The organism is Arthrobacter sp. AG367 (genome assembly GCF_007828995.1).
Classification (GTDB): Bacteria; Actinomycetota; Actinomycetes; order Actinomycetales; family Micrococcaceae; genus Arthrobacter.
In genome coordinates this window covers 169879-227549 of sequence record NZ_VIVE01000003.1, presented here as the reverse complement: position 1 = coordinate 227549, position 57671 = coordinate 169879, and the positions used below count along the sequence as shown (strand labels likewise).

Below are 57671 nucleotides of genomic sequence, written 5' to 3'. Positions count from 1 at the left end.
ACTGTCTGGAGCTTTAAGTAGCATCCACACAAAAGACGAACCCTGCTGGCAAGTCTAGTGACGCTTTGGACGCCCGCAGCTGTAGGGAACCTACAATTTTCTGCCGTTCCTGCCACGTCCCCTCAATGTTACTCGCCGGTAACTTAGTTGGGTTACAGTGTTGCCATGACTTCAAGCGATGATGCTTTGCATGCTCCCGAAAGCCCCTACCGGGCCACCGGTTCCCTGGCGGGCAGGACCATCCTCATCTCCGGCGGCAGCCGCGGAATCGGACTGGCCATTGCCACAAGGGCGGCGCGGGACGGCGCCAATATAGTGCTGCTGGCCAAAACGGGGGAGCCGCACCCCAAGCTGGCGGGCACCGTGTATACGGCGGCTGCGCAGCTCGAGGAGGCCGGCGGCCAGGCGCTGCCGCTGGTGGGCGATGTGCGCAGGGACGAAGACGTGGCCGGCGCCGTGGCCGCAGCCGTTGAGCGGTTCGGCGGCATCGACGTCGTCATCAACAATGCCTCCGCCATCGACCTTTCCACCACTGATGCAGTGGACATGAAAAAGTACGACCTGATGCAGGACATCAACGTCCGCGGCACCTTCCTGTTGTCCAAGCTGGCGCTCCCGGCGCTCCGGAAGTCGGAACAGGGGCACATCCTCACGCTCTCGCCGCCGCTGAACCTCCACCCCTCCTGGGCGGGGAGGCACCTTGCGTACACCATGGCCAAATACGGGATGAGCCTGACCACGTTGGGGCTGGCGGAGGAACTGAAGGCTGACGGCATCAGGGTCAACTCCCTGTGGCCCTGCACCCTCATCGATACCGCCGCCATCCGGAACATGCCCCACGGCGAAACCATGGTGCTGGCGGCGCGTGGACCGCAGATCATGGCGGACGCCGCCCACGCCATCCTGACCGGCAGCAACCTCGCCGCCGGCGGGCCGCCGTCGGGCAACTTCTACACGGACGAGCAGGTCCTGGCGGCAGCGGGAGTGACCGATTTCCGTCCTTACAGCCTGGGAGCACCCGAAGACCGTCTGGTTCCGGACATCTTCCTCTAGGCGGCCGTACGGGCGTGGCCGGGTTGTCCTTCCCGGGGCGGCAGACGGCTCGGTGGGACCGGGCCAGGCTCGGTAGGATTTGGGTATGGACGACGCACACGCACCGGGCACCCCCCTGAACCGAGGGGACCTGGCCGACCAGCGTTTCCTCTCTGCCACCGGAATACCGCGGATCGACGTGGTGGACTCCACGGGCTCCACCAACGCGGACCTCCTGCGCGGTGTCACGGTGGAACCTTCGGCCTGGCCTGACCTCTCCGTGCTGACCGCCGAGTACCAGACCGCCGCCAGGGGACGCCTGGACAGGCGCTGGGAAGCGCCGCCGCTGAGCTCGGTGTCCGTGTCCGTGGTGCTGCGTCCGGTCAACGCGGACGGCAGGCCCCTGCCCACCCAGTGCTACTCCTGGTTGTCACTGATCGCAGCGCTGGCGCTGCGTGAGACGCTCCTGGAAACGGCCGGGATTCCGGCCGAGCTCAAGTGGCCCAACGACGTCCTGGTGCGGGGCAGGAAAATCGCCGGCATCCTCGCCCAGCTGGGGCCGATGGTTGATGGCAACGTGCCCCCGGTGATCCTGGGGACCGGCCTGAACGTCACCCTGACCGAAAGCGAACTTCCGGTGCCCACCGCCACCTCCGTGGCCCTGGAAGGTGCCCGCACCACGGACCGGACCGCGCTGCTGAAAAGCTACCTGTCCCACTTTGCGGTCCTGTACCGCAGTTTCTGCAACGCCGACGGCGACCCTGCGGCCGGGATGGCCGGTGGCCCGTCGCTGCACAAGAGGGTGGAAGCCGTGATGGTCACCCTGGGCAAGCAAGTGCGCGCACAGCTGCCCGGCGACCACGAGATCATTGGACACGCGTCCCGCCTGGACGATTACGGCTCCCTGCTGGTGGTGGACCGCGACTTGCGGGAGCACGTGGTGACCGCCGGCGACGTGGTGCACCTGCGGCCCTGGACGGCGCCGGACGCGCCAGGCCAAGGTGGTTATGCGTAGAATCCTGGTTCCCGGGGAGCAGGTCATCGTCACTACCCGCCCGCAGCCCCGGAAGCTGGCCGGGGCAGCCGTGGCCTTCGTGCTGGCGCCGGCGTTGGCGGCGTACGCCAGTGCCTGGATCGTCCGCGGCGGGGCAGCCCGCATGGCTCCTGCCCTTGGCCGCCAGTGGACGCCGTGGCTTGTCACTGCCTGCGTCCTCGCTGCTGCGGCTGTCTGGCTGGGCTACTGCCTGCCCCGCCTGCTCCGCTGGCAGGGCACCCGCTACACGCTTACCAGCCAACGGATGGTGGCGCGGTACGGGCTGCTTAACCGGCGGGACCAGCAGGTGAACCTGGCGTCGGTGCGTAACCTGACGGTCCACGAATCGCTGCTGCAGCGATTGGTGCGCTCGGGGAATATATCCTTGGAAACCGGGTACCAGGGCGTGGTGACTTTCCGCGACGTGCCTGAGGTTGCCAAATTCCGCGACTTTATCCTCGACGCCATCGGGGAACTGCCGGACGACAGCGCCCAGCCGGATGGCGCGACGCATTACCCTGCCGGTGCTTTTCCGGAGGACATGAGAGAAGGTGGACGGGATGACCGATGAGGACCAGCAGGAACGCGTCGACAGCACCGCCCCTGCCACCGCCGCCCTTGATCCTGACGCTGCGCCCGTGGAGGTGGCCGCTTCCGGCGACGCCGCACCGGAACCCGGATCCGCGCCGGAACCCGGTTCCACGCCGGCCGCGGCCATGCCGGATGCAGACCGGCACCCGCCCACCGGCGCCATGTCCGCCGAACGCCTGGCCATGAAGGCCCTCGAAGCCCGTCTCCTGGGCGGGGAACGGAAGCTCCGCCGTCGTGAAGTTGCCGCCGGCGCCGGACTCTCCCTGCTCTCTGCCCGCAAGCTCTGGCGTGCACTGGGGTTTCCGAATTTCGGCGACGAGGACGTTGCCTTCACCGAACGCGACCAGGCCGCCCTGTCCACCGTGGTGGACCTGGTCCGCGCCGGCAAGCTCACCGAAGAAGCAGCCATTTCGGTGACCCGCTCCATCGGGCAGATGACGGACCGCATGGTGGTCTGGCAGATCGAAGCCCTGGTGGAGGACATGGTCCACGAGCAGGGCGTCACCGATGCTGTGGCCCGCAAGCGCCTGGTCAACGAACTTCCCGCGCTGGTGGACGCGCTGGAAGAGGTCCTGGTGTACTCATGGCGGCGCCAACTCAACGCCGGCGTCCAGCGACTCGCCGTCCGTGCCGAGGCCGGGCTGCAGGCCAGCGAGGAAGGCCGTGAAGGCGATGAGGACGACGCGCCGCTGCCCCTGGCCCGCGCGGTCGGCTTCGCGGACCTTGTCTCCTACACCAGCCTGTCCCGCCGGATGAACGAAAAGACCCTTGCGCGGCTGGTCCAGCGCTTCGAAAACAAGTGCGCCGAAATCATCTCGGTGGGCGGCGGCCGGCTGGTCAAGACCGTGGGCGACGAAGTCCTGTACATCGCCGAAACCCCGGCGGCCGGTGCCGAAATCTCCCTGGCGCTGGCCGAGGCCTTCACCGAGGACGAAATCCTTCCCGAAGCCCGGGTGGCCATGGTGTGGGGCAGGATCCTGTCCCGCCTGGGCGACATCTACGGTCCCACGGTCAACCTGGCCGCCCGGCTGACCACCCTTGCCGATCCCGGAACGGTTCTGGTCGACTCCATGACGGCCTCCGCCCTGGAGCACGACGAGCGGTTCATCATGATTCCCCAGGCCCCGGAAAATGTCCGCGGCTTCGGTGAGATCAATCCCGTCCGCCTCACCCGCGGCCGGGGCAAGGGCCTGGTCCTGGACTAGGAAACCGGCAGCCGTCGAAGCCGCCCGGAAGAATTTGTCCATTTGCTGGCGTATAGCGGTATCGTTGTGGTGCCCGGGGTCCTGTGACGCCGGCTGCAGGCACAGAGCCTAGATTTACCGGGGGATTTCCACTCATGACACGTCGCGGACAAACGCGCGCCCAGAGGCCTGCTGCCAGCGCGCCCCGACGGCCCCGCCTGCCGCGATCGCGGTGGTTCACCGGCACTGCGTTTGGTGCTGTGGTTGCTGTTGTGGTGACGGGTGCTGTGTTGTATCCGGGGTTTAAGACCACTGAGGTGGAGTTGAATGACGGCGGCGTGTGGGTGGTGTCGAAGTCGAAGAATGCTGTGGGGCGGTTGAATTATCCGTCGCGGGTGTTGGACGGTGCGGTGACGCCGGCGTCGACGACGTTCGATGTGTTGCAGCATGCAGGTGAGGTGTTCGTCGATGACGAGACTGGTTCGACGTTGAACCAGGTGTCGCCGGCGAATATGCGCCTGGGTGGGGATAAGCAGTTGCCGGGGGCTGCTGATGTGAGTTTTGGGACGCGGACGATTTCGGTGACGGATGCTGCGTCGGGGAAGGTGTGGGCGGTGTCGCCGTCCACCGTGAATGGTTTTGATAAGGAAGCGTCGGAGCCGGTGATGGTCGGTTCGGCGGGCATCGTCTCTGCGGTGGGTTCTGATGACCGGGTGTATTCGGCGGACCCTAAGACCGGTGTTGTGACGGTGACGGGTGTTGACGCCAACGGTGAGGTGACGTCGTCGGAGTCCAGCACGTGGGATGGGCTTAAGGGTGCCGGGGATCTGCAGATGACGGTGGTGGGGGACCGGCCGGTGGTGCTGGATGCCGCGGCGGGGAACCTGTTCCTGCCTGGTGGCAAGCGGCTGGCGCTGGAGAATGCCAGGGATGCGAAGTTGCAGCAGGCGGGGCCGGGCAGTGATGTTGTGGCGCTGGCCACGCGGAAGGCGTTGCTGAAGCAGCCGCTTGACGGGGGAGCGGCGAAGGTGGTGGCGTTCGACGGCGAGGGTGTTCCGGCTGCTCCGGTGCAGTTGGGCGGGTGTGTGCATGCGGCGTGGTCGGGTGCGAACAAGTATGTCCGGGATTGCGTCAATGATGGTGACGATAAGAAGGTTGACGTGCCCAGGGCGAGTGCGTCGCCGTCGTATGTTTTCCGGGTGAACCGGGACCTGGTGGTCCTGAATGATGTGAACTCCGGGAACGTGTGGCTGGTGAACCAGAACATGCAGCTGGTCAACAACTGGGACGACGTCATCCCACCCAAGGAAACTTCCGACGACGCCGACAAGGACTCCGCGGACGAGGTGCAGCAGACGGTTTTGCCGGACCGCACCAAACCCAACAGCGCCCCCGTGGCCAAACCGGACCAGTTCGGCATCCGGGCAGGGAAAACAACCATCCTGCCTGTCCTGGACAATGACTCTGACCCCGACAGCGACGTGCTGACCGTCCGCACTCCGGAAGGCGTCAAGACGGGCTCCGTTTCGCCCATCTACGGCTCCACCGGGCTGCAGGTTGCGGTGCCCGCGGACAAGACGGGCAGCGAAACCTTCAAGTACACAGTGGATGACGGCCGCGGACTCTCTGCATCGGCCGACATCACCCTCAATGTCATTCCGGCCGGCAGCAACACACCGCCGCGGCAAAAGCCCAACCGGAACACCACCCTGGTGGTCCAAACAGGCAAGGCCGTCACGCAGAACATCCTTCCCGACTGGATCGACCCCGACGGCGACGACTTGTTCGCCGTCTCCGTGTCCAGCGCCGACCCGCTGGACCAGGCCCGGATCCGCCCAGACGGCCAGCTCACCTTCCAGGACTCCGGCGCCGCCCCCGGCCGCAAAAACCTGACCGTAACAATGTCGGACGGACAAGCCACGGCCGAAGGCAAAGTCACCGTGGATGTCAGGAGCCCCGGCTCCCTGCCGCCGATCGCCAACGCCGATCACGTGGTGGCCGTTGCCGGCACCGACACCGTCATCACCCCGTTGAAGAACGATTCTGACCCGCAAGGCGGCACGTTGCGCCTGGCGCAGGCCACGCCCGATGCCGAGTCCACAGCCACCCTCAACCCGGACCAGCAGACTTTCACCTTCAACTCCCGTACCCTCGGCGCCCACTACGTCAGCTACCTTGTGACCAACGGCCCGGCCAGCGCCCAACAGCTGGTGCGCGTGGATGTGGTGCCGGGCACTGACGAGGGTGCTCCCGTCGCCGTCCGCGATACCGCACTGCTCCCCACCGGCGGCGACGTACTGGTGGATGTCCTGGGCAATGACTCGGATCCCTCGGGTGGCGTACTGGTGGTGCAGTCCGTCGCCGCCGACGCCGGCCTGCCGGTGAGCGTTGCGGTACTTGACCACTCGGTGGTCCGGATTACCGACATCCGCGCCGAAGGTCAGCTGACCGTCCGGTACACCGTCTCCAACGGCCGCTCGTCCGCGACCGGCGAGATCGCCGTACTGATGGTCCCCGCCCCGGCGAAGCTCCAGGCACCACAGGCAAAGCCGGACGAAGCCACCGTCCGGGTCAACGACGCCGTCACCATCCCCGTCCTGGCCAACGACGCCGACCCCAACGGCTCCAGGCTCGCACTCCTGCCCGACCTCGCCCAGCAGCCGGATGCCGCCGATGGACGCATGTTCGTGGCCGGTGACCAGCTGCGGTTCGTTGCCGGCCCCGAGGCGAAAACCGTATACGCCATCTACAAGGTGCAGAACGAATCCGGGCAAGTGGATTCCCAGCAGGTGACCATCCGCATCCGCGCCCGTGACGATGACCGGAACTCCCGCCCCGAGCCGCGCAACCTGACCGCGCGCGTGGTGGCAGGTATGACCGTCAAGGTACCCGTGCCCCTGGACGGCATCGACGCCGACGGCGACTCCGTCCAGCTCATCGGCATCGACAAGGCACCTGCCATGGGCACCGCAGTAGTACGGGACGGCTACCTGGAATTCACGGCGGCGGGCGACGCTGCCGGCACCGATAGCTTCACCTACCGGGTGCGGGACCGGATCGGCGCAGAGAACACCGGCACGGTGATCGTGGGCATCGCCCCGCCGGAGGCGAACAACCAGAAGCCCATTGCGGTGGACGACCCCGTGGATGTCCGGCCGGGCCGCAAAGTGGCGGTGGAGGCCCTGGCAAACGACTCCGACCCCGACGGCGACCCGCTCAGCCTGGTCTCCGATGGTTTCGAAGCCGGTTCCGGGTTGCAGGTGGAGGCCACAGACGGTGCCAGGGTCCTCTTCACGGCGCCCGGGGCTGCCGGCAACGAAAGCATCAGCTACCGCATCCAGGATGATAAGAAAGCTTCCTCCAGCGCCGTCATCCGGATCCGGATCAGCCCGGACGCCGAGCTCAAGCGTCCCGTGGCCAAGGATGACCGGGTATCGGTGGCAGAAACCCTTGGCAAGACCGCCGTCGATGTGCCGGTCCTGAAAAACGACACCGATGCCGACGGCGTGGCCACAGACCTGAAGGTCAGCCTGCCCGACGGAAATCCCAACGCCCACCCGGGCGGGTCGGGCAACGTAGTGGTGACCCTCACCCCGGAAGACCAGCTGATTCCCTACACGGTCACGGACGTCGACGGCCTCACTTCCACTGCCCTGATGTGGATCCCGGGCCAGGGCGCGCAGTACCCTACCCTCGCCAAGACCGACCCCGTTGAGGTCATGTCCGGCAAGGACGCCACCCTGGACCTGTCCGAATACGTCCGGGTCCGCAGTGGCCGCAGCGCCCGGATCACTGTGGCCGACTCCGTCCGGGTCCAGGGCGGCTCCCCGGAGGGCATCATCCGGTCCGACGGCAAAGCCCTGCGCTACACCGCCAAACCGGACTATGTGGGCCCGGGCTCCATCACCTTCGAAGTAACGGACGGCTCCGGACCCGACGACGCCGACGGCCTGAAATCCACCCTGGTCATCATGACCAAGGTGATCCCGGACCCCAACGCCAACCACCCGCCCACGTTCAGCGGCACCTCCGTGGACGTCCCCAGGGCCGAAACGGCAACGGTGGACCTCGCCGGACTGGCCAAGGACGTCGACGAACGGGACAAGGACAACCTCCGCTTCGAACTGGACGGGACGCTTCCCGCCGGCTTCAGCGCAAAGGTCGACGGCGCCACCCTCGCCATCACTGCCGATGGTTCCCTTGGCATCGGCGTCACCGGAAACATCCAGGTGAAGGTCACCGACGGCAGGTCACCCGCCGTCGGCGCCACCATCAGCGCACGCCATGTGGCCTCCAACCGGCCCCTGCCGGTGGCCAACGACGATGCGGTGGACAAGGCCAACGCAGGAAAGACGGAACAGGTCAACGTCCTGGCCAACGACTTCAACCCCTTCCCGGATACGCCCCTGCGGATCGTTGGCGCCACCGTGGAGACGGGCGCCGCAGCAGGCCAGCCGTCCGTGTCGGGGGACAGCGTCACCGTTACCCCGGCTGACGGGTACAAGGGCGTCATGGTGGTCCGCTACACCGTGGCCGACAAGACGGGCGACCTGTCCCGCCAGGTGGACGGCCGGCTGCGGCTCACCGTCCGCGGCAAACCCGACGCACCCTCTGCCCCCAGCGCCACCGACGTCCGCAGCCGCACCGCCGTTCTCAAGTGGGCGCCGCCGTCGGACAACGGCGCTCCCATCACGGGGTACACCGTCCGCTCGAACAACGGCTTCGAACAGAAGTGCCCCACCGCCACCTGCACGTTGAGTGGGCTCACCAACAACGTGAAGTACGTTTTCACGGTGCTCGCCACCAACGAGGTGGGGGACTCGCAGGCCTCGCCGCAGTCCAACGAAATCCGGCCTGACGAGAAGCCATCGCCACCGGAGGCGCCCACGGTGAAGGCCGGGGACAAGACCATGGCCATCACTTGGCCATCGGCGAAAACCGAGGGCTCGCCGGTGAAGCACTACAACCTGGAGATCTCACCGCCACCGGCCAGCGGCGTCGCGGTAAAGAACGAGGTCGCCGGGCTGAACTACACCTGGACCGGCCTCACCAACGGCGTGAAGTACAAGGTGCGCGCCCAGGCCGTCAACGAGCTTGGCGCCTCCGACTGGGGTACCTATTCAGCGGAGGACAATCCCGCCGGTGTCCCGGCGCCACCTGCAGCACCTTCGTCCGCCGTCGCAGCATCCGTTGGAACCCAGAACCAGCTTCGGGTCACGTGGGCCGAACCCAATACCAACGGTGATCCGATCAGCACCTATTACGTCACCATGAGCGGCGGCAACGCCCCCGCCCAGACGCAGACCGTCCCCGGCAACGTCCGCACCGCAAACTTCACCGCCAACAACTCCGAGGCCGCCTACACGTTCACGGTGCAGGCTGAGAACAAGGCCGGCAAGGGCGCGGTCAGCCCGCCCTCCGCGCCCCGGCGCGCCACCGGCAAGCTGGCGACGGTCTCCGGCGTGACGGCCACGCCGGCGAACACCGGCGGAGCAGGACGCGCCGTGACAGTGGACTTCCGCAAACTGACCGCGGCGGAACGCAACGGTTCTGCCGAAAACGAAGTCAGCTACAGCTACAACGCCAGCAACGGTGCCCGCGGGCCCATCACGCCCGGCCAGACCATCGGCGGCTTCACCAACGGCAGCGCCGTCAGTATCACCGTCGTCGCCAACTCCACGGTGGCCCCGAGTTCTGATGGAAGCGCCCCTGCCACCGCCACGCCGTACGGCTCCCCGGGGACTCCCTCGGCGTCCGGCCAAAACGGCGGTGTAAACCAAAAATCCGCCACCCTGAACTGGTCCTCCCCGTCCACCAGCACCAACGACGTGGCGCAAACGAGGATCAAGATCAACAACGGCGGCTGGGAGAACGTTGCCCCCTCCGGCAGCAGGACGGTCAACACGGCCAACTTCGGTGACACCGTCACCATCGCGGTCCAGACCTTCAACTCCGTCGGCACCGGCAGCGCGGTGGTTACCGCCAGCGCCACCGCGGGCAAACAGGGCCTGTGGGAAACCCGGATCAAGACCTCCGACCCCAACTTCGTGAGGAGCTGCACCTTCACCATGGGGGGATCGAACTACCGGCCAAGTCCCTACTTCGACTGTGACGGCGTCAACGCGGACAGCCCGCCCTGGTTCTACAAGGCGGACCAGGACCGCATCATGGTGGCGTGCTGGATCGACCAGAGCGACAACTGGTCCGGCAACGGGATCGTCCGATGGTGGCGGGTTGAATCCGGCTCGGCACGGAATGTTGGCCGCTACGTGATCGCCGGCCACACCACGCTCGCCGATCCCGCCGGGCTTGGGGCACCGCATTGCTAGGCCCCATGCCCGGCCACAGCCCGGGCAGTTGTGCCCATCGCGGCGGTTTCCGCTATTCGGTAGGCTTACCCCGGGGAAAAGGAAGCCTGCTGCCTGTCCTGCGACCAGGCCGCCATCTGGCTACACAATCTGAGGGAAATTAACGCTGTGACAACTCTGCTGGGGAAGCTCGGGCTGAAAAAGCGACATAGGAAACTCGTCACCGGCACTGCGTTTGGTGCTGTGGTTGCTGTTGTGGTGACGGGTGCTGTGTTGTATCCGGGGTTTAAGACCACTGAGGTGGAGTTGAATGACGGCGGCGTGTGGGTGGTGTCGAAGTCGAAGAATGCTGTGGGGCGGTTGAATTATCCGTCGCGGGTGTTGGACGGTGCGGTGACGCCGGCGTCGACGACGTTCGATGTGTTGCAGCATGCAGGTGAGGTGTTCGTCGATGACGAGACTGGTTCGACGTTGAACCAGGTGTCGCCGGCGAATATGCGCCTGGGTGGGGATAAGCAGTTGCCGGGGGCTGCTGATGTGAGTTTTGGGACGCGGACGATTTCGGTGACGGATGCTGCGTCGGGGAAGGTGTGGGCGGTGTCGCCGTCCACCGTGAATGGTTTTGATAAGGAAGCGTCGGAGCCGGTGATGGTCGGTTCGGCGGGCATCGTCTCTGCGGTGGGTTCTGATGACCGGGTGTATTCGGCGGACCCTAAGACCGGTGTTGTGACGGTGACGGGTGTTGACGCCAACGGTGAGGTGACGTCGTCGGAGTCCAGCACGTGGGATGGGCTTAAGGGTGCCGGGGATCTGCAGATGACGGTGGTGGGGGACCGGCCGGTGGTGCTGGATGCCGCGGCGGGGAACCTGTTCCTGCCTGGTGGCAAGCGGCTGGCGCTGGAGAATGCCAGGGATGCGAAGTTGCAGCAGGCGGGGCCGGGCAGTGATGTTGTGGCGCTGGCCACGCGGAAGGCGTTGCTGAAGCAGCCGCTTGACGGGGGAGCGGCGAAGGTGGTGGCGTTCGACGGCGAGGGTGTTCCGGCTGCTCCGGTGCAGTTGGGCGGGTGTGTGCATGCGGCGTGGTCGGGTGCGAACAAGTATGTCCGGGATTGCGTCAATGATGGTGACGATAAGAAGGTTGACGTGCCCAGGGCGAGTGCGTCGCCGTCGTATGTTTTCCGGGTGAACCGGGACCTGGTGGTCCTGAATGATGTGAACTCCGGGAACGTGTGGCTGGTGAACCAGAACATGCAGCTGGTCAACAACTGGGACGACGTCATCCCACCAAAGAACCAGTCCGACGACCAGGACCAGGAGTCGGCGGACAACAACACCATCAACATCCTGCCGGACCGCACCAAACCCAACCGTCCGCCGGAAACCAAGCCCGACGCCGTCGGAGTCCGCCCGGGCCGCACCACCATCCTCAGCGTCCTGGACAACGACTCCGACCCCGACGGCGACGTGCTCACCGCAGCGGTCGGGGAGGCCGGGCCCAAGTCCGGCACCCTGGAAAGCATCTACGGCGGCACGGCGTTCCAGATCACCGTGCCCGCGGACGCCAAACCCGGCACGGAGACCTTCAACTACAGCGCCTCCGACGGCCGCGGCCTGTCCGCCACGGGCCAGGTCACGCTCAGCGTCGTAGGACCCGATGAGAACAAGCCGCCGAAGTTCAAGCGCGGCGAAGACACCACCATGCTGGTGGAACAGGGCAAGACCGTCAGCCAGAACATCCTCACCGACTGGATCGATCCCGACGGCGATGACCTGGTCCTGCTGGATGCCAAGGCCGACAACGACCAGGACCAGGTCAAGGTACGGCGCGACGGCCTGCTCACCTTCCAGGATTCCGGGGCCACGGCCGGCAAGAAGAACGTCCAGGTCACCATCTGGGACGGCCGCGCCACTGTCACCGGCAAGGTGGTGGTCAATGTCCAGCCGCCCGGCGCCCTGGCACCCGTGGTCAACGCCGACCACGTCACCGCCGTCGTGGGCCAGGACCTGGTCATCTCCCCGTTGAAGAACGACGTCGATCCCAACGGTGGTGCCCTCCGGCTGGCCCAGGTGGAAGCCAACGGCCCTGCCGAACTCGGCCCCGTCACCGACGGCGGCACCTTCACCTTCCGCAGCACCACCCCCGGTCCGGTCTACCTCACCTACATTGCCAGCAACGGCCCGCAAAGCAGCCAGGGCCTCATCCGCGTCGACGTGGAATCCGGCAACGACGGCGGCGACCCCGTGGCGGTCCACGACGTGGCCCTGATGCCCACCGGCGGCAGCGTCCTGCTGGATCCCCTGGCCAACGACTCCGACCCCTCCGGCGGCGTCCTGGTGCTGCAGTCCGTCAAACTCCCCGATAACGCGACTGTGTCCGTCAGCGTGATCAACCACAGCGTCCTGCGGATCACCGACATCCTGGGTACCAAGGACCCCATACTGTTCGAATACACCATGTCCAACGGCAGGAAGTCGGCCACCGGCAGCGTGTCAGTGGTGCCCGTCCCGGCGCCGGCCGTGGTGGAGGCGCCGCAACCCAAACCGGATGAAGTCAATGTCCGCGTCAACGACGTGGTCACCATCCCCGTCCTGGACAACGACACCCACCCGCAGGGCCAGGAACTGTCTGTGGACCCCGTCCTGCCGCAGGCCGTGGATCCCGCCGACGGCAAGAGCTTCGTCTCCGAGAACACGCTCCGCTTCATCGCCGGCAGCCAGCCCAAGACCGTGCGCGCCATCTACAACGCGGTGGATCCGCAGGGCCAGAAGAGCGCAGCCGCCGTCACCATCCACATCCTGCCGCTCGAGGGCGCGGAGAACTCCCGCCCCCAGCCGCGCAACCTGACCGCCCGCGTGGTGGCGGCCGGCACCGTCCGGATTCCGGTCCCCCTTGACGGCATTGACCCCGACGGCGACTCGGTGCAGCTGACCGGCATCGACAGCACCCCTGCCATGGGAACCGCCACGGTGGGCAGCAATTTCATCGACTTCACCGCCGCAGGTGACGGCGCCGGTACAGACACCTTCCGCTACAAAGTGGTGGACCGCCAGGGCGCCATCAACACGGGCACGGTGACGGTGGGCATCGCACCCCGCGGCGAGTCCAACCAGAAGCCCACCCCGGTGGATGACGAGGTCCGGGTACGCCCGGGCCGGCAGATCGCCGTCGACGCAACGGCAAACGATACCGATCCCGACGGTGACCGCATCCGCATCCTCACCGACGGCATCGACGCCGACCCGGCACTGCAGGCCACCGTCAGCAGGAACAGCGGCCGCATCATCCTCCTGGCCCCGAACGAGGCCGGAACCGTCAATGTGCGGTACACCGTCGCCGACGACCGGGATGCCACGGCGCAGGCCACCATCCGCTTGGTGGTTGACAACGAAGTGCCCCTGAAAGCCCCGATTGCCCGGGATGACAGGGTGACGTCTGCCCAGGCCATGGGCAAGACCGCCGTTGATGTGCCGGTCCTCAAGAACGACGAGGACCCCGACGGCGTGGGCGAGAACCTGAAGATCAGCACGGAGGCCACCACGGCGCGGCCTGGCGGCAACGGCAACATGCTGGTGGACCTTACCGAACAGCCCCAGCTGGTCCCGTACACCGTGGAGGACGTGGACGGCCAGCAGTCAACGGCCATCATCTGGGTGCCGGGCCTGGGCCAGCAGGTTCCCACCCTGGCCAAGGACGAGGTCCTTGAAGTGGTGGCCGGGCAGTCCGTGGACGTCGACCTGAAGGACTGGGTCAAGGTACGGGAGGGACGCTCGCCGCGGCTGACCCAGGTGGACCGGATCAAACTCATCGGTGCCGACGGCGGGAATCCGGTCACGGGAGACGGCACCGGCCTGAAGTACACGGCGGGCGCCGACTACGTGGGCCCGGGGTCCCTCACGTTCGAGGTGACCGACGGCACCGGACCTGACGATCCCGCCGGCCTGAAGTCCACCCTGAGCATCCGCACCAAGGTCCTGCCGGACCCCAACAAAAACAACCCGCCCGAGCTGCTCGGCGCGGACGTTGATGTCCCCAAGGGCGACACGGCCAGCACGGACCTGGGAAAGCTGACCTCCGATCCCGACCGGGACGACGTCGAAAAGATGAAGTACCAGCTGGTGGGCGACCCGCCCGGCGGTTTCAGTGCACGCATCGAAGGCAGGACCCTGAAGGTTTCCGCGGCGGACTCGACGGCCACGGGGACCAGGGGCGCCGTGCAGGTCAAGGCGACGGACTCCCGCGGCCTCGAAGCCACGGCCACGTACCCGCTCGCCGTGACAGCCTCCAACCGGCCCAAGCCGGTGGCCAATGACGACGTGGAGCCCAACGCCGCCGCCGGGAAGCCCGTGACCATCAACGTCCTGGCGAACGACGCCAACCCGTTCCCCGAAACACCGCTGAAGATCATCGCCGCCAATACCGAAACAGGCAGCGGCAACGTAGGCGTCAACGGCGACTCGGTGACGGTCACGCCTGCTCCCGGCTTCACCGGAACCCTGGTGGTGGCGTACACCGTGGAGGACAAGACGCAGGACAGCTCCCGGCATGCCACGGCACGGGTCCGGCTGACAGTCAAGGACAAACCTGCAGCGCCCACCACGCCCCAGGCACAGAGTGTGGGGGACCAAACCGCGCTGCTCAACTGGTCCGCCCCCGCGGACCGGGGCTCAGCCATCACCAAGTACACGGTGTATGGGGAGGGCGGGTTCCGGCAGGACTGCCCCGCCAACACCTGCACCCTGAACGGGCTGACCAACAACACCACTTACCACTTCCAGGTCACGGCCACGAATGAATTCGGCGAGTCGGACCGGTCGCCGGCCTCGGCGGACGTCCGGCCGGACGTCAAACCGGATACTCCGTTGGCCCCATCCCTGAAATTCGGCGACAAGCAACTGGCCGTCAACTGGACCGCACCGGCCAGCAAGGGCTCCCCGGTGAAGTCCTACGACCTGGAGATCTCACCGGCGCCGGCCGGCCAGAACGCCCAGATCCAGAACCTGACCTCCGTCAGCTATGTGTGGAAGGGACTGCAGAACGGGGTGTCGTACAAGGTCCGCGTCCTGGCCCGCAACGACGCCAAGGACCCGTCCGAGTGGAGCCCGTATTCGGCGGCCGAAGTCCCGGCCGGTGTTCCCGCGACCCCTGCCGCGCCAAGCGTGTCGCAGGCAACTCCGGTGGGCTCGCAGAGCCAGCTGCGAGTGGTCTGGTCCGCGCCCAACAACAATGGCGACCCTGTCTCGTCCTACACCCTGACCACCCTCCGTGGTGGCGCGGCGGTGGCCAGCCAGCAGGTTGCCGGCACCTCGCAGAACGTCACCGTGGACAACTCCGAGTCCAACTACACCTTCACGGTGGCTGCCACCAACAAGGCCGGTACCAGTGCCACCAGTGCGCAGTCGGCCCCCATCCGGGCGGCCGGCAAGCCCGGACAGGTCAACGGCGGGACGGTGCGGGAGAACGGAACCAGCGGTCAGCTGGAGGTTACGTTCACGCCGCTGACGGATGCCCAGCGCAACGGCTCCACGGCGTCCGAGATTGCCTACTCCTACAACGCCGACGGCAAGACCGGCGCCATCAAGGCCGGGGGCGGAACCATTGGCGGCATGACCAACGGCAGGGACATCACTGTCACGATCATCGCAACGTCCACGAAGAACAACATGTCCGGCGACGCGAAGGCCATCGGCACGGGGAACCCCTATGGTCCGGCCAATGCCCCCAACGTGAACGGCACGACATCGGCGAAGGGCGACGGGCAGGTGCACTGGACCTGGAATAACCCCAGCACCAACGGCCGTCCGCTTAACCACTATGAGGTCAGCATGGACGGCGGAGGCTGGCAGAACGTGGGCAAGGCGACCAGCTATGACGCGGGCGCCGGTGGATGGAACCAGAGCCACAGGCTGCGCGTCCGCGCCGTAACGGTGGTGGACGGGGCGATTGGCGGACCGGCAACCTCAACCTCCGGTCCAGACAACACCCCGCCGCCGCCCACGTCCTGGAACGTCACGGCCAGCCCTGTCCGCAGCTGCACGGAGCCCCGCAAGGGCACCGACAGCTACGTTGCCGGCAACCCATCACAGTGCACGGGTGAGGGGATTTGGCTCGACGCAGGCGCTTACTCCCGGGCTGACCGCTACCAGGTCTGGTACAAGACCTCGAACAATCCCAGCGGCATCTGGTACCACCTGAGCGAAGGAATGGCCGCGGGCAACTGGCTCCGCTGCGACACCTCCAACGTGGGCTGCAACCCGCCGGCCGGCATGCCGAACCGCTAGCTAGCTCCAGCATCAAACAGGGAATTTCGACCAGTAGAAGGAAGCACATTTCATGACCATGACCATTGAGCAGGCCGAGTGGTTTGCCGACACGTTCGAAAAGCTGGTTGCCAACGTGGGGCAGGCGGTGCTGGGCAAGGAACCCGTCATCCGGCTGACCTTCACCGCCATGCTGGCCGAGGGCCACGTCCTGTTCGAGGACGCTCCGGGCACCGGGAAGACCTCCCTGGCCCGGGCCCTCGCCGCCACGGTGCAGGGCTCCAACAACCGCATCCAGTTCACGCCTGACCTGCTTCCCTCCGACGTGACGGGTGTGACCATCTACGACCAGAAGACGCAGAAGTTCGAGTTCCACAAGGGCCCCATCTTCAACAACATCGTCTTGGCCGACGAAATCAACCGTGCCTCGCCGAAGACCCAGTCGGCGCTGCTGGAAGTCATGGAGGAATCCCGGGTCACCGTGGACGGCGTCACGTACGAGGCAGGCCGCCCCTTCATGGTCATGGCAACCCAGAACCCCATCGAGCAGGCAGGTACCTACCGCCTGCCCGAGGCCCAGTTGGACCGCTTCCTGATCAAGACCTCCATCGGCTACCCTGACCACGCCTCCACCGTCCGGCTGCTGGGCGGAAACAACCTGAAGGACCGGTCCAAGGACCTGTCTGCCGTCATCACCACCCAGGCGGTGGCGGACATGGCCGACCTCGCCGCCACGGCGCACGTGGACACCGCAGTGCTTGAGTACATCTCCCGGCTCTGCGAGGAAACCCGCAGTGCCCCGGAGACGCGCCTGGGCGTCTCCGTCCGCGGCGCCCTGGCCATGGTCCGGGCCGCCAAGGTCTGGGCTGCCTCGCAGGGACGGAACTTTGTGCTGCCGGATGACATCAAGGAACTGGCACCCGTGGTGTGGACCCACCGGTTCGTGATGGACCCCGAAGCCGAATTCTCGGGCGCCACCGCTGAGGCCGTGCTGACCAGGATCCTCGCCGACGTCGCCGCCCCGCAGCAGCGCACCAACGCCTGAGGCGCCGGGCCCGCGGCTTCAAGCCGCAGCCACCACCACTGACATTCCAGCGCAACAACGAAGGCACACCCCTATGTCTGACGGCACGTCCAGCGGCGCCCCGCTGACCCGGCTCGCGGAGCGTCTCCGGCAACCCTTCCACCGGAACGGCCGCCCCACCCGGCTGCACCCCGCGGCCGTATGGTCCGAAGCCAGCAGCACCGCCCTCCTCGCCCTGGCACCCGCCGGGCGGGCTGTCCGGGACACCTGGCTGAGGTACGCCTGGCCGGTGCTGTCCGTGGTCAGCATCCTGGGGTGGTCCGTCCTGGCCGCTGCCATCCTGCTGTGGGCCACAGGCCAGGCCTTCGGTTGGCAGGAAGCCACGGCAGCGTCCATTGCCGCCTTCGCCATGTTCGTGATCGCGGTGGCCTTCATCCTCGGCAGGTCCTCCTACGGCGTGGTGCTGGACCTTGCCCGCACGCGGGTGGCGGTGGGGGACAGCGCCGTCGGCAGCATTGCCGTCTCCAACACGTCGGCCCGGCCGCTGCTGCCGGCCGCGCTGGAACTGCCGGTGGGCAGCACCACGGCGGTCTTCCACCTGCCCCGGATGAAGCCCGGACAGGTCCATGAGGACCTGTTCACCATCCCCACCGCCCGGCGCGCCGTCATCGTGGTGGGACCGGTCCGCTCCGTCCGGGCCGACCCCCTGCACCTGCTGCGCCGCCAGGTCCTCTGGACCGAGCCGGAGGACCTCTTCGTCCACCCGCGCACCGTTGCCCTGGCCGGTTCCGCCGCAGGCTTCATCCGCGACCTCGAGGGCATGCCCACCACGGATCTGTCCAGCGCCGACGTCTCCTTCCACGCCCTGCGCGACTACGTGCCCGGGGATGACCGCAGGCACATCCACTGGAAGACCACGGCCCGGACCAACAAGCTGATGGTGCGCCAGTTCGAGGAAACCCGCCGCGCCCACCTGGCCATCTCGCTGTCCATTAACACGGACGAATACGCTTCCGACAACGAGTTCGAGATGGCCATCTCGGTGGCCGCCTCCATCGGCCGGCAGGCAATCCGCGAACAGCGGGAACTGGATGTGCTCACGCAAAAAGGACCCCTGCGCTGCGAAACCGGCCGCAACATGCTTGATGACATGACCCGGATCGTCGGCACCCCGATGCGCCGCACCGCCGTCGACCTTGCCAGGACCCTGGCCGACACGGTGCCCAATGCCTCCGTCGTGTTCTTCGTGGTGGGCAGCAATGTGACGGCAAGCCAGCTCCGTTCCGCTGCAGCCTCCGTCCCGCCCGGCGTCCGAAGCCTGGCGGTCCGGGTGGAAACCGGCGCCGCCCCCTCCAGGGCCAACATCGCAGACCTCACTGTCCTGACGCTCGGCGACCTGGCCGACCTTGCCATCGTGCTGAGAAAGGCTGCCGCATGAGCACCGCACCCGGCCATTCGCCACAAAGCGGTTCCCCGCAAACCCGTACCCGCCGCAAGGCTGCCACCCCGGATTCGGCCTTTGCGGACGGCCAGCCGGCCTGGCATTTCCTGATCGATGCCGGAGCCTTGGTGGTCCTGCTGGGCCTGGGCCTGCTCGGATTCGGTTTGAGCTTCGGCGGCGACCCGTACTACCTCCTGTCCGGGTTCGGCGGCATCATCCTTGGCCTGGGCATCGGCGCGGCGAACGCCCACCTGCGACTGGGGCTGCTGATCACCACCGCCCTGGCCCTGGCCGTCTACCTGGTGTTCGGAACCTTGCTGGCGGTGCCGGACGCCGCCATCGCCGGATTCGTCCCCACCCTGGATTCGCTGCGGACCCTGCTCCTGGGCGTTGTCTTCGCCTGGAAGGACATGCTGACGGTGGGGGTGCCGGTGGGAACCGCCGGCGGCGTGCTCATCGTCCCCTTCCTAAGTTCGCTGGTCCTGGCACTCGTGGCAGCGCTCCTGACCTGGCGGGCAAGGAGCCCCTACCTGCCGCTCCTGCCGGTACTGGTCCTGTTCGTCACGGGCATCGCCTTCAGCACCAACGCCGCGTTCCTGACCCTGGAACGCGGCATCGGCCTGACCGTCCTCGGCATCGCCTGGGCAACCTTCCGCCGGGACGCCCTGCGCCGGAACAGCACCCGCCGGGTAGCGGTGAACAGCCCCCAGGCGGACAGTGCCACCGCACGCCGCGCCAGGATCCGCCGGCTGGGCATGGCCGCGGGGGTGATTGCCGCCAGCGTGGGAATCACCGCGGTGGCCGCGCCAATGGTCAGCGCCGGCGATGACCGGAAGGTCCTCCGCAACGTGGTGGTACCGCCGTTCGATCCCAAGGACTACATCACCCCCCTGGCCAGTTTCCGGAGCTACGTCAAGGACAAGAAGGACGACACCCTGTTCGTCGTCAAAGGCCTCCCGCGGGACGGCCGGGTGCGCCTTGGCGCCCTGGATGCCTTCAACGGCACCAACTACAACATGGACCCTAACGGTTCGGGCAACTTCAGCAAGGTGGGCGACGCCAAGTCCATCAACACCCTGGCCGACACATCCGGGGTAGTACCCACCAACGACTACTCGATCAGCATCAACGTGGAGGACTACCAGGGCTTCTTCGTCCCCGGCGGCCGGAAGACCACGGGCATCAGCTTTGACCAGTCCGGCTCGGCTGCGGCTGCCGGCCTCTACTTCAACCCCGGAACGGACACCGCCGTCACCACCAGCGGATTGTCCCGCGGCGACTCCTACACCGTCCAGGTGTCCGACCCTGCCAAACTCGAGCACGGGCAGCTGACACAGTACGACTTCGCGAAGGTCTCCCTTCCCGACCCCCTGGAAGTTCCGCCGGTGGTGGGCTCCCAGGCCAACGACCTGTCCGCCGACGCGCCCACGGCCATCGACCGGGTGCGCCAGATCGAGGCGCACTTCCAGAAGACGGGGGCCTTCAGCAACGGTTTGGTCAGCGAGGGGCAGCTCCCCAGCGTCTCCGGCCACGGTTCAGCCCGGATCCGCAACCTGCTGACCGCCAAGCAGATGCTCGGCGACGATGAACAGTACGCGGTGGCCATGTCCCTGATGCTCCGGCACCTGGGCATCCCGTCCCGCGTGGTGATGGGTTTCTACCCTGAACCAACCAGCCCGGAGAACGGTGCGGGCGAGGTGAAGATCACCGGAAAGGACGTCCACGCCTGGGTGGAGGTCGCGTTTGAACGCGTGGGCTGGGTCAGCTTCGACCCCACCCCGCCGAAGGACAACATCCCCATTCCGCCGGACCCCGAGAACAAGTCCAAGCCCAAGCCGCAGGTGCTGCAGCCGCCGCCCCCGCCGCAGGAGCCCGCGGACCTGCCGCCAGATTCTTCACCGGACGCGCTGGACGCGGACCAGAAGAAGAACAATCCCTGGCTGTTCTGGGGCGCCCTCCTGGGCGCGCTGGGCGTCGCCGCCATCCCGCTGGTGATCCTGGGCCTGCCGCTGTTGCTGATCGCCTTGTTGAAGGCACGACGGCGGAAGTCCCGTTTCCGGGACGGCCATCCCGCCCAGCGCGTGGGCGGGGGCTGGAACGAGGTGGTGAGCCTGGCAACCGACCTGGGTGCCGCCGTCGACACCCGTTCGACACGGCGGGAAAGCGCTGCGGTCCTGGCCGATGCCTTCCCGGCGACCCAGGGGACCACCACCATGCTGGCGCGCCGGGCCGACGCCTCGATCTTCGGCGCCGGGGAACCAACCGAAGAGGATGTCCGCGAGTACTGGACCATCGTTGATGGTTCCCTCAAGGAGATGACCTCCGGGATGGGGTTCTGGCGGCGGCAGCAGGCACGGTTCTCGCCGCGCTCGCTGCTTGCCGACGCCCGGGCCGCGATGAACGCAGGCAAGGGCGCCAGCCTGCGCGGCGGCCGGGTGTCGCTGCCGGCGGTATCCGGGTTCATCGCTGCCCGCCGCCGTCGTGCCTCCGGCAGTGCCGGCGCACCGTCTGTTCAGCAAGGGCCTGTTCAACAAGGACCCAACCAGCAAGGACCCAACCAGCAAGGACCCAACCAGCAAGGACCCGGCCAGCAGTGACCTTCGATCCCGAACGCTGCCCGCGCTGCCGGCAGCCCGTCCCTGAGGGTGCCACGTTCTGCACTGCCTGCGGCGCGCCGCTGCCCAACAGGGCGGCGCGCCGCCCCCGCACCCCGGACCTGTCGGCAGACCAAGCAAGGAGCGATCCCGGGGAAGCGCGCCCCGCGCACTCGTCCGGGATTCCCGGTACTATCCCGGTAGTAGAAAGGCCCCCGGCACAGCCGGCGGGCACCGCATTGACGGGCACCGCGCAAGCGGGCACCTTGCATACGGGTACCGTGCCGGGCAGGACGGGCGGTACCACAAGGGTGGGGGCCGCTCCAGGGGGAGGAACGGGAATGGCAGTGAACCTTCAGCTTGTTCCGGCTGCGGCGGGCAAGCGGCTTGGCGCTGCCGTCATTGATTGGCTGCCTGGGGTGGCGGTGCTGGTGGTGACGTTTGCCATCGGATTCGCCGGGATTACCCGCACCAGAAGCGGTGGCTTCATTGTCTATGACACGTCCTCTCTGGTGCTCTTTGGCGGCATCGGCCTTGGCCTGACCCTGGGTTACCTCTTCGTGGTGCTCGGGCTGGAAGCACGCACCGGCAAAACGCCCGGGAACCTGCTGATGGGCATCCGCAGCGCGGACCAGGACGGTTACGCTCCCGGCGCCGGCGCCGTGTTCCTGCGTGGCCTCATCACCGGAGCAGGCATCCTGTTGGCCGTGCTGGCCGCGGTGCTGGTGGTGGTCTTCAAGTGGTTTGACGTCGCCCTGCCCATCCTTGGCCCGCTGCTCCTGGTGGGTGGCGCGTGGGCCGTGCTGGTGGTGGTTTCCAGCCGGTGGGACAGGGACGGCGGGCTGCGGGGCTGGAATGACACCGCCGCCAAGACCCTGGTGTTCGATGTCAAGGCGGGCCGCGATCCCATCACCACCGGTGGCATCCAAGGGCCTTACAGCTTCGCGCCCCTGGACCTGCCGCCCGTGCAGCAGGTCCTGTCGCCGGTGGCCGGCGCCAACGTGGCCCAGACTCCCGTACACCAAGCCCCCGGACACCCAGCCCCCAGACACCCAGCCCCTGTACACCCAGCCCCTCATGCCCCTCTGCAAACCCCTGCGGCGCAACCTCCGGCTCCGGCACCCCAGGCACCTTCGCCGTCGGCCGCCCTGCCGTGGCAGACCATGCCCTACAGCCCACCTGCCTCCTTCGCGCCGCCGCCCGCCGCCGGCCACCGGATGCCCCCGCCGCATGTGGACGACGACGTCGAACGCACCCAGGTGCGGCCCGGAACCGGCGGCCCCGCCCCTGTGGCCGTCCTCCGTATCCGCCTGGACGACGGCCGCGACTTCCAGCTGGACCGCAGCGTCCTGGTGGGCCGGAACCCGGTGGGGCAGGCCGGGGAACAGCAGGCCCAGCTGTTGGCTGTGGATGACCCCGGCCGTTCGATCTCCAAGACGCACCTGCACCTGCTCACCGACGGCGCGGGCATCTGGGTGACGGACCGCCAGTCAACCAATGGAAGCGCCGTCACCACCCCGGACGGCCTGCGCACCCCCTTGGTGCCGGGCGTCCCCACGTTTGTTACCCCGGGATCCAGCGTGCACTTTGGAGACCGTACCTTTTACCTAGGACAGGCATGAACCAGCACCCCGCCAGTGTTTCCACCATCCAGCCGGGGCCGGGACTCAGCCTCAGCTACGGCTACGGAACGGACAGGGGACTCCGCCGGGAGTTGAACGAGGATTCGTATATCGCCGCCGATCCCGTCTTCGCCGTCGCTGACGGCATGGGCGGCCATGAAGCCGGCGAAATCGCCAGCGGCCTGTGCGTGCGGGCCCTGGCCGGGATTCCCCAGGTGGCCACGGGGGAGCGGAGCATCACCGCTGCCGTCCTCCAGCAGTACCTGGTGCGTGCGGACAACTCGATCCGTGAGGCCACCGGAGCCCGTGCCGGCACCACCCTTACCGGTGCTGTCGTGGTGGAACAGATGGGCATGCCGTACTGGCTGGTGGTGAACATCGGCGATTCCCGCACGTACCGGCTCAGCCAGGGACGGTTCGAGCAGATCAGCGTCGACCACTCGGAGGTCCAGGAACTCGTGGACGCGGGCGAAATCACCGCCCAGGAGGCCACCGTCCACCCGCGGCGACACGTGGTCACCCGGGCCCTGGGCACGGGCGACGAGACGGAAGCGGACTACTGGCTCCTTCCCGTGGAGGAAGGCGACCGCGTCCTGGTCTGCTCCGACGGCCTGACGGGGGAACTGGCAGACGATGACATCCTCCGGATCCTCAGCAGCGTGGCGGATCCGCAGGAGGCGGTGGACGCCCTGATCCAGGCCGCCCTGCGCAGCGGCGGCCGGGACAACGTCACGGCCATCGTGGTGGACGCCAGGAACGTTTCGAACGACGACGGCGCTGGCACCACCGCGCCCCGCCTCACCTCCGCTGACGGGGACGAAGTGACCCTGCCGCGGCCGCAGGCATCCGAAGCCGTGACGCAGCCCCTGCCCGCACCGGTGGAGGAGACCGCGGACCACAACGGGGAGCCGGACGATGACCGCCGCTAGCTACATCCCCGGCACCTGGCTGGGCATTGTCAGGTCCCGCACCGCAGTCCTCCTGGGCCCCGGGTCGCCCGCGGAACTCGCAGGCGCATTGTGGGAACTCCTGGCCGGCCGGCCTGAGCCGCACGAGATCCTCGCCGCCGTGACCAGCACTTCCGGCGGATCCCTCACCCGCATCCCATCCTTCGGCATCCTGGATTTCAACGGATCCCTGCGGGTTTTCCTGCGGGGCGACATCGACCTCACCGTCGAACAGCCCGGGGGAGCCGTGGACCTCGACGGCCGGGACGTGACCACCTGGAACGAACGCAAATTCGTGGTCCCCGGCACGTGCCGGGTGGCGATTGCGGCTGGGACCACCGGTACCGCCGGGCTCGCCACCGAACAACCCGAGCTGCCGCTCGGTGAGGGCGTGGTGCTGCTGCAGTCCCTGACCCTGGGCGCACGCTCCGGCCCGGCTGCGGTCGATGCTCCGGCCGCAGCGGATGCTGTTGCACCGGCGGAAACTTCCGGCAGCGACGAGGCTTCTGCTGCTCCCGCCGGCCACGCCCCGGCTGACCTGCGGGAGCCGGACGTTCCGGACGAGGCGGAAGACCTGCCCGAAACCACGCTCCTGCCCGGGCATGCAGCCTCGGCCGAAACGGTGCTGGGGGTCATCGAAGAGGACGTTGATGAACGCCCGGCCGACGGGGTGGTCGATCCAGCGGAAGCCGCACACGCCCACGCCCGGGATGCCCATGACCCCGATGCCACTATTGCCCCGGATTTCATTATTGGTGTCGACGGGGAGCGTGGTGTCGACGGTGAGATTGGTGCCGGCGGGGATCGCGGCGCTGAGGGAGAAGCTGTGGGGAATGCTTCAGGTGAGCCCGCCCCAATTGAGGTGCCGGAGACAGGCTTCGCCGGCGTTGCCCCCACCGGAGCCGGCGCCGGTCCCGCAGCGGAGATGACGACGTCCTATGACCATCTCTGGGACCGCACCGTCATGCGGCACATCGAAGACGCTGCCGTGCGTGAGGACCCTGACGACGATTCCGGCCAGGTGTCCCCGCAGCAACGCCCGGCCCTGCCGGCAGCCGAACCCCTGCCCGCCCTCCGCAGCCCGGAGGCCCCGGCCCCGGATGTGCCGGCAGCCGGTTCCGGGACTGCGACAGAGACCGACGGCCGGCATCAGCCCACACCTGGCGCCGGACTTGAAGTGGGATCCAGTGCCGGTACAACTGGGGAGCCGTCAGGCCGGCCCCGTCCTGCCTCCGCCGGCGTCCTCATCGACTCCGTCCCGTGGCGCACGGGGGGAGCTACGCCGGCCCCGGACGCCCCTGCCTTCACCCCGTCGCCAACCCACGGCACGCCACTGGCTCCACCGGCATCCGGGGCACCTGCGCCCGTCGTACCGGCGCCTGCTGTATCCGGCACCGGCACCGGCTTCGACCCCGACCACGATGGCCAGACAGTGATGAAAAGCAGCCTGCCGGGAACCGCGTCCGGTCCGGCAACAAACGCGCCGGCCGTCCAGCAGGACCCCGCCAATGGACCAATGGTGCTGGCCCGCGTCTGTGCCCAGGGCCACGCCAACCCACCCACACGTGCCCTCTGCAGCGCCTGCGGGGCTGCCCTGCTGCCGGATGCCGTGCAGGTGGCCCGTCCCAGGCTGGGCCGGATGCGCCTGTCCACCGGCGAACTGCTGGACCTCGACCAGTCGATGGTCATCGGCAGGCAGCCGTCAGTGTCCCGGGTGCAGGGCGGCGTGATGCCGCGGCTCGTCCAGGTGGCAAGCCCCGGCGGCGACATTTCCCGGTCCCACGTCGAGGTGCGGCTTGAGGGCTGGCACGTGATGCTCTGCGACCTCAAGGCCACCAACGGCACTGTCCTGGTCCGCGAAGGCCAACCGCCGCGCCGCCTGGCCCAGAACGAGATGGCCATCCTGCTCGACGGCGACATCGCGGAGCTGGGCGACAACATCTCACTGCGTTTTGAGGAGATTCCTTGAGTTCCAAACGGCCCGTTGCGCCGCCGCCCCGCATCCAGGGCTTCACCTACATCAGCCTGCTCGGCTCCGGCGGGTTTTCCGACGTCTACCTGTACGAACAGGACAGGCCGCGCCGGAAAGTCGCCGTCAAGGTGCTGCTCTCGGACCTCAAGACCGAGGGCGCGCGGCGGCGGTTCGAGTCCGAGGCCAACCTCATGGCCCAGCTGTCCTCGCACCCATACATCGTCACCATTTTCGAAGCGGAAGTCACCGATGACGGGCACTCCTACCTGGCCATGGAGTACTGCTCCCGGCCCAGCCTGGACGTGCGTTACCGGCGGCAGCGCTTCAGCGTTGACGAGGTCCTGGCGGTCGGCATCCAGGTGGCCTCCGCCGTCGAAACCGCCCACCGCGCCGGCATCGCCCACCGCGACATCAAGCCCGCCAACATCCTGGTGACGGACTACAACCGTCCGGCCCTCACCGACTTCGGCATCTCCGGCACCCTGGCCGGGGATTCTGATGACGATTCGGGCATGTCCATTCCCTGGTCCCCGCCCGAACAGTTCCGGGACGGCGGCGTTGACGGCGTCATGGTGGACGTGTGGGCCCTCGGCGCCACGCTGTACACCCTGCTGGCCGGACGTTCACCCTTCGTGATGCCGGGCGCGGACAACTCGCAGCGTGAACTGATCAACCGGATCAGCAACATGGCGCTGCCGCGGCTGGGCCGTGCCGATGTGCCGGAATCACTGGAACTGGCCCTGGCAACCGCCATGGCCAAATCGCCCCAGTCCCGGTACTCCTCGGCCCACGCCTTCGCCCTGGCCCTGCAGCGCATCCAGGCCGAGCTCAACCTTTCCGTCACGCCCTTCGAGGTCCTGGAGGAGCCGCAGCAGGAGGAGGGCCACCCGGACGACGGCACCGAGGAGACGCGCGTCCGCAGCATTGCTGCCATCGATCCGGAGCGGACCGGCAGCGCACCCACGTTCCCTGCCCGCACCCGCCCCAACCCGACCGGCACCGGGACTGACGCGACGGGGCCCGGGGGCGGCGCCCTCCCGCCGTCGCACTTTGCTCCCGCCAGCCCCAGCCAATGGCAGCCTGCCCCGGCAGTGCCGCAGATTCCGGCCCGCACCACGTGGGCGGCGGCCACCGGGGCGGCTGCTCCGGCGGCAGCCACGGACGACGGCGCCGGCCAGGGGGAGTGGGCGCAGTCCACCGTCCTGCGTGGCAGCACAGGGACGGCCAACTACGGTGCACCCGTCACGGGCACAGGAGGAACGCAGGACACGGGCTACACCGTGGACGCAACAGTCCAGCGGGCGGTGAAGGCGGACGAGCCGCAAGCGGCTCCGAAGGCCGACCACGGCAAACGCAACCTCTGGCTCGCAATCGCCGGCGGCACCCTCCTGGTATTGGCGGCTGTGGTGGGCATCGTGGTGGCCAACACGGCGACAGGCACCCCCAAGGCGGTGGAAACCCAGCAGGCCAGCAAACCCCCTGCGGACGCCCTGGACAGCGGCACCGTGCCCGATGTCGAAGGCCTGGCCGGAACGGTCGACACCAACGGCGAGGCATCCTTCTACTGGAACAACCCCGACCCCAAGCCGGGCGATACCTACAAATGGAGGGTCTATACCATCGGTGGGGGCGGCGACTACCAATCCATCGCGCAGGCGCCCGTCCGGCTCAGGCCCAACCCGTCGGGGCAAACCTGCATCCAGGTCATGATCGTCCGCTCGGACGGTGCGTTCTCACCGCTGGGGTCCGGTTCCATCGCCTGCACCGGCCAATGAACGTCCCGCACTGCCGGTTTCACGGCAACACCACCACTCCGACTACCGCAACAGTTCTGCCTTGAGGAGGCACAGATCATGGGGGATCTAGCAATAGATTTCTGTGGCGAATGGTACGAGCCATCGGATGAGGACATCTTCAACATCGGCCGCGAAGGCGACCTTGAGGTGGACGACAACCCGTACCTGCACCGGCAGTTCCTGCAGGTTGCCCGCTACGACGGCATCTGGTGGCTGAGCAACGTGGGCAGCATGCTCTCCGCCACCGTGGCTGACGCCTCCGGCGGCATGCAGGCCTGGCTGTCACCCGGAGCGCGGATTCCGCTGGTGTTCAGCCACACCAATGTCATCTTCACGGCGGGGCCCACCACCTACGAGTTCGCCGTGCACGTGAAGACGCCGTCCTTCCGGCAGGAAGCCCGCGAAGAAGCCGGCAACGGGGACACCACCATCGGCCCCGTGGTCTTCACGGACGCGCAGAAGGCGCTGATCGTGGCGCTCGCCGAGCCTGTGCTCCGGCGTGAGGGCACCGGTTTCAGCACCATCCCGTCCTCCGCGGCGGCCGCCAAGACCCTGGGCTGGGCACTGACGCGCTTCAACCGCAAGCTGGACAACGTCTGCGACAAGCTGGACCGGGTGGGCGTGGCGGGACTGCGCGGCGGCGGCGGCAAGCTGGCCACCAACCGCCGGGCACGCCTGGTTGAACACGCCGTCACCACCCACCTGGTGACCCCCGATGACCTGTACCTGCTGGAGAAGATGAGGGGCGTGGACGAAGGATGAGGATCCGGCTGACACTCCGCCGCGAACCCGCCGACGCCAAGGACCTGGCCGTCACGGTGGACGGCATGGCCACCGTGGCCGACATCGCCACCGTGCTGTGGACGGCGGACCCCGCCCGTAAAGGCACCCCCGCGCCGGACAACCTTTCGCTGCGGATCGATGAAGCATTCGTGGGTGCCGGCATCAGCGGGAACATCCTGGCCCGGGAGGACAACCTCCTCGAATCAGGCCTGCGCCCCGGCTCGGTGGTATCGCTGGCCCAGGTCAGTGGGCAGTTCCACGAACCCGGGGCCAACCGGGGACCGGCCGCCGCAACCCTGCGCGTGTTGTCAGGGCCCGACGCCGGGCGCGAATTCTCGCTGCCCACCGGCACCAGCTACATTGGCCGGGACCGGGACGTGGACATCCGCCTGACGGATCCGCTGACCTCCAAACGGCACGCCCGGATCACGGTAGGCGAAGGCATCGAGATCGTTGACACCAACTCCGCCAACGGCCTGCTGATGGACGGGCTGCCCGTCACTAGGGCCACGCTGAACTCCTCCGACACGGTGACCCTGGGTGACACCACCGTCACCGTGGTGCCGCTGGGCCACAACCATGCGGCAGCGCCGACGTCGCCCCTGGTGGACTTCAACCGCTCCCCGCGGGTGGTGCCCCGCTTCGACGTCCCCAAGCGGGTTCTTCCTGCCGGGCCCAAGCGCCCCGAGGACCATCCCTTCCCCTACATCATGCTGGTGGCACCGCTGATGATGGGCGCGGTCATTTTCGCGGTCACGCAGAACGTGCTCTCCATGGTGTTCATGCTGATGATGCCCCTGTTCATCGTGGGCCACCACGTGGACCAGACAATGCGGACCCGGAAGCAGCAGAAGGAGCAGCTCAAGCAGTTCCGCGCCGCCATGGCCGCATTCCGGCAGGACCTTACGGAACTGCAGCAGGTGGAACGCGCGGTCCGGCTGCAGGAAGCGCCGTCCGTCAGCGACACGGTGGACGCGATTTACAAGCTGGGGCCGCTGCTGTGGACGCACCGGCCGGAACACCCGTCGTTCCTCGGCCTGCGGTTCGGGCTGGGGACCGCCCCGTCCCGCATCCCGTTGGAAGAGCCCTCCAGCAACGACACCGAGGTCCAGTACAGCCGCGAAATCCAGGACTGCATCAAGCAGTTCAGCGGGATCGAAGGCGTCCCCGTGGTGTCCCAGCTGCGCACCTCCGGCGCGCTGGGGATCGCCGGCGCCCGCGGCCTGGTGGACGACGTGGCCCGTGGCATGGTGCTGCAGCTGGTGGGACTGCATTCCCCGGCCGAGGTGGTCCTCACCGCCATCACGTCCGCCCAGTCCCGGGAGCGCTGGAACTGGCTGCAGTGGCTGCCGCACGTAGGCTCGGGCCACAGCCCGCTGGGCGGGGACCACCTTGCCGCGGGGTCGGCCGGCGGCTCTTCACTGCTGGCCCGCCTCGAGGACCTGGTCGACGCCCGGGAGGCGGCGGCCAAACGGTCAGGCCCGGACCTGCGCCCCGGCATCGACCCCGTAAAGCATGAGCCCGAAGAGCCGGTCCTTCCCTCCGTGCTGGTCATCGTGGAGGACGACGCCCCGGTGGACCGCGGCCGCCTGACCCGGCTGGCCGAACGCGGTCCCGACTCCGGCGTGCACATCCTGTGGGTGGCCACTGACATCCAGTCACTCCCGGCTGCCTGCCGTGACTTCATGGTGGTGGACGGCGACCACGGCACCACCACCGGCCAGGTCCGGCTGGGCCGCCACACCTACCCGGTCAGCTGCGAGAGCGTGGACGCGGAGCTCGCAGCACAGCTGGCCCGGATGCTGGCGCCCGTGGTTGACGTGGGCAAGCCGGTCAATGACGATTCCGACCTGCCCCGCGCGGTGTCCTATGCGGCCCTGATCGGCAAGGACTTCCTGGACAATCCGCAGGCCGTGGTGGAGCGCTGGACGGAAAACAACTCCCTGCACGCCACCGCCGTGGCCAACCGCAAGGACAACGGGACCCTCAGGGCGCTGGTGGGCTCCAAGGGCATCGAGCCGCTGTACCTGGACCTGAAGAACGAAGGACCGCACGCCCTGGTGGGCGGCACCACCGGTGCCGGCAAGTCCGAGTTCCTGCAGTCGTGGGTCATGGGCATGGCTGCGGCCTACAGCCCCGACCGGGTCAGCTTCCTTTTCGTGGACTACAAGGGCGGAGCGGCGTTTGCCGACTGCATCAACCTTCCACACACGGTGGGCCTGGTCACGGACCTTTCCCCGCACCTGGTGCGGCGGGCCCTCACATCCCTGCGCGCGGAGCTGCACTACCGCGAGCAGCTGTTGAACCGGAAGAAGGCCAAGGACCTGCTGGCCCTGCAGCGGGAGGCGGACCCGGAGGCGCCGCCGTACCTTGTGATCATCGTGGACGAGTTCGCCGCGCTGGCCAACGACGTGCCCGAATTCGTGGACGGCGTGGTGGACGTCGCCGCCCGCGGCCGCTCCCTGGGCCTGCACCTCATCCTGGCCACCCAGCGGCCAGCGGGCGTCATCAAGGACAACCTGCGCGCCAACACCAACCTGCGGGTGGCGCTGCGCATGGCCGACGAGGACGACGCCACCGACATCCTGGGGGTGCCGGATGCGGCCTACTTCGACCCCGCCATCCCGGGCCGCGGTGCCGCCAAGACCGGGCCCGGACGGATCCAGGGATTCCAGACCGGCTACGCCGGCGGCTGGACCACGGATAAACCGCAGCGCCCCCAGATCGACATCGTGGAGATGGCCTTCGGCTCCGGTCCCAGCTGGGAAGCTCCGGCACCCGAAAAGCCTGCGGCCCCGGAACCGGCCGGTCCCAATGACATTGCCAGGATGACCTCCACCATCGTGCACGCGGCGGACACCCTGGCCATCCGGCCGCCGCGGAAACCATGGCTGGACGAGCTGGCCAAGACCTACGACTTCTCCAAGTTGCCCAACCCCCGCACCGACGAACAGCTGCTGCTGGGCGTCGCGGACGACCCCGTCCACCAGGACCAGCCCACCGTCTTCTACGAGCCTGACCGCGACGGCAACATGGCCATCTACGGCACCGGTGGTTCCGGCAAGTCCGCCGCCCTGCGCGGCATCGCGATTGCCGGGGCCGTCACCCCGCGCGGCGGCCCCGTCCACGTCTACGGCATCGACTGCGGCTCTTCCGGGCTGCGGATGCTTGAGGAGCTTCCGCACGTGGGGGAAATCATCAATGGCGACGACGTCGAACGCGTCGGGCGGTTGCTGCGCCTCCTCCGGGACATCGCCGAGCTGCGTTCCGCGCAGTTCGCCGAGGTGCGCGCCTCCACCATCGTGGAGTACCGGAGGCTGGCCAACCGGCCGGACGAGAAGCGGATCTTCGTGCTGGTGGACGGCATGTCAGCCTTCCGTGAGGCGTACGAGCACAGCAAGCTTTCCGGGCTCTGGGACATCTTCCTGCAGCTGGCCACGGACGGCCGGACCCTGGGCATCCACCTGGTGGTGACCGGGGACCGGCCCAACGCCGTCCCCGCGTCCCTGCTCGCCTCCATCCAGCGCCGCCTGGTCCTGCGCCTGTCCTCTGAGGACGACTACATTTCCATGGATGTTCCCAGGGATGTCCTCACGGCCACGTCGCCCCCGGGCCGTGGGCTGCTGGACGGGCTTGAAGTCCAGCTGGCCGTCCTGGGCGGCAATTCGAACCTGGCCCTGCAGGCCCGCGAGGTCCATAAGCTCAGCGAAGCCATGCAGCGGCAGGGCCTGGAAACCGCCCCGGGCATTGAGCGTCTCCCCGAGCAGGTGGACCTGGATGTCCTGCCGGCCGGCAGCCCCGACCTGCCCGTTATTGGAGTGGACGACGAGTCCCTGCAACCGGCCGAACTCATGGCGCGCGGACCGTTGCTCCTGGCCGGCCCGCCGGGCTCGGGGCGCACCGTGGCGCTGGTCACCCTGGCCTACGCGCTGCGCCGGTCCAATCCCGCCACGGAACTGGTCTACCTCGGGTCCCGCCGGTCCGCCGTCGCGTCCCTCCCCATCTGGAACCGCGCCGTGGTGGGCCCGGACGACGTCGCCGAAGTGGTGGAGGACCTGGTGGAGCACTCCACCGGAAACCCTGGCACCGTGGCCTTCTTCATCGAGGGCCTCACCGAGTTCACCGACACCATCGCCGAGTCAGGAATGGCGCAGCTGGTGACGGCGTCCCTCAAAGCAGACCAATGGGTCATCGGCGAGTCCGAATCCTCCACCTGGTCCTCCGCCTGGCAGCTTGCCCAGCCCTTCAAATCGGGCCGCCGCGGCCTGCTGCTGAACCCGGGGGATATTGAGGGCGACAGCCTGCTCAACACGTCCCTGGGCCGGGTCAGCCCGGACTTCATTCCGGGCCGCGGGTACGTGGTGGGGCGGGGCAAGGCACGGAAAATCCAGGTGGCGCTCCCGCCCGAAAACCGGGACTGAACAGCGCCGATGAATGCGGGGGCCGCGATCCGTCGGGATTTGCGGCCCCGCAGGACGTTGTAGAAGACTACCGGGGACACCAGAAAGCCGCGGTGGGGGGACTGCGCGCATCGAAAGGTAGCAATGACCCCGTCCGCCCCGATCGTCCGCACTGTTTCGACGACGTCATCAGCAGCTGTCCTTGCCCTGGCCCTCGGCTTGTTTTCCACCGGTCCCGCGCTGGCTGCAACCGCGGACCCCTCTCCGACGGCAGGCACCCAGGCCCCACCAGACTGCGGTCTTGTCTGCGTGCCCATCCTTGCCGACAACCCCGACCCCGGCCGGCCCCGCAAATCCAAGGAGGCTGCCCAGCCGCCGGCCCAGCCGGCGCCACCCGCCGAGCCTCCCGCCCAGCCACTCCAGCCGCAGCCAACGGAGCCAGCCGCGCAGCCGCAGGCAGGCACTCCCGAACCGGCCGGGCCTCCCGCCACGGCAGCGGAACTCCCGGATGGGTCCGCCACCGGAACCACGTCACCCGCTGCCGGCTACCGGCCGCCGACCGGCCCCTCCAGCGGGGTGGACTGGAACAGCCCGGTCAACCGGACTCCCGGGCCTGCCCGGATGGCTGCCGCTGCTGCCCCTGCCCGTGACGAGGGCCCCGGCGGACCTGCGCTCCTGCCCATCGCCCTTGGAACGCTGCTGGTGGGCGTTTCCGCGGGCGCCTTCGCCTGGTGGAACCGAAACCGGAACCGGCTGCGCTCGCACTGACAGCGTTCACGCCGCCCTGCCCGCTGGCTGTCGCAGGTGTAAGGCAAGATAGGTCTGTGAGCACAGGACCAGGACCCGCAGAACAGACCGCCACCCGAACCGCGGAACCACACGAGCCCGAAGCCGTTCCCACCGAAGCCATCCGCGAGGAATACGAAAACCTCGCGGACCTGGTGCGGAAGTACCGGTTCGCGTACTACCAGGAGGACGCACCCCTGGTTTCGGACGCCGAGTTCGACACCCTCTTCCGCCGCCTCGAGGAGATCGAGGCGCTGCATCCGGAACTGGTGGCCAACGACTCGCCAACGCAGGAAGTGGGCGGCGAAGTATCCGCCGCCTTCGCGCCCGTGGAGCACCTGCAGCGGATGTACAGCCTGGAAGACGTCTTCTCGCTGGACGAGCTTGAGGCCTGGCTCAACCGGGCCGAGGCCAGCATCGAAAAAATCGGGGACGGCGGCACCAAGGCAGCCTGGCTTACCGAACTCAAGATCGATGGCCTTGCTGTCAACCTCCTGTACCGCGACGGCAGACTGGTGCGGGCTGCCACCCGCGGCGATGGAACCACGGGCGAGGACATCACCCACAACCTGCTCACCATCAAGGAAATCCCGCAGGAACTGCACGGCAGCGGTTTCCCCGCCGAAATGGAGGTGCGCGGGGAGGTCTTCATCCCCTCCAAGGCGTTCGCGGAGTTCAACGAGGCCCTGATCGAAGCCGGCAAGGCACCGCTGGCCAATCCCCGCAACGCGGCCGCCGGCTCCCTGCGGCAGAAGGACCCCGCGGAGACGGCCAAGCGGCCGCTGAAGATGTTCGTCCACGGCATCGGCGCCCGCGAGGGGCTCGCGGCCGGCAGCCAGTCGGAAACATACGGGCTGCTCAAGGAGTGGGGCCTGCCGGTCAGCCCGTACTTCGAGGTGCTGGAGTCCAGGGAAGACGTCCTTGGCTTCATCAAGCGCTACGGGGACCAGCGCCATAAGCTGCTCCACGAAATCGACGGCATCGTGATCAAGGTGGACGACTTTGCCACCCAGCGGGCCCTGGGCAACACCACCCGCGTTCCGCGCTGGGCCGTGGCCTACAAGTACCCGCCGGAGGAAGTCCACACCAAGCTGCTGGACATCCAGGTCAACGTGGGCCGAACCGGCCGCGTCACCCCCTACGGGGTCATGGAGCCGGTCAAGGTGGCCGGCTCCACGGTGGAAATGGCCACCCTGCACAACCAGGACGTGGTCAAGGCCAAAGGCGTCAAGATCGGCGACATCGTGGTCCTGCGGAAGGCGGGCGACGTCATCCCCGAAATCGTGGGCCCGGTGCTGGCCCTCCGGGACCAGCAGGACCCGCCCGTGCGGGATTTCGTGATGCCCACCGAATGTCCATCCTGCGGTACTCCGCTGGCCCCGGCCAAGGAGGGGGACGTGGATGTCCGCTGCCCCAACGCCAGGTCCTGCCCGTCGCAGCTTCGTGAGCGGGTGTTCCACGTAGCGGGCCGTGGCGCCTTCGACATCGAGGCCCTGGGCTGGGAAGCGGCCATTGCGCTGACCCAGCCGGCCGAACCCGATGTTCCGCCCCTGGCCTCCGAAGCCGGACTGTTCGACCTCACCCCCGAGGACCTGGCCGGCGTCCGGATCCGGAGGGAGAAGAAAACCAAGGGCGTTCCCACCGGCGAGTACGAGCTGGTGCCGTACTTCTTCAGCAAGGGCACGGCCAAGTCGCCGTCCAAGCCCACCGCCACCACGCAGAAGCTGTTCAAGGAGCTCGAAAAGGCCAAGGCCCAGCCCCTGTGGCGGGTGCTGGTTGCCCTGTCCATCCGGCACGTGGGCCCGCGGGCGTCCCGGGCCCTGGCCCAGGCGTTCGGCTCCATGGACCGCATCCGGGCAGCGTCGGAGGAGGAGCTGGCCCATGTGGACGGCGTGGGGCCCACCATCGCCGCCGCGCTGAAGGAATGGTTCGCGGAGGACTGGCACCTTGAAATCATCGACCGCTGGGCCGCCGCCGGGGTGCGCATGGAGGACGAACGGGACGAATCCATGCCGCGCACGCTCGAAGGGCTGACGGTGGTGGTCACCGGCTCGCTGCCCAACTTCAGCCGCGACGAGGCCAAGGAGGCCATCCTGCTCCGCGGCGGAAAGGCGGCCGGTTCCGTTTCGAAAAACACCAGTTACGTGGTGGCCGGCGAAAGTGCCGGCAGCAAGCTGGACAAAGCAGAGCAGCTGGGGATTCCAGTGCTGGACGAGGACGGGTTCCGGCAATTGCTCGACGGCGGCCCGGCAGCCCTGGGGGATGCGACAGCCCTGGGGGATGCGGCAGCGCCGGGAGCGGACGGGGACGCCAACGGGGAAGCGGCAGTACCGGCCGCAGTGGAGGAGAACGCATGACGTCCGCATCGGAACTGCTGGAGGTCGCCAAACAGGCAGCCGCTGCCGGTGCCAGGGTCCTTTCCGGCCGGGACGGCACCGCGCTGGACGCCAGCAACAAGGGGGCGGCCGGGGACTGGGTGACGGCCTTCGACGTCGCCGCCGAAAACGCGGTGCGGGACGTCATTGCCGCGGCCCGCCCGGGGGACAGCATCACCGGCGAGGAACAGGGCACCACCCGCCCCGCCGATCCCACCGGCTACCGCTGGTCCATCGACCCGCTGGACGGCACCACCAACTTCATCCGCAACATCGTCTACTACGCCACCTCTGTGGCTGTTGCCGACTCCGACGGCGCCTGGCTGGCCGGCGTGGTCAACGCCCCGGCGCTGGGCCGGATCTACTACGCCGCCCGCGGCCGGGGTGCCTGGCTGGAGGAGCGCGGAACCACCACCAGGCTTGAGGGCCCGGTCCCGGGCCGGACCGGGCAGATCCTGGCCACCGGATTCAGTTACGAACCCGGCATCCGCTCCCAGCAGGCTGCCGCCTTCGCCACCCTGATGGATGGGTTTGCCGATGTCCGCCGGCTTGGTTCCGCGGCCCTGGACCTGTGCATGGTGGCGGACGGAACGCATGACGCCTACGGCGAGAGGGGCCTGAACGAGCACGATTTCTCGGCCGGGGCGCTGATCGCGGAGGAAGCCGGCTGCTGGGTGCGCAGGCCACGCCTGACCAGCCCGCTCGACGGCGGTCCCACCGAAGAGGAGCGGCTCGACGCCTGGACGTGCGCGGCCAGCCTGGAGCTGAGCGGCAAGTTTCCGCTCTAGGCGGCGCGGGAAGCCGGGCCGGCTCTGCAACACTGGCTCTGCAACACCGGTACGGCACGCCCACTGGTACTGCACTGGTACTGCACTGGTACCGCTCACCGGTTCTGATAGTTCGATCACGGAAAGCGCGTTTCCGCCGGAACCGGGGCCGGGCCGCCACTACCATTGACGGGTGCAGCAGCAGCCAACCATCCGTCCCGCCGTCGAAGCCGACTTCCCGGCCATCGCCCGGATCACCGGCGACTCCTATCTCTCCGCAGGCTACTTCGACGACCCCGCCCATCCGTACATGGTCAAGATCATGGACGTTGCTGAACGGGCCCAACAGGCCACCATCTGGGTAGCCGAACGGGAGGGAACCGTCATCGGCTCCGTCACGCTGGCGCTCGCCGGGGAACCCTACGCGGACATTGCCCTGCCGGACGAGCTGGAATTCCGCATGCTGGTGGTGGACCCTGCCGTCCAGCGCAGCGGCGCCGGCCGGGCCATGGTGGAGGCGATCATCGATTATGCCCGTACCCTTCCGGGCATCCGCGCGGTGGCCCTGACCACGGGGAAAGACTGGGAAAGCGCGCACGGCCTGTACCGCAGGACCGGCTTCCACCGGGTGGCTGAACGGGACTGGTTCGTTCCCGGAACCGACACAAAACTGCTGGTTTACCGGCGCGACCTGTAGCAGCCCTACAGTGGTGGCGACCCACTCCAGCTTTGAAAGGCCACCCATGCGCAAAACCTTCGGCAGCGGATCCGTCTGGGAACAGACCCTCGGCTACTCCCGTGCCGTCCAGGTGGACGACACCCTCTACATTTCCGCAACCGCGGCAAGCGGTGACGACGGGATCGTGGGGGACGACTTCTACACCCAGACCCAGTACATCCTGCAGAAACTCGGCAAGGTCCTGGCCGACGCCGGCTTCGGCTACGAGGACGTTGTGCAGTCCAAGCTGTACCTGACGGACATCAGCAAATGGGAAGAGGCCGGCCGGGCGCACGGCGAGGTGTTCGGTGACATCCGCCCCACCCTCTCCCTGGTCCACGTGCTGCCGTTCCTGGATCCGAAGATGCTTGTCGAGATCGAACTCGTCGCCCAGAAAGCTGCCTGACGCTCTCCCTGGACTACCGCGCCGGCAGGCCGTACCGGTGTTCCGGCCTGCCGGTGGTGCCGTAGCGGAGCTGGATGTCCACCGCGCCGTCGTCGGCCAGGGAGGACAGGTACCGCTGGGCGGTGGCCCGGGAGACGCCCACCCGGGAGGCCACTTCCGCGGCCGAGTACTGCTCACCGGGGGCCAGGGACTCCAGCACTGCCGCTTCGGTGGCGGAGCGGGGTTTCGACGACGGCGTGACATCACCCGGAATCAGGGAACGTTTTGCACGTTCCACCGCCTCCTGGTCCAGTGCCCCCGGCTGGCCCAGGAGGCGCCGGTACCGGGCATAGGAGCGCAGCTGCTGGGACAGCGACTCCGCAGTGAAGGGCTTGAGCAGGTATCCCAGCGCTCCCCGGCGGAACGCCACCCGGAGGGACGAGGCATCGGAGGCGGCGCTGAGGATGATGGTGTCCACATCCAGTTGCTGCAGCAGGTCCAGGCCCGATGCATCCGGCAGGTACACGTCCAGCAGCACCAGGTCCGGCCGCAGGCTGTGGATGGCCTGCAGTGCCAGGGAGGCAGTGCCCACGGGCGCCAGCGCCAGGAACCCTGCCACCGAGTCGACATACGTTGCGTGGAGCTTGGCCACATGGAAGTCGTCGTCCACGATCAGGACCCGAAAATCGTCAGCCATTCTCATCCTTTCCGGCTGCCCCCGGGGTTGCGGCGGCGGGCTTTCCCGCCGTCGTCTGCGGAAGGGTCGCCATGAACACGGCGCCCGGCCCGCCCCTGGTTCCGCGCTCCAGCACTTTCACGTCGCCGCCGCGGCGCCGTGCCAGCTGGCGCGCGAGAGCCAGTCCGAAGCCCTGTCCGCCACCTGCCCGGACAGGGCCGGAGGCCGTGGTGAAACCCTCGGCAAACACGCCCTCCGCGTCTGTGCCTCCTGCCAGCCCGTCACCCGAGTCCGCCACCACGATATGCAGCGTTCCGCCGTCGTCGGCCGGCTCATCCAGCACCTCAAGCTCAACCCAGCGCTCCGTTGATGACCCGGCAACGGCGGCGTTGACGGCGTTGTCGATCAGGTTGCCCAGCACCGTGGTCACGTCCTGGGCTTCGGTGACCTGCCCCCTGACCAGGGTCTCCGGGCCGATGCGGAGCGCAACGCCGCGCTCGTCCGCCTCCACGCCCTTGGCGCCGACGAAGGCCTGGAGATACGGGTCCTGCAACAGTTCTGCCTGGTCCACCGGGAACTTCAGCGGACCGGTGGCGGCCAACCGGGCAAGGTAGTCCCGTGCCTCCTGGTGCTGCCCGATGCCCAGGAAGCCGGCCAGGGTGTGCAGCTGGTTGGCGAACTCGTGCCGCTGGGCACGCAGCGCGGTGGACATGGTTCCCACGGCGTCCAACTGGCGGGTCAGCTGCTGCAGCTCGGTGCGGTCCCGCAGCATGATCACCCAGCCCAGGTCCTCCCGGCGGTGCAGCGCCTTGCGGGCGTTCGCCACCAGGACCCGGCCACCGGCCACCAGTTCCAGCGCATCCACGGCCGGACCGGCGGAGCCTGCAGCAGTCACAGCGCCTGGAACTGCCACAGTGCCTGGAACTATCACAGTGCCTGGAACTGTCACGGCGCCTGGAACTGCCACAGCGCCGGCCGCGGTCCGCGTAAGGGACTTCAGCTGCTGCGGAACCGGGGCATCCTCCCACCGGGTGCCGGACAGATCCGGCAACTCCAGCAGGCGCTGCGCCGCGGCGTTGAAGACGCTCACCCGGCCGTCGGCACTGACGCCGATGACGCCGTCGTCCACGCCCTGCAGCACCGCCACCTGGTCGTGGACCAGCGTGCTGATCTCTTCCGGCTCCAGGCCAAGGGTGAGCCGCTGCAGGCGGCGGCGCAGCAGGAAGGACCCCAGGATCCCGGCCAGCAGGGCACCCGCGGCCGTCAGCGCCACCGGCCCGATGTCGCGGGCCACGCTCTGGGCCACCGTCTCCATGGAGTAGCCCACGCTCACCTCACCCACCACCGTGGTGCTGCCGGGCGCATACACGGGAACCTTGGCGCCCGCGGAGGGGCCCAGGGTTCCGGTGTTCCGGGTGGTGATTTCCTGGCCGGACAGCGCCTCGGACGGGTCCGTGCTGACTTTCTCACCCAGCCGCTGGGGATCGGGATGGGCCAGCCTGATCCCGGTTTCGTCGGTGATCACCACGAACAGCGCTCCGGTCCGGGTCCGCGCTGCCTCGGCTGCTGACTGGAGCGGCCCGGCCAGAAGCTCGCCGGGCGGGGGAGTGCCGGGCTGGTCACTGATGGCCAGCACGTCGGCCCTGACCTGCGGATCCGAGGCAACGGTGCGCGCCAGCGTCAGGGCCTGGTTTTCGGCGTCGCTGCCAACCCGGTCGTACGTCAGCCAGGCATGCACGGTGGCGCTGAGCAGCACCACCAGCAGCACCACCGCCAGCTGCAGCAGCAGCGTCTGGGTGGAAAACCGCAGCGGCGGCCGGGGCACGGAACGCTGCATTCATCCTCCTTGACGGTGTATTGGCAGTGTATTGGCAGGGGTGTGTTTGCGTAGGATGCGGGTGCGGTCGAGCCGGTGGTTTCAGCGCATCAGGCCCGTGAGCACAATGAGCAAAATGCTCCCAATAAGCAGTATGCCAATCAATTGAGCCAAAGGCACTGCCGTGACGGACGCCACCCTACAGTCTGTAGCACGCATCACAACGCTGTGGTGCTGTTCACAAGAAGGAGCCGGCTGTGCTGGTAATACTTGGATTCGCCATGATCGCGGTATTCATGGTGCTGATCATGACGAAGAAGTTGACGCCAGTGCTGGCGTTGATCATTGTCCCTACTGTTTTTGGCCTTTTTGCCGGTGCCGGCCTCGGCATTGGCGACATGGTGATGGACTCCATGAAGTCCATGACCTCCACCGCGGCGCTGCTGATGTTCGCCATCATCTACTTCGGCCTGATGATCGACGTCGGGCTCTTTGACCCGCTGGTGAAGTTCATCCTCCGCAAGCTGGGCAACGACCCCGCCAAGGTTGTCCTGGGCACCGCCATCCTGGCGGCCGCCGTGTCGCTGGATGGCGACGGGTCCACCACGTTCATCCTCACCACGGCCGCCATGCTGCCGGTCTACCTGCGCCTCAAGATGAGCCCCGTGGTCCTCACCTGCGTGGCCGGCCTGGCCAACGGCACCATGAACATCCTGCCGTGGGGCGGCCCCACCGCCCGCGCCGCCACCGCCCTGAAGATCGACGTCAATGACGTCTTCGTCCCCATGATCCCGTCCCTGGTGGCCGGCCTGGTGGTCGTGTTCGCCTTCGCCTGGCTGCTGGGCCTGCAGGAGCGCAACCGCCTCCGTGCCACCGCTCCGGAAATCTGGGGCGTCCCGGAGACGGCGGCAGGGTTTGACGGAATGTCCGCCGGCGGTGCCTCCGCCGGCGGAACCGGCGGCACGGGTGCCGGAACCGGCCGCGGACGCCAGGGCAACCCCGGCGGAGCAGCCCCCGCCGTCGACGGCTCCCCGGCAGGATCCTCCGTGGCCGTACTGGACCGCGCCGACACCCTCATTGAGGACAGCGGCGCCGGACTCACCGACACCGCCCTTGACCCGAACCGCTCCACCCTTCGCCCCAAGCTGTTTTGGTTCAACCTGGCCCTGACCGTCGCCGTCATGGTGGTGCTCGTAGCCAACATCATCCCGCTGCCGTTCGTCTTCATGGTGGGCGCCGCGGTCGCCCTGCTGGTCAACTTCCCCAAGGTCAAGGACCAGGGCGCCCAACTGATCGCCCACGCCCCCTCCATCGTTGCCGTCGTCAGCATGGTCATGGCCGCAGCCGTCCTCACCGGCGTCCTCAAGGGCACCGGCATGGTGGAAGCGATGTCCGCATGGCTGGTCCAGATCATCCCGTCCTCCATGGGCCCGTTCATGGCGGTCATCACCGGCATCCTGAGCATCCCCATGACGTTCTTCATGAGCAACGACGCCTTCTACTTCGGCGTCCTGCCGGTGCTGAGCGAGACCGCCGCCCACTACGGCGTTGGCGCCGCTGACATGGCCCGTGCCTCCATCACCGGCCAGCCGTTCCACCTGCAGAGCCCGCTGGTCCCTGCCATCCTGCTGCTGGTTTCGCTGGCTAAGGTGGACCTCGGTGACCACCACAAGAAGGTCCTGTGGCGCACTGCCGTCATCTCCCTGGTAATGCTCGGCGTCGGGCTGCTGACTGGAGCCATTGGTATCGGTTAGTCTTTAGCTGCCCGCGCTCCTGTCCCCGAGGCAGGACCGGGTAAGTAAGGTGCCCGTCTGACGCCCGCTGGGGGCCGTCAGACGGGCATCTGCGTTTCCGCACTAGACTGGATCGGAAAACAATCCGAACTTTGCAGGGGAGATCCATGGCTGCGATCAACCGTGACGACGTCGCGCATCTCGCGCGGCTCGCTCACATCGAGATGAGTGCCGAAGAGCTGGACAGGATGGCCGGCGAGCTTGCCGTCATCGTCGATTCGGTCAAGTCCGTCAGTGAGGCCGCCGGGGATGACGTCCCGGCCACGTCCCACCCCATTCCGCTCACCAACGTGTTCCGCGACGACGTTGTTGGACACACCTTCACGGCGGAACAGGCACTCTCCGGCGCCCCGGATTCCGATGACAACCGATTCAAGGTCCCGGCCATCCTGGATGAGGCATAACCATGACTGAACACAACACCGCCGGCACCAGCGCCGACACCCTGATCCGCCTGTCCGCCGCGCAGCTGGCCGAAAAGCTCCACGCCGGCGAGGTCACCGCCGTCGAAGTTACCCAGGCCTACCTGGACCGCATCGCCGCCGTCGACGGCAAGGTCAACGCCTTCCTGCACGTCAACGCCGAGGAAGCGCTCGCCGTCGCCGCCGAGGTGGACGCCATCCGCGCCGCCGGCGGTGCTGAGGCCCAGGCCCTGCACGTCCTGGCCGGCGTCCCCATCGCCGTCAAGGACCTCATCGTCACCATCGGCCAGCCCACCACTGCAGGGTCCAAAATCCTCGAAGGCTGGCACAGCCCGTACGACGCCACCGTGGTGGAGCGCCTGCGCGCCGCGAAGATGCCCATCCTTGGCAAGACCAACCTGGACGAATTCGCCATGGGCTCCTCCACCGAGCACTCGGCCTACGGCCCCACCCGCAACCCCTGGGACCTGGACCGGATCCCCGGCGGCTCCGGCGGTGGCTCGGCTGCGGCGGTTGCCGCCTTCGAAGCGCCCCTCGCCCTGGGAACGGACACCGGTGGCTCCATCCGCCAGCCCGGTGCCGTCACGGGAACCGTTGGCGTGAAGCCCACCTACGGCAGCGTCTCCCGCTACGGTGCCATCGCCATGGCCTCCTCGCTGGACCAGATCGGCCCGGTCACCCGCACCGTGCTGGACTCCGCCCTGCTGCACCAGGTCATCGGCGGCCACGATCCCCGCGACTCCACGTCGCTGCCGGACCCCTTGGCAGACCTCGTGGCTGCCGCGAAGACCGGCAACGTCGATGGCCTGCGGATCGGCATCATCAAGGAACTTCACGGCGAGGGCTACCAGGCCGGCGTCGAAAACCGCTTCAACGACGCCCTGGAGCTGCTCAAGGAAGCCGGCGCGGAGATCGTGGAGGTCTCCTGCCCCAACTTCCAGTACGCCCTGGGCGCCTACTACCTGATCATGCCGTCCGAGGCCTCCTCCAACCTGGCCAAGTTCGACGGCGTCCGGTACGGCCTGCGCGTCCTCCCCGAGGACGGGCCCATGACCATTGAACGCGTCATGGGTGCCACCCGCGCCGCCGGGTTCGGCGACGAGGTCAAGCGCCGCATCATCCTGGGCACCTACGCCCTGTCCGCCGGCTACTACGACGCCTACTACGGCTCGGCCCAGAAGGTCCGCACCCTGGTGCAGCGGGACTTTGACGCCGCCTTTGAACAGGCCGACGTCCTGATTTCACCCACCGCCCCCACCACGGCCTTCCCGCTCGGGGAAAAGCTGGACGATCCGCTGGCCATGTACCTGAACGACGTCGCCACCATCCCCGCCAACCTGGCAGGTGTTCCCGGCCTGTCACTGCCCGGCGGCCTGGCCGACGAGGACGGACTTCCCGTCGGCATCCAGCTGCTGGCCCCGGCCCGCGAGGACGCCCGCCTTTACCGGGTTGGCGCGGTCCTGGAATCGCTGCTCGAAGCCAAGTGGGGCGGCCCGCTGCTGGCCCAGGCTCCCGACCTTGCCGCAGCCGGTACCCTCGAAGCCCAGGAGGCAAAATAATGAACACCGAGGCAATCCTGAGCTTCGAAGAGGCCATGGAGAAGTACGACCCCGTCCTGGGCTTTGAGGTCCACGTGGAGCTCAACACCAAGACCAAGATGTTCTCCTCCGCACCCAACGTTTTCGGCGACGAGCCCAACACCAACGTCAACGAGGTGGACCTGGGCATGCCCGGCGTGCTGCCCGTGGTCAACAAGACGGCGGTGGAGTCCTCCATCAAGATCGGCCTGGCGCTGAACTGCAAGATCGCCGAATCCTGCCGCTTTGCCCGGAAGAACTACTTCTACCCGGACACCCCCAAGAACTTCCAGACCTCCCAGTACGACGAGCCCATCGCGTACGACGGCTACCTGGACGTGGAACTGGAGGACGGCACCGTGTTCCGCGTGGAGATCGAGCGCGCTCACATGGAGGAGGACGCCGGAAAGCTGACCCATATGGGCGGTGCCACCGGCCGCATCCACGGCGCCGACTTTTCGCTGGTGGACTACAACCGTGCCGGCGTCCCGCTGGTGGAAATCGTCACCAAGCCCATCGAGGGCGCCGGCTCCCGCGCCCCGGAACTGGCCAAGGCCTACGTGGCCGCCATCCGCGAGATCGTCAAGAACCTTGGCGTCTCCGATGCCCGCATGGAACGCGGCAACGTGCGGTGCGACGCCAACGTCTCGCTCCGCCCGCACGGCCGGGAACGGTTCGGTATCCGGTCCGAAACCAAGAACGTGAACTCGCTGCGCGCTGTCGAGCACGCCGTCCGCTACGAGATCCAGCGCCACGCCGCCGTCCTGGACTCCGGCAATCCCGTGGTCCAGGAGACCCGGCACTGGCACGAGGACACCCGCACCACCACGTCGGGCCGGCCCAAGTCGGACGCGGACGACTACCGCTACTTCCCGGAACCGGACCTGGTCCCCGTGGTGGCGTCCCGTGAATGGGTGGAGGAACTGCGCGCCACGCTGCCAGAACCGCCGGCCGAGCGCCGCAAGCGGCTTAAGGCCGATTTGGGCTATTCTGACCTGGAATTCCGCGACGTGGTGAACGCCGGCGTCCTGGACGAGATCGAGGAAACCATCGCGGCCGGCGCGTCCGCGTCCGTGGCCCGCAAGTGGTGGATGGGCGAGATCGTGGGCCGCGCCAAGGCCGCCGACGTCGACCCCGGCCAGCTGGGCGTCCAGCCTGCCACCATCGTGGAGCTCAACCGCATGGTGGAGGCCGGCAAGATCAACAACAAGATGGCAACGGAAGTGCTGGACGGCGTGCTCGCCGGCGAAGGCACCCCCGAAGAGATCGTCGAGAAGCGCGGACTCGCCGTGGTTTCCGACGACGGCCCCCTCCTGGAAGCCATCGATGCCGCACTCGCTGCCCAGCCCGACGTCGCGGACAAGATCCGCGGCGGCAAGGTCCAGGCCATCGGCGCCATCGTGGGCGGGGTCATGAAGGCCACCCGCGGACAGGCCGACGCCGCCCGCGTCCGGGAACTGATCCTGGAGAAGCTGGGCGTCACCGTCTAGCACTCCCATACCCAACTGGGTCGCAGCAGATGTCGTTTTGAACGCTGACAACGACATTAACTGCGACCCAGTTGGGCTTTAAGTACTCAGGTGCCGACGGCTGAAAGTACCCGTGGCTGCGCGTCCGCGGCGGACTTACACTTGAGCCCACGGGGCGCTGGTGCCCCGGCGGCGTGCGGGAGGAACAACCATGGTGGCAAGGGAACCGATGAGGGCGCGCAAGGCATTGCTTGCCGGGGCAGTGGCACTGGCGTTGACGGGTACAGGGACGGCCCTGGCGTGGTCCGCCACGGGCACGCCGACGCCGTCGCCCTCGCAAACGGCACCAGGCAAAGACACTGCGCCCGGCAAAGACACTGCACCCGGCCAGCAGGACAAGAAGGACCAGCAGGACAAGCAGGACAAGAAGGCCCAGCGTCCGCAGGCACTCCACGGCGAGGGCGTGGTCAAGAACGCCGACGGCACCTTCCAGACCGTCCTGGAACAGCGCGGGACGGTGGAATCGGTCAGCGATTCGGCCATCACCGTCAAAAGCGAGGACGGCTACTCCCAGACCTACGCCGTCAACGCCGATACCAGGATCACCATGTTTCCAACAGGCGACGACGGCAAGCGGCTTAAGCCGACGGACGGAACCACCGCAGACATCGCCGCCGGGGACACAGTACGCATCTCCGGCACCAAGGACGGGGACAAGGCAGCAGCCAAACGGATCGTGAAGGGTGCCGGTGACGGGCCTGGCCTTGGATTGGGACGCGGCCACGGCCTTGGACACAAGATGGGCAACGGGAACCACCAGGACGACGAAGGGGCATAGCGTCCGGTTGCCCCTTGAGCTGCCCCTCCAGCGCGGGTTGAGCCCAGGTCAGCCCTGCCGCACCAGCCCGGCCATGATGTCCTCCAGCGCCTCGCAGACCATCACCACCGCCCGCCGTTTCAGGTTTTCCGGCCTGGCCAGCAGGTCTATCCTGCGGCGCGTGCTGATGCCTTCCAGGGGACGCAGCACAATGCCCGGGTTCAGGACCGGCCCTGCCGTATACCTGGGCAGCAGCCCCACCACGCCGCCCGCGGCCACGAGCGCCGCCACCGTGAAGTAGTCGTTGATGCGGTGGACGATGTTTGGCTCCCGGCTGGACACGGCAGCGACGGCAGACAGGACATCGGCGGGGGAGTAGCCGGGGTGGCTGGTCACCCAGGCCTCGGCGCCGACGTCGTCCGCCGTGACCGTACTTTTTTGGGCCAACGGGTGGCCGGCGGGCAGTGCCACGTCCAGGGGCTCGTGCGCCAGCGGGATCACGGCCACGCGTTCCGCGGGCCAGCGGGGACTGTGGTCCATGCGGTGCGCCAGGACCAGGTCGTACCGGGCGGTGAGGGCAGGGAAGTCCTGCTGGGCAACATCCTCATCGGACAGTTCGATCCGGGGGTGTTCCGGCCGGTCCAGCATGCGTGCCAGCGGCGCGAACAGCGCCTGCCCGGCACTGTGGAAGCCGCTGAGCGTCACCCGGCCGGCCGGCGAGTGGTGGTAGGTGCCCAGGGCTCCGCGGGCGTCGGCCATGGCGCTGACGACGGCGGCGCCTGCGTCGGCGAGCACTTGGCCGGCTTCCGTGAGCACCAGGTTCCGGCCCTCCTTGCGTGTCAGCGGCACCTCGACTGTGCGCTGCAGGTGGGCCAGTTGCTGCGAGACCGCAGACGGGGTCACCATGAGGGTGTCTGCTACGGCCTTCACGCTCCCCAGGGCGCCCAGTTCACGCAGGATCTCCAGCTGATGTATCTCCACCCCGCCAGTCTAATCATTAGAAATTCCTAAATCGTCGATTGAGAAAATTCCTGTTGTGCTAACGCTTTGCCGAGGCTTCAATGAGGAGGACAAGACCTCAGATCTGAATGCCAAGAAGTAAGGACGCCAATGAAGGCCCTGTACAAGCCCGGCCCGCAGGCCGGATTCGAACTCGTCGACAGGCCCGAGCCGGAGGCCGGTCCGGCGGACGTGAAGATCCGGGTTATGACCACCGGGATCTGCGGCACGGACCTGCACATCCAGTCCTGGGACTCCTGGGCCCAGGGGATCATCGAAGCGCCCCTCATCGCCGGCCACGAGTTCTACGGCGAAGTGGTGGAGGTGGGCGAAGACGTCCGCGAAGTCAAGGTTGGCGACAGGGTCTCCGGGGAAGGCCACGTGGTGTGCGGCATTTGCCGGAACTGCCGCGCAGGACGCCGCCAGATGTGCATCCACACGGTCAGCGTGGGGGTCCAGCGGGACGGGGCTTTCGCCGAGTACGTGGTGATCCCCGAGACCAACGCGTGGGTCCACCACGACCCCTCCGTCACGCCCGAACTTGGCGCCATCTTCGACCCCTTCGGCAACGCCGTGCACACCGCACTGAGCTTCCCGCTGGTGGGGGAGGACGTCCTCATCACCGGGGCCGGCCCCATTGGCCTGATGGCAGTCGCCGTCGCCCGCCACGCCGGAGCCCGCAAGATCGCCATCACCGACGTCTCCCGGCCCCGGCTGGACCTGGCCCGGCAGCTCGGGGCCGACCTCGCCATCGACGTCTCCACCACGCGGGTCCGCGACGCCCAGCGCGAGCTCGGCATGCGCGAAGGCTTCGACGTCGGAATGGAAATGTCCGGCCACCCCTCCGCCCTGCCTGAGATGATCGACAACATGAACCACGGCGGCCGGATCGCCATGCTGGGGCTGCCCAGCCAGGAAATCATCATCGACTGGGGCAAGGTGGTCACCCACATGCTGACCCTGAAGGGCATCTATGGCCGGGAGATGTACGAAACCTGGTACGCCATGAGCGCCATGCTCTCATCCAACCCCGTGCTCCATGCGGGCATCTCCGCCGTGGTCACGGACACGCTGCCCGCCACGGACTGGGAGAAGGGCTTCGACATTGCCCGCAGCGGCGTGGGCGGCAAAGTAGTCCTCGACTGGACCCGACTGTAAGGAAACCCATGTACACCTCCATCAAGGACCAGCTTCGCGACGAGCTGGAGGAAATCCGCACCGCCGGGCTCTACAAGACCGAACGCAGCATCAGCTCGCCGCAGTCCAGCCACATCACCGCCGGACAGATCGGCGCGCCGGGTGCCGACGTGCTGAACTTCTGCGCCAACAATTACCTGGGCCTGGCCGACCACCCGGACATCATCAATGCCGCCAAGGCCGCCATGGATGAGCGCGGCTTCGGCATGGCCAGTGTCCGTTTCATCTGCGGAACCCAGGACCTGCACCTCAAACTTGAGGCCAGGGTTTCCGCTTTCCTGGGCACCGAGGACACCATCCTGTTCTCAAGCTGCTTTGACGCCAATGGCGGCGTCTTCGAATCCCTCTTCGGGTCGGAGGATGCGGTCATTTCGGACGCCCTCAACCACGCTTCCATCATCGACGGCATCCGGCTGTGCAAGGCGCGCCGCTATCGCTACGCCAACCAGGACATGGCCGAGCTCGAGGCCCGCCTGCAGGAGGCGCAGGACGCCCGCCGGAAGATCATCGTCACCGACGGCGTGTTTTCAATGGACGGCTACCTGGCTCCGCTGGAGGCCATCTGCGACCTCGCCGAAAAGTACGGCGCCCTGGTGATGGTGGACGACTCCCACGCCGTGGGCTTCATGGGCGCCACCGGCGCGGGCACCCCCGAACACGCCGGCGTGTCCTCCCGCGTGGACATCTACACCGGCACCTTCGGCAAGGCCCTGGGCGGGGCGTCAGGCGGCTACGTGTCCGGCCGCAGGGAGATCATTGCCATGCTGCGGCAGAAGGCGCGCCCCTACCTGTTCTCCAACTCGGTGGCTCCCGCCATTGTGGCCGCCACCCTCAAGGCTCTGGACCTGGTGGAAAACTCGGCCGACCTGCGCCGCCGTCTCTTCGAAAACGCCGAACTGTTCCGCCGCCGCATGACCGGGGAGGGCTTCGACCTGCTGCCCGGCGAACACGCCATCGTGCCGGTGATGTTCGGCGATGCCGTGATGGCCGCCAAGGTTGCCGACCGGATGCTGCAGCACGGCGTCTTCGTCACTGCCTTCAGCTTCCCCGTGGTTCCGCGCGGTGCCGCGAGGATCCGGGTGCAGCTGTCCGCCGCCCATTCAGCGGACGACGTCGAAGCGTGCGTTCGTGCCTTCGTCGCCAGCCGTGTCGAGGCAGCAGCCTGACGAAAGTTCCACCGGCCACGAACTCTGCAAGGATGGACGGATGGCAGCACATTACGATGTCCTGATCGTGGGCGGCGGCATTGCCGGCCTGTCCCTGGCCTCCGCGCTGGCCGGCCGCTGCAGCGTGGCACTGGTGGAGGCGGAGCAGGAGCTGGCGTACCACACGTCCTCCCGCTCCGCCCGGCAGCTGATCCCGAGCTACGGCCCTCCCGTGGTGCAGGAACTCACGCTCCGGACCCTGGAACTGATCGCGGCGCGGGACGCGGAACTGCCGGAACCGGTCCTGACGCCGCGCAGCTTCATGCTGATCGGCTCCGAGGCCGATGTTGCCGCGGAATCCAGCGGGCACATGCAGCCCATCGCCGTTGACCGCGCGCTTGAGCTGTGCCCGGCCCTGCTCCCGGGAACCTTCGCCGCCGCCGGACTGGATACTGGCTCGTTTGGCTGCAACGCGCCCCTGCTCCTGGACACGCACCGCAAACAGGCACTCGAGGCCGGAGCCGATATCATCACCGGCGCACGGGTGCATTCCGCGCAACGGCTGGGTTCCGGATGGCAGGTAGGTGCCGGGGCCGAGGGCTTTGAAGCCGGCGTCCTGGTCAATGCAGCCGGTGCATGGGCTGATGAGCTCGCAGTGATCAGCGGCGTCGAGAAGCTGGGGCTGCAGCCGTACCGGCGCACTGCGGCGATTGCCGCCGTCGAACGCCCCCTGCCTGCCGCCACCCCGATGGTGGCGGCCGCGGACAATACCTTCTACTTCCGCCCTGACGGTGACGACGTCCTGGTTTCGCCGTCCGAAACCGTGCCCAGTGGCCCCGAGGACGCGCGGCCCCGGCCAGGCGACGTGGAGCGCCTGGTGGAAAAGCTGAACTCCATCACCAGCCTGGGGATCACGGAAATCCGCCGCGCCTGGACCGGCCTGCGCACTGAGGCCGCCGACGGGGTTCCGGTGGCGGGCTTCGATGCCGAAGCCCCCGGCTTCTACTGGCTCGTGGGGCAGGGCGGCTACGGCTTCCAGACCTCCGCTGCGATGGCCGAGCTGGCGGCTGACCAGATCCTCGCCGGCCAGGGAGCATCCGGAGGTGCCGCCCCCGACGGTCCGGAATCCCGGACAGCGCGGGCCCTTGCTGCCAGCCGCTGGTCCATCCGACGCTGAAGAATGGTTCAATGAGCACCCTGATCACCAATATTGCCGAGCTGATGACCCAGGACCTTGAACACCGGGTCCTGAAGGACGCGGCGGTAGTGGTCGAGGGCGAACGGATCTCGTGGATCGGCGCCGCGGCCGAGGCCCCGGCGGCGGACGAAGCCATCGACGCCGGCGGCCGCGCCATGCTCCCCGGATGGGTGGACTCCCACAGCCACCTGCTGTTCGCCGGGGACCGTACCGCGGAATTCGAAGCACGGATGGCGGGGGAGGCGTACGCTGCCGGAGGCATCGCCGTCACCATGAACGCCACGCGTGCCACGTCGGATTTTGACCTCACCCGCCTGGCCATGGGCCGGGTTGCCGAGGCAGTCTCGCAGGGGACTACTTACCTGGAAACGAAGACCGGCTACGGCCTGGATATCGGGAACGAGGCCCGCAGCGCGCGTATCGCCGCCGGCGTGGCGGACCAAGTGACCTACCTGGGCGCCCACCTGGTTCCTGCCGGACAGGACCCGGAGGAGTACACAGACCTGGTCTGCGGACCGATGCTTGATGCCGTCCGCCCCTACGTCCAGTGGGCCGACGTTTTCTGCGAGGAGGGCGCGTTTACAGCCGAACAGTCCCGCCGCGTGCTGACGGCCTGCCGCGACGCCGGACTGGGCCTGCGCGTGCACGGCAACCAGCTGGGTGAGGGCCCCGGCGTGCAGCTTGCCGTGGAGATGGCGGCCGCCAGCGTGGACCACGTCAACTACCTGGCCGGGCAGGACGTGAAGTCCCTTGCGGCTTCCTGGTCCGGGTGGGACCCCGCCACCGGCACAGGCGAGCGGGGCACTGTGGCCACCTGCCTCCCGGCCTGCGACCTCTCAACCCGCCAGCCGCTGGCCCCAGCCCGCACGCTTCTCGACGCCGGTGTGCAGGTGGCGCTCGCTTCCAACTGCAATCCCGGAACGTCGTATACAAGTTCCATGGCATTCTGCGTCACCACCGCCGTCCTCCAGATGCACCTGAGCGTGCATGAGGCCGTCCGCGCGGCCACCTATGGCGGCGCACTGGCGTTGCATAAGGAAAGCGGGCGCGATGCGGACGGTGAACGCGCCGTGGGGTCCATCGCCGTCGGGCACCGCGCCGACCTGCACCTGCTCAACGCCCCGTCCGCAACGCATCTCGCTTACCGTCCCGGCATGCCATTGACGTACGCTGTGTGGCGGTCCGGAGCCAGGGAGCGGTAGGTCCATACCGTTTTTTGATTGTTCCTGACTGTTTTCCTTGAGTTATAATCAGGAAACGTCATCGATCGTGGTGGCTGATGTACGGAAAGGCCCCGCTTGCATGACGCGCACTGACCGGCTGACCGCGATTCTTGACCTGCTGGCCAGAACCGGCCAGGTGGAGGTCGACGAGATTGTCAGCACCCTCAACGTATCCCCGGCCACCGCTCGGCGTGACCTGGACAGCCTCGCCAAACGCCGGCTGCTGACGCGTACCCGCGGCGGCGCCACCACCGGTGCCCTGGCCTACGACCTCCCCGGCCGCTACAACCGCGACGACCACGCCGAAGCCAAGGAACAAATCGCGCAGTGCGCCTCGGCGCTGATCCGGCCTGGCGCTGTGATCGGCCTGTGCGGAGGGACCACCAGCACAGCGCTCGCCCAGATCCTGGCCACCAGGGAAGACCTGAACGCCCCCTCCAACCAGCCCACCCTGACCGTGGTTACCAACGCCATCAACATCGCGGGCCAGTTGGCCGTACGGCCCAACATCAAGGTGATGGTGACCGGTGGAATCCTCAACCCGCGGTCCTATGAACTGGTGGGGCCCTATACGGACATCATCATGCAGAAGGTGGTGCTGGACATCGCCTTCATCGGCGTCAACGGCATCGATCCCGAAGTCGGGCCCACCAACACGGGGGAGGGGGAGGCCTCCGTCAATGCGCTGCTGGCCAGCAGGGCCAGGGTGTCCTACGTCCTGGCCGATTCCTCCAAAGTGGGCGTGCGGGCCTTCGCCACCATGGACGGCTACAACTTCACCCGGCTGATCACCGATGCCGGCATCTCGCCCCGCGACAAGGCTGCCTTTGAAGCCAACGGCACGGAAGTGATTGTCGCGCCCGCCTGACCCGAACTGCCGGCACCGGGCTCCTCCGGCGGCGCACCGCTGCCCGCTTGTGACTGCGGACACCAGCCGCTCCATCAGGCCGGATCCAGAAACTGAAGGCAAGATGGGAACATGCTGGTTCCCTCCCGCCGTCGCCTTCGGCTCGAAGTATGGATCGTCCTGGGCCTGTCCCTGGGCCAGTCGGCTGTCTACTCCGTGGTGCAGCTGCTGGACAAGATGACACGTGCCCCGCTTGCCGAGGGCACGTCCACCCTGAACCGCTCCCAGAGCACCCGCGAATACTTCGACCTCACATATCAGCTGCTGGACATCATCTTTGCGCTGGTGCCCGTGCTGCTGGTCTTCTACTTCCTGACGGACCAGCGCCAGGCAGTGCCGGGCGAGGCGGGCAACTCCCGCTCTGCCTTTCAGAAACTGGGGTTCAATTTTGCCCGGCCCGGCAGGGATCTGCTCCAGGGCCTCGGACTGGCTGGACTGATCGGCATACCCTCGCTGGGTCTCTATGCGGCCGGCCGGGCGCTCGGAATTACCACCGCCATCATCCCCAGCGCCCTGGATGCCTATTGGTGGACCGTGCCTGTCCTCGTCCTGTCCGCCATGCGGCACGCCGTGCTTGAGGAAGTCATTGTGGTGGGCTACCTCCTGGACCGCTTTGGCAAGTTCGGCTGGAGCATGCCGCTGGCCATTGCGGCGAGCTCCGTGCTGCGCGGCAGCTACCACCTCTACCAAGGCTTTGGTCCCTTCATTGGCAACGCCGTGATGGGCGTGGTCTTTGCCTGGCTGTACACCCGGACCCGCCGGGTCATGCCACTGGTCATCGCCCACGCCCTGCTGGATATCGTGGCCTTCGTTGGCTTCAGCCTGTTCGGCAAAGCCATGGGGTTGGGGTAGGACCCGGGACACCAGCCTTGGCGACTCCAGCCATGCTTGTTGCTGTCACATCAGCGTCAGCAGCAACGGCCAGTCTGCTTGTGGGTCTGGTGGTAACACGAAGGGTTTCGCGTAGAAGTCGTCCCAGAGGGCATCAGCAGCGCAAAGGTCCTCCGGGTCCAGCAGGTTGTCGCCGTCGGGTTCCTCCATTTCAAGCTCCTCCACTTCCGGATCCATTTCGGATTCCTCCATTTCCGGATCCGGCCAGGCTGGAACGGCGGCAAGCGGCACTACTCCTGGCGGCCAGTGGGTTGGTTGGGGGTCTTGGTGTTCGGGGTTGTAGTGGCGGCCGGTGGGTGAGGTCCAGCCGGGCGGTCCGTGTTCCGTCGCGGGATCCGGGTTCCAGGTGCGGGCGTGCTTCAAACGGTGATGTTTGGGGCATAGCTGCGCCAGGTTCCGGATGTCTGTTCTGCCGCCGTGTTCCCAGGCGGTGAGGTGGTCGGTGTGGTTGTCGGGGGTGTGGTTGGTGCAGCCGGGAAAGGTGCATTTTCGGTCCCGCATGCGGATCCATTGTTTGATGGTTTCGGGGAGCCGGTAGCGGGTGCGTCCGATCTCCAGGGGTGCCCCGTCGCGGGGGTCGACCAGGACGCGGTAGAACGACTCCGCCCCGTCCGCGACAAGCCTCCGTGCCATCGACGCCGGGATGGGGCCCGGGCCGTCCAGCGCCGCCGGCTCATCGGTCAGGCCGAGCAGCGAGAACACCGGCACGGTGACCAGGACATCGGCCCGCGGGGTGGGGACCTTGCCAACATCACCAGTGCTCCCTGTGCCGGAAACGCTGCCTGCGCCCGTTCCCGCAGCATCACCAGTAGCCCGTGCAGCCCCACCCACAGCAGCCTCACCCGTGGCCGTGGTGTTTCCGGTGCCGAGGAGGAGTGCTGCTGCGATGTCGGGGCGGAGTTGGGTGAGGGTGCGGGTTTCGGTGGGGCCTTGGAGGCCGCGGGCGGTGGCGGTGGTGCGGTTCCAGATGGCGCAGGCGGTGTCGCCGGGGAGGTAGAGCGAGAGCCAGGCCATGCCGTCGCGGTCGGGGGTGTATTCCATCCGCCGGTCCGCGACGCCTTTGGCGTGGCGTTTTTCGAGGGTTTCGGGGTGGTGGCGTTCCCGCCAGGCGCGGACCTTGGCGCGGAACCGGGCAGGGACGAGTTCACCGGGCGCGGCGCCGCGGGCGGGGTTGGGGGCGTCGGGGTCGAAGAAGTGCGCCACCAAGGCAGCAGCCCCGTCGGGGGTGAGCCCCTCGGTTTCATCGGCGACAATCCTGGCATGCTGCCACGACAGGTCACCGGCTGACAGGGCGCCCAGGAGCGGCGGCAGGGAACACACCCGGCGGGATTGTTCCACCAAAGCACCCGCCGCCCCAGAACTCACTGTCAGGACTCCGGCGATCTCCTCCACCGCGGACATCTCCGAAAACATGCGCTCATCCACCGGGGCGTCGGGGGCAAGCAGTGCCTGCTGGATCTCGACCGCTTCTGCCGCGTCCAGGGCTTTCACCGCGGCGAGCTGAGCCTCGACCCGGGAGACTGCCTCCAGCCGTTCCAGCCGGAGTTCATACCGCCGCTGCAGCACATCGACATCAGCACCAACACCGGTCCCGGCGGCAAGGAAATGATCCTCACGGTCCAGCGCATCGAGGGCAGCAACAGAGGCAGAAACACCCTCCAACACCACCCCAACACCCGTGCCGATTCCCATATCCACATCATCCAGCGAGGCACCGACATTCAGACCTGGATCGCAGCGATGTAGGAAGCAGCCACTTAAATGAATTCGGCCGCCATCGGGTAGTGACGCCGTTGTCACCACCTGATGGCGGCCGAAGCTGATCCGGGTACTGGCCCGGCGAACCCCCTCCCGGACATTCCGGGAGGCTGGGGTGGAGCGTCAGATGGTGACGGCTCCGTTGGCGGTTTCAAACGTGACCGACAGGATGCCCGGAGTTCCGTGCGGGGCGACCCACTCCACCGCAACGTCCTCAAGCGGCTTCTCCACCGGTTCACCCAGCCACTCGGTCACGCGGGACGCGGAGCCGGCGATGGTCAGGCAGCTCATCTTAAGGTTGCTGGGGTAGGCGTTGGACGGGTGCAGTGCCGGGTCGCCTTCCCACTTGAGCATGTACGGCACCTGGGGATCGGCGATAAGGCCAAGGATGCCAATCTGTTTCCAGACCAGCTCCCGGCCGTCCGGGAACTTGCGGTTGCCGTTCACCGCGGCGCGGCCAAGGCGTGCCTCGAACGGGGCGAGGTCGTCCACTTCGACGCACCAGCCCATCCAGCCGCCACCGGCCGCGGAACGGGCACGCACGGCCTGTCCGAACGGTGCCTTGTCCGAAGCCGGGTGGTCCAGGACCTCTACGACTTCCAGGTACTTGTGCCCGGCGAGCGGGATGATCATATTCCGGGTTCCGAACCGGGGGTGCACCCCGCCCTTCACTGCCTCAACGCCGAGGGCAGATGAAATACGTTCGGTAGTGGCCGCGAGGCCATCTTGTTCACAGGCGTAAGAGACGTGATCCATGCGCATGGCAACATCTTGGCACTTTGTGATCCGGCTCTCAGCTAAGGGTACCCTTACTGGAAAGGCGGCCGGGAAAAGGGCCGGGAACATGGGCAAGAAGGACGACGGCGGCGTCCCCGGCCGGGTGCGGGGCGGCCCACCTGTGGCGGCTCGAAAGCCATGCAGGGCGACCTTGTTCGTCACAATGCTGTCCACGGCGACTACCCCGTTCCTAGACTGGGCGCAGGTCATGAGCGCCAGCGCCAAGCCCCGGCTCGCTGGCCGGCAACCCTCCACCCGCGGTGGGGTGCCCCGGGTGAGGACCTGGCTGTCCGGCAAGAGCCGGAAGCAAGCGCGGCCCGTACTGCCCCACGCATTCCGGGCCCATGTCATAGGAGACTGAGATGTCCAACGGATGGTCTTTCGAAACCCGCCAGATCCATGCAGGCCAGGAGCCCGACAGTGCCACCGGAGCCCGCGCGCTCCCCATTTACCAGACCACGTCCTTCGTGTTCCCCAGCGCCGAAAGCGCAGCCAACCGCTTTGCCCTCGCCGAACTTGCGCCCATCTACACCCGGATTGGCAACCCCACCCAGGATGCCGTCGAACAGCGGATCGCCAGCCTTGAGGGAGGCCTGGCCGCTTTGCTGCTGAGCTCGGGCCAGGCCGCCGAGACGTTCGCGGTGCTGAACATTGCGGAGGCGGGGGACCATATTGTGGCGAGCCCCAGCCTTTATGGCGGAACGTACAACCTGTTCGCCCACACCCTGAAGAAGTTCGGCATCTCGGTCACCTTCGTCCAGGATCCCGACAACCTGGACCAGTGGCGCGACGCCATCCAGCCGAACACCAAGCTCTTTTTCGGTGAAGTGGTGTCCAATCCCCGCCAGGACGTCCTGGACATCGAAGGCATCTCCGAGGTGGCCCACCAGGCAGGCGTGCCACTGATCGTGGACAACACCCTGTCCACGCCCTACCTGATCCGCCCACTGGAGTGGGGTGCGGACATCGTGATCCACTCCGCCACCAAAT

The 57671-nt window shown here is 67.6% G+C and carries 37 protein-coding genes, 1 pseudogene and 1 riboswitch (1 of these 39 running past the window's edge); of the genes and pseudogenes, 33 read left to right on the top strand and 5 right to left on the bottom strand.

The features are described from left to right. The first annotated feature begins 165 nt into the window (after positions 1 to 165). From FB478_RS10785 to FB478_RS10690, 21 genes and pseudogenes are all read left to right on the top strand, one after another. The gene (locus tag FB478_RS10785; protein ID WP_026265902.1) at positions 166 to 1053 is read left to right on the top strand and encodes an NAD(P)-dependent oxidoreductase; all 888 of its coding nucleotides are present in this window, start codon (positions 166 to 168) and stop codon (positions 1051 to 1053) included. Positions 1054 to 1138: 85 nt separating this feature from the next. Further along, positions 1139 to 2047: a biotin--[acetyl-CoA-carboxylase] ligase gene (locus FB478_RS10780; protein ID WP_018770089.1), complete on the top strand. Its 909-nt coding sequence runs from the start codon at positions 1139 to 1141 to the stop codon at positions 2045 to 2047. Next, on the top strand, positions 2040 to 2636 hold the full coding sequence (locus FB478_RS10775) for a PH domain-containing protein (protein ID WP_018770088.1): 597 nt from the start codon (positions 2040 to 2042) through the stop codon (positions 2634 to 2636). Before FB478_RS10780 ends, FB478_RS10775 begins: the two co-directional genes overlap by 8 nt. Before the next feature lie 145 nt (positions 2637 to 2781). Continuing rightward, on the top strand, positions 2782 to 3861 hold the full coding sequence (locus tag FB478_RS10770; RefSeq protein WP_223995152.1) for an adenylate/guanylate cyclase domain-containing protein: 1080 nt from the start codon (positions 2782 to 2784) through the stop codon (positions 3859 to 3861). Positions 3862 to 3995: 134 nt separating this feature from the next. Continuing rightward, the gene (locus FB478_RS10765) at positions 3996 to 10169 is read left to right on the top strand and encodes an Ig-like domain-containing protein (protein WP_144600437.1); all 6174 of its coding nucleotides are present in this window, start codon (positions 3996 to 3998) and stop codon (positions 10167 to 10169) included. A gap of 147 nt (positions 10170 to 10316) precedes the next feature. Further along, positions 10317 to 16427 (top strand): Ig-like domain-containing protein, encoded by a 6111-nt coding sequence (locus FB478_RS10760; protein ID WP_144600435.1) that lies wholly within the window; start codon positions 10317 to 10319, stop codon positions 16425 to 16427. 52 nt (positions 16428 to 16479) lie between these two features. Then, complete coding sequence (locus tag FB478_RS10755) at positions 16480 to 17451, top strand: MoxR family ATPase (protein WP_144600433.1); 972 nt, start codon at positions 16480 to 16482, stop codon at positions 17449 to 17451. 73 nt (positions 17452 to 17524) lie between these two features. Then, the gene (locus FB478_RS10750; protein ID WP_018771878.1) at positions 17525 to 18868 is read left to right on the top strand and encodes a DUF58 domain-containing protein; all 1344 of its coding nucleotides are present in this window, start codon (positions 17525 to 17527) and stop codon (positions 18866 to 18868) included. Beyond that, positions 18865 to 21468, top strand: a complete 2604-nt coding sequence (locus FB478_RS10745) for a transglutaminase family protein (protein ID WP_144600431.1) — start codon at positions 18865 to 18867, stop codon at positions 21466 to 21468. The genes FB478_RS10750 and FB478_RS10745 overlap by 4 nt, the downstream gene beginning before the upstream one ends. Further along, positions 21465 to 21545, top strand: a pseudogene (locus FB478_RS21530) (zinc-ribbon domain-containing protein); the annotation flags it as partial. The gene FB478_RS10745 and the pseudogene FB478_RS21530, both read left to right, overlap by 4 nt. 261 nt (positions 21546 to 21806) lie before the next feature. Beyond that, complete coding sequence (locus tag FB478_RS10740; protein WP_056390961.1) at positions 21807 to 23087, top strand: RDD family protein; 1281 nt, start codon at positions 21807 to 21809, stop codon at positions 23085 to 23087. After that, entirely contained in the window at positions 23084 to 24016 is a 933-nt protein-coding gene (locus tag FB478_RS10735) for a PP2C family serine/threonine-protein phosphatase (RefSeq protein WP_056390964.1), read from the top strand. The genes FB478_RS10740 and FB478_RS10735 overlap by 4 nt, the downstream gene beginning before the upstream one ends. Next, entirely contained in the window at positions 24003 to 26003 is a 2001-nt protein-coding gene (locus tag FB478_RS10730) for an FHA domain-containing protein (protein WP_056390967.1), read from the top strand. The genes FB478_RS10735 and FB478_RS10730 overlap by 14 nt, the downstream gene beginning before the upstream one ends. Beyond that, on the top strand, positions 26000 to 27781 hold the full coding sequence (locus FB478_RS10725) for a serine/threonine-protein kinase (RefSeq protein WP_018771883.1): 1782 nt from the start codon (positions 26000 to 26002) through the stop codon (positions 27779 to 27781). The genes FB478_RS10730 and FB478_RS10725 overlap by 4 nt, the downstream gene beginning before the upstream one ends. 78 nt (positions 27782 to 27859) lie before the next feature. Beyond that, on the top strand, positions 27860 to 28564 hold the full coding sequence (locus FB478_RS10720; RefSeq protein ID WP_018771884.1) for a hypothetical protein: 705 nt from the start codon (positions 27860 to 27862) through the stop codon (positions 28562 to 28564). After that, on the top strand, positions 28561 to 33006 hold the full coding sequence (locus FB478_RS10715; protein ID WP_144600427.1) for an FtsK/SpoIIIE domain-containing protein: 4446 nt from the start codon (positions 28561 to 28563) through the stop codon (positions 33004 to 33006). The genes FB478_RS10720 and FB478_RS10715 overlap by 4 nt, the downstream gene beginning before the upstream one ends. A 123-nt stretch (positions 33007 to 33129) precedes the next feature. After that, positions 33130 to 33753 carry a hypothetical protein gene (locus tag FB478_RS10710; RefSeq protein WP_056390975.1) on the top strand — a complete coding sequence of 208 codons (624 nt, stop codon included), beginning with the start codon at positions 33130 to 33132 and terminating at the stop codon, positions 33751 to 33753. Positions 33754 to 33893: 140 nt separating this feature from the next. Continuing rightward, on the top strand, positions 33894 to 36128 hold the full coding sequence (gene ligA / locus FB478_RS10705) for an NAD-dependent DNA ligase LigA (protein WP_395858349.1): 2235 nt from the start codon (positions 33894 to 33896) through the stop codon (positions 36126 to 36128). Beyond that, positions 36125 to 36934 carry an inositol monophosphatase family protein gene (locus FB478_RS10700; RefSeq protein WP_144600422.1) on the top strand — a complete coding sequence of 270 codons (810 nt, stop codon included), beginning with the start codon at positions 36125 to 36127 and terminating at the stop codon, positions 36932 to 36934. Before ligA ends, FB478_RS10700 begins: the two co-directional genes overlap by 4 nt. Positions 36935 to 37106: 172 nt before the next feature. Next, complete coding sequence (locus tag FB478_RS10695) at positions 37107 to 37610, top strand: GNAT family N-acetyltransferase (RefSeq protein WP_134164504.1); 504 nt, start codon at positions 37107 to 37109, stop codon at positions 37608 to 37610. Positions 37611 to 37656: 46 nt separating this feature from the next. Next, a complete protein-coding gene (locus FB478_RS10690) occupies positions 37657 to 38037 on the top strand; it encodes a RidA family protein (RefSeq protein WP_056390984.1) in 381 nt (126 codons plus the stop codon). 13 nt (positions 38038 to 38050) lie between these two features. On the opposite strand, the gene FB478_RS10685 is transcribed toward FB478_RS10690, so the two are convergent. Both FB478_RS10685 and FB478_RS10680 read right to left on the bottom strand, forming a co-directional pair. Then, complete coding sequence (locus FB478_RS10685) at positions 38051 to 38713, bottom strand: response regulator (protein WP_018771890.1); 663 nt, start codon at positions 38711 to 38713, stop codon at positions 38051 to 38053. Beyond that, a complete protein-coding gene (locus FB478_RS10680) occupies positions 38706 to 40529 on the bottom strand; it encodes an ATP-binding protein (protein WP_144600420.1) in 1824 nt (607 codons plus the stop codon). The genes FB478_RS10685 and FB478_RS10680 overlap by 8 nt, the downstream gene beginning before the upstream one ends. A 236-nt stretch (positions 40530 to 40765) precedes the next feature. Here FB478_RS10680 and FB478_RS10675 point away from each other — a divergent pair, with 236 nt between their 5' ends. From FB478_RS10675 to FB478_RS10655, 5 genes are all read left to right on the top strand, one after another. After that, the gene (locus FB478_RS10675) at positions 40766 to 42262 is read left to right on the top strand and encodes a CitMHS family transporter (protein ID WP_026266170.1); all 1497 of its coding nucleotides are present in this window, start codon (positions 40766 to 40768) and stop codon (positions 42260 to 42262) included. Between the two features lie 146 nt (positions 42263 to 42408). Then, the gene (gene gatC, locus FB478_RS10670) at positions 42409 to 42705 is read left to right on the top strand and encodes an Asp-tRNA(Asn)/Glu-tRNA(Gln) amidotransferase subunit GatC (RefSeq protein WP_018763018.1); all 297 of its coding nucleotides are present in this window, start codon (positions 42409 to 42411) and stop codon (positions 42703 to 42705) included. A gap of 2 nt (positions 42706 to 42707) precedes the next feature. Continuing rightward, entirely contained in the window at positions 42708 to 44282 is a 1575-nt protein-coding gene (gene gatA, locus FB478_RS10665) for an Asp-tRNA(Asn)/Glu-tRNA(Gln) amidotransferase subunit GatA (protein WP_018771893.1), read from the top strand. Further along, positions 44282 to 45790, top strand: a complete 1509-nt coding sequence (gatB, locus tag FB478_RS10660) for an Asp-tRNA(Asn)/Glu-tRNA(Gln) amidotransferase subunit GatB (protein WP_144600418.1) — start codon at positions 44282 to 44284, stop codon at positions 45788 to 45790. The genes gatA and gatB overlap by 1 nt, the downstream gene beginning before the upstream one ends. A gap of 190 nt (positions 45791 to 45980) precedes the next feature. Further along, positions 45981 to 46607: a DUF5666 domain-containing protein gene (locus FB478_RS10655; RefSeq protein WP_144600416.1), complete on the top strand. Its 627-nt coding sequence runs from the start codon at positions 45981 to 45983 to the stop codon at positions 46605 to 46607. 48 nt (positions 46608 to 46655) lie between these two features. Here the strand turns inward: FB478_RS10655 and FB478_RS10650 are convergent, their stop codons facing one another. After that, positions 46656 to 47567, bottom strand: coding sequence for a LysR family transcriptional regulator (locus FB478_RS10650; protein WP_144600414.1), 912 nt, complete (start codon positions 47565 to 47567; stop codon positions 46656 to 46658). Positions 47568 to 47696: 129 nt separating this feature from the next. Here FB478_RS10650 and tdh point away from each other — a divergent pair, with 129 nt between their 5' ends. The 6 genes from tdh to FB478_RS10620 all read left to right on the top strand — a co-directional run bounded on the left by tdh (position 47697) and on the right by FB478_RS10620 (position 54107). Next, positions 47697 to 48743, top strand: a complete 1047-nt coding sequence (gene tdh, locus FB478_RS10645) for an L-threonine 3-dehydrogenase (RefSeq protein ID WP_134164499.1) — start codon at positions 47697 to 47699, stop codon at positions 48741 to 48743. Positions 48744 to 48751: 8 nt separating this feature from the next. Beyond that, complete coding sequence (locus tag FB478_RS10640; protein ID WP_144600411.1) at positions 48752 to 49948, top strand: glycine C-acetyltransferase; 1197 nt, start codon at positions 48752 to 48754, stop codon at positions 49946 to 49948. Between the two features lie 40 nt (positions 49949 to 49988). Beyond that, complete coding sequence (locus FB478_RS10635) at positions 49989 to 51104, top strand: FAD-binding oxidoreductase (RefSeq protein WP_144600409.1); 1116 nt, start codon at positions 49989 to 49991, stop codon at positions 51102 to 51104. Positions 51105 to 51115: 11 nt separating this feature from the next. Next, positions 51116 to 52327: an imidazolonepropionase gene (gene hutI, locus FB478_RS10630; RefSeq protein ID WP_144600407.1), complete on the top strand. Its 1212-nt coding sequence runs from the start codon at positions 51116 to 51118 to the stop codon at positions 52325 to 52327. A 100-nt stretch (positions 52328 to 52427) separates the two neighbouring features. After that, the gene (locus tag FB478_RS10625) at positions 52428 to 53216 is read left to right on the top strand and encodes a DeoR/GlpR family DNA-binding transcription regulator (protein ID WP_018771901.1); all 789 of its coding nucleotides are present in this window, start codon (positions 52428 to 52430) and stop codon (positions 53214 to 53216) included. Positions 53217 to 53327: 111 nt separating this feature from the next. Next, complete coding sequence (locus FB478_RS10620; protein WP_144600405.1) at positions 53328 to 54107, top strand: CPBP family intramembrane glutamic endopeptidase; 780 nt, start codon at positions 53328 to 53330, stop codon at positions 54105 to 54107. Positions 54108 to 54152: 45 nt separating this feature from the next. Here FB478_RS10620 and FB478_RS10615 read toward each other — a convergent pair whose 3' ends face one another. Both FB478_RS10615 and FB478_RS10610 read right to left on the bottom strand, forming a co-directional pair. Further along, a complete protein-coding gene (locus FB478_RS10615) occupies positions 54153 to 55838 on the bottom strand; it encodes an HNH endonuclease signature motif containing protein (RefSeq protein ID WP_144600403.1) in 1686 nt (561 codons plus the stop codon). Between the two features lie 189 nt (positions 55839 to 56027). After that, positions 56028 to 56660, bottom strand: a complete 633-nt coding sequence (locus FB478_RS10610) for a VOC family protein (protein WP_261377395.1) — start codon at positions 56658 to 56660, stop codon at positions 56028 to 56030. 225 nt (positions 56661 to 56885) lie between these two features. Next, a riboswitch (SAM riboswitch) is annotated at positions 56886 to 57000 on the top strand. A gap of 43 nt (positions 57001 to 57043) precedes the next feature. Between FB478_RS10610 and FB478_RS10605 the strand changes: the two genes are divergently transcribed. Beyond that, positions 57044 to 57671, top strand: the 5' end (the start) of a protein-coding gene (locus FB478_RS10605; RefSeq protein ID WP_144600401.1) for a bifunctional o-acetylhomoserine/o-acetylserine sulfhydrylase. Its footprint extends 695 nt past the window's final position; 628 of the gene's 1323 nt are visible here — the first part of the coding sequence; its start codon is at positions 57044 to 57046; its stop codon lies beyond the right edge, outside the window.

Coding starts and splice junctions, on each gene's coding strand:
- FB478_RS10715 (WP_144600427.1), top strand. CDS start 28,561: ATGAGGATCCGGCTGACACTCCGCCGCGAACCCGCCGACGCCAAGGAC.
- gatC (WP_018763018.1), top strand. CDS start 42,409: ATGGCTGCGATCAACCGTGACGACGTCGCGCATCTCGCGCGGCTCGCT.
- FB478_RS10770 (WP_223995152.1), top strand. CDS start 2,782: ATGCCGGATGCAGACCGGCACCCGCCCACCGGCGCCATGTCCGCCGAA.
- gatA (WP_018771893.1), top strand. CDS start 42,708: ATGACTGAACACAACACCGCCGGCACCAGCGCCGACACCCTGATCCGC.
- FB478_RS10610 (WP_261377395.1), bottom strand. CDS start 56,660: ATGGATCACGTCTCTTACGCCTGTGAACAAGATGGCCTCGCGGCCACT.
- FB478_RS10755 (WP_144600433.1), top strand. CDS start 16,480: ATGACCATGACCATTGAGCAGGCCGAGTGGTTTGCCGACACGTTCGAA.
- hutI (WP_144600407.1), top strand. CDS start 51,116: ATGAGCACCCTGATCACCAATATTGCCGAGCTGATGACCCAGGACCTT.
- FB478_RS10780 (WP_018770089.1), top strand. CDS start 1,139: ATGGACGACGCACACGCACCGGGCACCCCCCTGAACCGAGGGGACCTG.
- FB478_RS10735 (WP_056390964.1), top strand. CDS start 23,084: ATGAACCAGCACCCCGCCAGTGTTTCCACCATCCAGCCGGGGCCGGGA.
- FB478_RS10710 (WP_056390975.1), top strand. CDS start 33,130: ATGACCCCGTCCGCCCCGATCGTCCGCACTGTTTCGACGACGTCATCA.
- FB478_RS10700 (WP_144600422.1), top strand. CDS start 36,125: ATGACGTCCGCATCGGAACTGCTGGAGGTCGCCAAACAGGCAGCCGCT.
- FB478_RS10625 (WP_018771901.1), top strand. CDS start 52,428: ATGACGCGCACTGACCGGCTGACCGCGATTCTTGACCTGCTGGCCAGA.
- FB478_RS10745 (WP_144600431.1), top strand. CDS start 18,865: ATGAGCACCGCACCCGGCCATTCGCCACAAAGCGGTTCCCCGCAAACC.
- FB478_RS10720 (WP_018771884.1), top strand. CDS start 27,860: ATGGGGGATCTAGCAATAGATTTCTGTGGCGAATGGTACGAGCCATCG.
- FB478_RS10615 (WP_144600403.1), bottom strand. CDS start 55,838: ATGGGAATCGGCACGGGTGTTGGGGTGGTGTTGGAGGGTGTTTCTGCC.
- FB478_RS10635 (WP_144600409.1), top strand. CDS start 49,989: ATGGCAGCACATTACGATGTCCTGATCGTGGGCGGCGGCATTGCCGGC.
- FB478_RS10620 (WP_144600405.1), top strand. CDS start 53,328: ATGCTGGTTCCCTCCCGCCGTCGCCTTCGGCTCGAAGTATGGATCGTC.
- FB478_RS10740 (WP_056390961.1), top strand. CDS start 21,807: ATGGCAGTGAACCTTCAGCTTGTTCCGGCTGCGGCGGGCAAGCGGCTT.
- tdh (WP_134164499.1), top strand. CDS start 47,697: ATGAAGGCCCTGTACAAGCCCGGCCCGCAGGCCGGATTCGAACTCGTC.
- FB478_RS10750 (WP_018771878.1), top strand. CDS start 17,525: ATGTCTGACGGCACGTCCAGCGGCGCCCCGCTGACCCGGCTCGCGGAG.
- FB478_RS10640 (WP_144600411.1), top strand. CDS start 48,752: ATGTACACCTCCATCAAGGACCAGCTTCGCGACGAGCTGGAGGAAATC.
- gatB (WP_144600418.1), top strand. CDS start 44,282: ATGAACACCGAGGCAATCCTGAGCTTCGAAGAGGCCATGGAGAAGTAC.
- FB478_RS10680 (WP_144600420.1), bottom strand. CDS start 40,529: ATGCAGCGTTCCGTGCCCCGGCCGCCGCTGCGGTTTTCCACCCAGACG.
- FB478_RS10765 (WP_144600437.1), top strand. CDS start 3,996: ATGACACGTCGCGGACAAACGCGCGCCCAGAGGCCTGCTGCCAGCGCG.
- FB478_RS10655 (WP_144600416.1), top strand. CDS start 45,981: ATGGTGGCAAGGGAACCGATGAGGGCGCGCAAGGCATTGCTTGCCGGG.
- FB478_RS10785 (WP_026265902.1), top strand. CDS start 166: ATGACTTCAAGCGATGATGCTTTGCATGCTCCCGAAAGCCCCTACCGG.
- FB478_RS10775 (WP_018770088.1), top strand. CDS start 2,040: ATGCGTAGAATCCTGGTTCCCGGGGAGCAGGTCATCGTCACTACCCGC.
- FB478_RS10690 (WP_056390984.1), top strand. CDS start 37,657: ATGCGCAAAACCTTCGGCAGCGGATCCGTCTGGGAACAGACCCTCGGC.
- FB478_RS10685 (WP_018771890.1), bottom strand. CDS start 38,713: ATGGCTGACGATTTTCGGGTCCTGATCGTGGACGACGACTTCCATGTG.
- FB478_RS10730 (WP_056390967.1), top strand. CDS start 24,003: ATGACCGCCGCTAGCTACATCCCCGGCACCTGGCTGGGCATTGTCAGG.